This is a genomic window from Variovorax sp. P4_B11 (assembly GCF_056402355.1).
The window spans coordinates 1-52,563 of sequence record NZ_JBFUHO010000050.1; the positions used below are offsets into that span (position 1 = coordinate 1).

Sequence of the window (52,563 nt, forward strand, 5' to 3'; positions counted from 1 at the left end):
GTGTCGAGTGTCGAGCGAGAGCCAGCTGCGGCAGGACCTGGACTACGTCGAGATCGGCAAGGCCGAGGGCGCCACGCTGGCCGCGGGCGGCGAGCGGCTCGCGCTCGACACCGACGGCTTCTACATGTCGCCGGCTCTGTTCAGCGAGTCGGCACCCGCGATGCGCATCAACAAGGAAGAGATCTTCGGTCCGGTGGCGAGCGTGATCCGGGTGAAGAACTATGAGGAAGCGCTGGCCACGGCCAACGACACCGAGTTCGGCCTGTCGGCCGGCATCGCGACCACCAGCCTCAAGTACGCGACGCATTTCAAGCGCCACAGCCAGGCCGGCATGGTGATGGTGAACCTGCCGACGGCGGGCGTGGACTACCACGTGCCTTTCGGCGGGCGCAAGGGCTCGAGCTACGGGCCGCGCGAGCAGGGCAAGTATGCGCAGGAGTTCTTCACGGTCGTGAAGACGGCGTACACGTCAGCCTGAGACTTTGCGGGACAGACCAAGAAACTGCGCAGCAGTTTTTGCTCCGTCCTCAACGCAACAGCTTCGCGATCAACCCATGCGCTTGACGGCTTCGATCCATTTGCCGAAGGCGTGCATCTGATCGGTGACGAACTTGCGCGTCGTCGGGTCGGTGCATTCGCCTTCGGCATCGAACTTGGCGACCGCGTTGCCGATGAACACCTCGGGCTTGACGAGCGGCGTGGCATTCACGAACAACAGGATCTTGCGCAGATCGTACTGAACGCGCGCGCCGCCCAACGGGCCCGGCGAGGCGGTCAGGATGGCCACCGGCTTGTGCGCAAAGGGCTGGTCGTCGCCGCGACTGAGACAGTCGATCGCGTTCTTCAACATGCCCGGCAGCGAGAAGTTGTACTCGGGTGTCGCAATGACCAAGCCGTCGGCGCGACGGATGCGGTCACGCAGTGCGGCCACCACCGGCGGAAAGCCTTCGGCAAGCACATCGGCATCGAAGGCGGGCAGCTCGCGCCACTCGACAACTTCCATCGCCAAGCCCTGCGGCATGACCGAGCCTGCCAGGTTCAACGCCATCCTGTTGATCGATGCGGCGCGCAAGGGCTCTGGTGCAAACCGTACGTCGGGGTAGGCTACCCATTTGTGAATAACGGGCGGGTCGATGGCGAAGAAGGTTCAGAGCATGGACGAGCTGTTCAAGGGTAGACATTTCGAGCGCGAGATCATCGTGCTGTGCGTTCGCTGGTACCTGCGATTCAAACTCAGCCTGCGTGACTTGGTGGAGATGATGGCCGAGCGAGGCTTGGCGTTGGCCCACACGACGATCATGCGCTGGGTGCAGCGCTTCATGCCGGAGTTCGAGAAGCGCTGGAATCGATTCGCTCGCAAGGCTGGTCGATCGTGGCGCGTTGACGAGACCTACGTGAAGATCAGGGGCAAGTGGACCTATCTCTATCGCGCCGTCGACCGAGAGGGCCAGACAGTCGATTTTCGGCTGAGCGCCAAGCGCGATGTGAAGGCGGCCAAAGCGTTCTTTCGCAAGGCGCTCGCGACCCAGGGCCGAGCTCCTGTGAGCATCACCTTGGATGGCTATGCGGCGTCCCACCGCGCTGTGCGGGAGTTGCCCGAGGACAACCCCCGATGGAAGGACACTCGGCTGCGATCGTCGCGCTACTTGAACAACCTGGTCGAACAGGACCATCGGGGCGTGAAGTCGCGCATCAAGCCGATGCTGGATTTCAAAGTCTTCGCCCGCGCGGCGGTGACGATCGCGGGCGTCGAGCTCCTGCATCGCATCCGCAAGGGCCAGTTCAACCTCGCCCGTTTGCGTCTCAAAGGCCAAGCTGCGCCTGCCATCTGGAATGCCGTTCTTTCGGCATGACCTGTCCGCCACCCTCTCGGTGTCACACGGCCACAATCAATTTTTGCACCAGAGCCGCTCATTCCGGGTGCAGCCGTGTGGGTTGTCCGCACAGAACCCCGTGCTGACGCTCGCCAGTAACTCATCGAAGCCATCCTCTCGCATTGCGCCATCTGGAAGTCCGAATGGTTGGCGCGCGCAAGCTGACAGCTGGGCGGCAGCTCGTGAGGTGGCCACTTCCGAAGGCCAAGACCAGGCCACCCTAGCCTGGGTCACGACTCAACCCCGAGGCAGAGCCTCCCGCCGCGAGCCCTCAGGTTGCATGCGCTGCTGTAGAAAATCGAGAAACGCGCGCTGAACCGCCGTGCTGTCCCGGCGCTGCAAGTAGACGGCCGACAGCCACATGTCGTTACGAGCGAAATCCGACAACACGGGCACCAGTCGCCCGCTTTCGACGTATGGCTTGAGCACCTCCGTGGGCAAGTAGACCACGCCCGACCCCAGCAAAGCGGCCTGGATCAACGGGCCGGCTTCCGTGGCGCTCAGCCTGCCTAGGACAGGCACTTCCACCGGCTTTCCGTCGGCTTCGAAGCGCCACTTCGCCTGCGATTCCAGGCCCGCGCTGGTCAAGGCGTTGTGGTGCGCAAGTTGGCTCGGGTGCGCAGGAATGCCGTGCTTGCGCCAGTACATCGGGGCGGCACAGACACTCAGCGCCATCGGGATCAACTTGCGAACAATCAGATTCTCGTTGGCTGTGGGCCCGAAGCGAAGGGCGATGTCGATGCCATCTTCTGCGAGATCGACCATCCGGTTCGTGAGGATGAGGCTGATGCTGACCTGCGGATAGTGGTCGAGAAAAACGTTGATCAGCATTGGGAGCTGCGTGAGGTCGATGCCGTGCGGCGCAGAGATGCGCAGACGGCCGCTGGGGGTCGACGCACGGTCTTGGAGCTCCGCCTGCGTGACCTCCACCAGTTCCAGGATCGGCCGGCTTCGCTCGAGCAGCAAGAGACCAGCATCCGTCAGACTGACCGAACGGGAGGTTCGGTTCAGCAGCCGGACTCCGAATCGGCCTTCGAGGGTCGCGATGTATTTGCTCACGGTCCCCCGCGACAGCGAGAGATGCTTTGCCGTGCGGGAAAAGCTCCCGGAAGAGGCAATCTCGCTGAATGTTCGCAGGAGGTCCAGGCTATCCACGGTTTTCTCTCGGTTAGTTGGGCAGCGCTCGCTCAGGCGAGGCCGAGCTTTTTCCGCAGGCTCGCATCCACCGGACCCGAGGGCATGAAGCGGCGCAACTTCGTCAGAAGCGACGCTTGCCCGGGGGGCGTGCAACGCATGCGCCACGGGCCGAGCGCCGCCTCGACGATGGTGCTCGCCACGCTGTGCGGTTCGGGCGCACTGCTGACGCTGTCGGACACGGAAAGCGTCACCCGATCGCGTTCTCGGTCGTAGCCCACGATCCGTGCCTTGGCACGGTGCGCGTTTTCGTCGAGATTGGTCCGTGTGAAAGCCGGCTGCACCAGCGTCGCGCGAACGCCGAACTGGCGGACCTCATGGTCCAGCGACTCGGTCAGCCCTTCGACCGCATGCTTCGTGGCCGCATAAACCCCCATGTAAGGGGCCGGCAGCACACCGAACACCGAACTGACGTTGACGATTCGGCCGTGGCGTTGTGAACGCATGTGGGGAAGCACGGCACGCGTGGTGCGAAGCATGCCCAGTACGTTGGTGTCGAACAGCGCCGAGGCTTCAGCCGTCGTGGTCTCCTCGACCGCGCCGATCATCATCATTCCCGCATTGTTGACCAGCACATCGATGCGCATGGTCCTGTCGATGACGAACTCGATGCCCAGTTGAACCGAGCGTTCTTCACGCACGTCCATCTCGATGAACTCGACACCCGGCAGTGCGGGCGCCTTGCGCAGATCGCGCACGGTGCCGAACACGTGGCAGCCTCGCGCGACGAACATCTCCGCGGTGACACGGCCGATGCCCGAGGACGCGCCGGTCACGACGACAACTGATGAACCTGACATGGGATACCTTCGATCTGAATGAAAGTTGAAGAAGCGGCGTCAGTGCGCAGCGGGCTCGACATTGGCCGGCCGGATCCTGAACCAGATGGCGTACATGGCCGGAAGGAACACCAGCGTCAGGATCGTCCCGGCGAAGGTTCCGCCGATCAACGTGTATGCCAACGCGCCCCAGAACACGGAGTGGGTCAGCGGGATGAACGCCAGGATCGCCGCGAGCGCGGTAAGGATCACCGGGCGCGCGCGCTGCACGGTCGCCTCGACGACCGCATGGAACGGGTCGAGGCCTTGTTGCTGGTTGTGGTGGATCTGCCCGAGCAGGATCAGCGTGTTGCGCATCAGGATGCCCGACAACGCGATGAGCCCGACGAGCGCATTGATGCCAAAAGGTTGCTGGAACAGCAGCAAGGTCGGCACGACGCCGATCAGCCCCAGCGGGCTCGTGAGGAACACCATGACCATCGCGGAGATCGAGCGCACCTGGAAGATGAGGATCAGCAGCGTGGCAGCCAGCATGATGGGAAACAGCGGCAGCATCGCCGTGGTCGCCTTGTCCGATTCCTCGATCGAGCCGGCCTGCACGATGCGGTAGCCGGCGGGGAGCCGCTCCATCAGGGGCTGCAGCTTTGCGGTGATCGCGGTCGACACGTCGGGGGGCTGCAGCCCGTCGGCGATGTCGCCCTGCACGGTGATCGTGGGCACGCGGTCGCGTCGCCGCATGATCGGCTCTTCCATGCGCACCTCGACCTCGCCGACCTGGGACAACGGAATGCGCTGACCCGCGGCACCGGCGAGCGTGAAGTCGGCCACCTTTGCAGGATCGAGCCGGGTGCCGCCGGCCGAACGGGCCGCCACCTGAACCGTGCGGATGTCTTCGCGCACGGTGGTCACCGGCACGCCGTTCAAGAGGAACTGCAGTTGCTGCGCCACGGCGTTGGAAGTCAGCCCGACGGCCTGCAAGCGATCCTGCTTCAGGGTGAAGTGCAGCGTGGGTGTGCGCGTGCCCCAGTCGGTGTTGACAGTGCGCATCATCGGGCTGGCATCCATCACCTGGCGCACTTCCTCCGCGATCTTGCGCAATTCGTTCGCATCGGGCCCGCTGACTCGGTAGGCGACCGGAAACGGCGAGTACGGACCAAACACGAGCTGGGTAACGCGCACCCGCGCCTCGGGTGCCAGGCCGTCGGCAACGGCATCACGCAACCGGTACTTCAGGGCCTCGCGTTCCTCCTGGCTGGCCGTCCGCACCACGATCTTGGCGAACGACGGATCGGGCAGTTCAGGTCCCATCGCAAAATAGAAGCGGGGTGCGCCCTGCCCTATGTAGGACGTCACGATGTGCGCCTCTGGCTGCGTGGAAAGCCAGGTCTCGATCTTGGCCGTGGCATCGCTGGTCTGCGTGATCGACGTGCCGTAGGGCATCTGCACTTCGACCATCACCTCGGGCCGGTCGGAGATCGGGAAGAACTGCTTCTTGACCACGCCCATGCCGAGAATCGATGCGACGAAGAGCCCGACCACTGCCCCCGCAACCAGCCACTTGCGCGCGATGACGCGCGCCAGCAAGCGCCGCAGCCGGCTGTAGCGTGGCGTGTCATAGATCGCTGCGTGACCGCCCTCGACCTTCTTGAATTTCGGGAGCAGCTTGACGCCCAGGTACGGCGTGAACACCACGGCGACCACCCAGGATGCGATCAGCGCGATGCCGACGATCCAGAACATGTTGCTGGTGTACTCCCCTGCGGTCGAAGGCGCGAAGCCGTTGGGCATGAAGCCCACGGCAGTCACCAGCGTGCCCGAGAGCATGGGCGCTGCCGTGTGGCTCCAGGCATAAGCCGACGCTGCCACGTGGCTGTAGCCCTCCTCGATCTTCACCACCATCATTTCGATGGCGATGATGGCGTCATCCACGAGCAGGCCGAGTGCCAGGATCAACGAGCCGAGCGTGATGCGGTCGAAGTTCTTGCCGGTGGCCGCCATCACCACGAAGACCACCGCCAGCGTGAGCGGCACGGCAGCGGCCACGACGAGGCCAGCGCGCCAGCCCATGCTCAGGAAGCTCACCAGCATCACGACCAGCAAGGCTGCGAAGAACTTCACCATGAACTCGTCGACCGAGGCGGCGATGTTGACCGACTGGTCCGTGACCTTGGTCAGGCTCAGGCCCAGAGGCAGCTCGGCATTGATGGCACGGGCTTCCACGTCCAAGGCTTTGCCCAGGTCGAGCCCGTTCCAACCCTCCCGCATGACAACGCCGATCAGCAGGGCGGGTTCTCCCGCGTTGCGGATCATGAAGGTGGCCGGGTCTTCATAGCCCCGTTTGACCGCTGCGACATCCGACAGCTTCAAGGTTCGGCCTTGCGCGATCACTGGCGTGTCCCTGATCTTCTGCAAGGTGTCGAATGCGCCGTCCACACGAATGGATACCTGCGGACCCCTGGTTTCCACGGAGCCCGCCGGGCTCAGCGCATTTTGGGCATTGAGCGCAGCAAAGACGTCCTGCGGGCTGATGCCCAGGGTCGCCAGGCGGTCGTGTGCGAACTCGACGTATATCCGTTCGGACTGCTCCCCGGCGACGTTGACCTTCTTCACCCCGGGCACGTGTAGCAGTCGCTGGCGCAGCGCCTCGGCATCGCGCACCAGCACCCGTTGCGGCTCTCCCTTGGCCTTGAGCGCGAAGAGCGCAAAGGTGACGTCCGCGTACTCGTCGTTGATCATCGGCCCGATGACACCTGCCGGCAGTTGGCCCGCTTCGTCGCCGACCTTCTTGCGCGCCTGGTAGAACTCCTCCTGCACTTGCGCCGGTGGCGTGCTGTCGAGCAAGGTCAACGTCGTGAACGCCAGCCCCGGCCGGGTGTAGGTTTCGGCGCGGTCGTAGTAGCGCAGCTCCTGCAGGCGTTTTTCGAGCTTCTCGGCAACTTGGTCCTGCATTTCCTGTGCAGTCGCACCGGGCCATGCCGTGATGATGGTCATCACCTTGACGGTGAATGCCGGATCTTCGGCGCGCCCCAGCTTGAAGAATGCGACCAGGCCCGCCAACGAGACCAGGCAGATCAGGAACAACGTGATGGAGCGCTCGCGCACAGCGAGCGCCGACAAATTGAACCGGCTTTCGCTCATGGACGGGCTCCGTTCACCGCAGGCGCAGCGGCCACGGCCGCAACGCGCACCTGCTCGCCTTCGCGCAGAAGATGCGCGCCGAGCGCGACCACCTGATCGCCCTGCTTGAGCTGGCCAGTAACCTGTGCACGGTCGTCGTCCAGATGCTCGACCGCCACCGGCTGCCAGTGGGCCTTCGCCGGATCGCCGCTGACGATCCATACGCCTGGCCCCTTGCCAGCGTCGAAGAGCGCTCCGATGGGTACCTGAACGCTGCCTTTGTTGGCGGCCTTTCCATCCGCGATGTGGACCGTCACGGTGGCACCAAGAGGGGCGTTGGCCAACTCTCCTTCGAGCACATACCGCGCCTCGAAGGTGCGGGTGAGACGGTCGGCCGCGTCCGAAAGCTGCCGGAGCTTGGCCGTGACCGCACCGCCATCCTTGCCGAACAACGTGGCTTGCCCCACGGAGCCGATGGCTGGGCGCAAGGTCTCGGGCAACTGAACCACCGCCTCCCTGCGCCCAGCCTGCGCCACGCGCACCACTACTTGTCCGGCATTGACGACCTGACCTGGCTCGACCAGCGTTTCAAGGACCGTGCCGTCTACATCGGCTGCCAGTTCCGTGTAGCGGTTGGCGTTGCGAGCGACTTCGGACTGCGCTTCGGCCGCACTGAGCTGGGCCTGGGCGGCATCCGCGGCCGCCTTGGTCTGGTCATAGGCCGAAGCCGAAATGGCGCCCGTGCCCTTCAGGTCGCGATAACGGAGTTCTTCCTCGCGCGCCTGCGTGGCTCGCGCCCGGGCGGCAGCCACGGCCTCCTGCTGCGCACGCGACGCCAGCTTCAGATCGACCGGGTCGAGGCGCATGAGCAGCTGCCCGCGCTTGACCGTCTGGCCGACGTCCACGAGGCGCTCCAGCACTTTGCCCGATACGCGAAAGCCCAGGTCGCTCTGCACCCGCGCGGCGACGGTACCGGTGAAGGAGCGCGTCGCAGACCCGGCCGGCTGAACCGTGGCCGCACGCACCAGCGGCGTGAGGGTGCGTGAGTCGGGCGGCGTCTTTTCGCTGCAGGCTACCAGCGCGAGCGGGAGTGTGCAGCAGACTGCAAAGGTAACAAGGTGGCGCGGCAGCATGAAAGTCCCATTGGCAAATCGATAGGACTCGAATTCTGCTACTGGTGACCAAACAAGTCAATGGTCACACCCGTTTGTTGGGTCAGGGCGATAGACTTCGCAGCACCAGTCCGGACAAAAGCACCGGCGCCTCGTCGGCGTGATCGAAGCTATGACGCAGTAGCAAAGGGTTGAGGTAGGGATGCATGACGAGGTAGATTGCCGCCGCGGCTTCGTCGATAGGCGTCTTGCGCTCGAACTCCCCGGATTCCCGACCTTGCTGCAACACCTCCAGGATCAGTTGCCGGATGAATTCTTCATGCGCGATCGCCGACTGCCACCGCTCGCTCGCTGCCGAGATGGCGATCTCATAAAGCTTTCGATCCTGGGAGAACAAGCGAAGACTCGCCTCGACGATCGCCTTGAACATGCGACGCAGCTTCTCCGGCGGCCGATCGGTGCCGCTCACGGCAGCCACGACTTCGGCTTCGATCTCTCGCAGGCAACTGCTGCAAATCATCTCTCCGATGGCCTGCTTGGATTCGAAGAACTTGTAGATGTAGGCCTTGGAGAAGCCGATGGCTTTGGCAAGGTCCGAGACGGTGGTCTTTTCGTAGCCGTACCGGCTGAAGTGCTCGGTAGCGGCAACAACGATCTGATCTCTCACGTCATGGTCGACCGGACCACGTGGCGGGACTCGAGAAGTGACGGCTGTAGGCATGAAACAGAGCTTACCTGCACCGGTGTCTTTGGACAACGGGTGACCATATGATATATTGGTCACGATCGATGAATTGTCGACACGGGAATGCACCATGCTCACACGTACTTTACTTACGCTGGTCGCTGCAGCCTGCATGGCTGCAGGCTGCGCCGTCGGCCCCGACTATGTCCGGCCCGAGACCTCCCTGCCGGACAGATTCCTCGGCCAAGCGGCTGTCGACAAGCGGGCCGCCGAAGCCAGCGCCGAGTTGGCGGCGTGGTGGACAGGCTTCGCCGATCCGCAGCTGGCCCGCTACGTTGAACTCGCGCTCGCGCAGAACCTCGACCTCGCGCAGGCATCGGCCCGTGTGCTTCAGGCCCGGGCCGGGCTCGGCGCGGCCAACGCAGCGCTGCTGCCATCGGGCAATCTGAGCGGACAGGTAGCAAGGGCTTATCAATCGGTGGAGACGCAGCTGGGTCAGCTCCTAAATGCGCAACCCGATTTCGATCGCTACGGGATCGCCAACGAAGCGAACCTCGGCGCGACTTGGGAACTGGACATCTTCGGCGCCCTGCGTCGTGGAAGCGAAGCCGCGCGGGCCGACTACCAGGCCTCGGAAGCCGGCGCAGCCGCCACGCGCTTGAGCGTGGCCGCGCAGACCGCGGACATCTACATCACGCTGCGCGGCTTGCAGGCCCGGCTCGACGTCGCGCGCCGGCAGGTACGCACTCAGGAGGAATTGCTTTCCAAGGTCGAATTGCTCTACGGCAAGGGGCTGGCCGCCGAACTTCAACTCAAGCAGGCCGAAGGCGCACTCTCACAGGCTCGCGCGTCCGTGCCGGTGCTCGAGGCAGGCCTCGATGCAGCCATGAATGCCCTGGACGTGATACTCGGCGCAGCGCCCGGCACGCATCGCGCCGAGCTGGCACAAGGCGGCGCCATCCCAAGTGCACCGCGGATAAACGGCGCCGGATCTCCGGGCGACCTGCTGCGCCGCCGACCCGACCTGATGGCGGCGGAACGGCGCCTTGCCGCGTCGAACGCCCGTGTCGGCGTGGCCATGGCCGAGTACTACCCGAAGTTGTCCCTCAGTGGAATGATCGGCAGCGCCACGTCGGTGTCCACCGGAAACCTGTTCAGCAGTGGCGCAAGCCAGGGCGCGGGCGTGCTCGGCCTGCGTTGGCGCCTGTTCGACTTCGGTCGCATCGACGCGCAGATCGACGCCGCCAGAGGACAGCAGGCGGAACTGCTCGCGGCCTACCGGTTGGCCGCGCTGCGCGCAACCGAGGACGTCGAGAACGCTTTCTCCGTGCTGGTCAAACGAGAAACACAGACCGTTCTGCTTGCGCAAGGCGAGGCATCGCTCGCCCGCGCAAGAGGCGCTTCATTTGCAGCGTTCCAGAAAGGTGTCGTCAGCCTGATCGAGGTCCTGCAGGCCGACGAGAGCCTGCTGCGTGTGGCCGATGCCAGGGTACAGGCGCAGACGGAGTCGGCGCGCGCGGCGGTCGGCGCTTTCAAGGCGCTGGGTGGGGGCTGGTCGCAGGGCAATGTCGCAGAGGCTGTTGCGCTGCGATAGCACAAGAGGCACAAAGGGTGGCCTGAGGTGACCCTGCTTCGTCAAGGACGACTGCTCGACCTTGACCCAGATGTCGGTTTCCCTTCAATCTGTCACTTTTGATCTTTCAATTGGCACTGATGATCCTTTCAATGTGTCAGCTGCCTGGCGGAGGCTGCCTTCGGCTGCGTCACGCATCGGCTTCGTCGGGCTCTTGCTCGACGGAAAGCTTGAAGACCCCTGCCGCGGCCGCCCGATCGAGCAGCGCGAGGCTGATGGATTCGGCCTTCTCACGGATTGCCAGCTCGGCCGCCTGAGCCAGCAAGGTCGTGATCCTGCCGGTCAGGCCGCCGCTGAACGCCATCAGCTTCTGGATCATCTCCTTCTCGCCGAAGGGCGATGGCCGATGCAACGGCAGGAGCCGACCGAAGCTCACGACGAACTCGCGCAGCCCGGCACTCTCGCGCCATCTGGGCAGGGCCATCGGTTCGAAGCGCGACGCGATCTGAGGATCCGCCTGCATCGCGTATAGCGCCTCGCTCGTTCCGAGCGCGATAACCGGCATGCGCAACTCGTTGCTGAGGAACTTGAGTTGGTTCAGCGACTGGCGCTGTTCGCGCACGGTGCCGGCCAACAGATGATGAACCTCGTCGACGATCATCAATCGCGGCGGATGCCGATGCAGCAGGCGCAAGCCTAAGATCTCCAGATCCGTGCCGCGGCGTGAGTACGGCGCCTGATGCCCCAGCCCCTGGATGATCTGGGCGTACAGCTTGTCATCGTTGGGCTTGGACGGCATCTGCAGCCGAAGGACCTTTCTCGCTTCAACCTCGCCATGCTCGTTGCAGATGTCCGGATGATCGCGAACGAATTTGTCTACGAGCATCGTCTTGCCGATGTCGCTGTCCCCGTACAGGAGCATGCTTGGCATCCGAGAGCACGGAGGGTGTCGCAGCAGGTGTTCCATCCGCGCGAGCGCCTCGTTGCCTCGTGCGTAGGAAACCCACTTGGGCATGGACAAGCGGGTGATGCGATGCTCCTGCGCCTCGTCCAGGAAGGACCAGACGCCGGTGTGCAGATGCTCGAGGTCGTACGTCATAGTCAATCGTCCCAGACCTCGGCCTTCGAGGGCTTGGCGGGTTGCGAGTAATCCACCGAACCCCCTCGCGAAGCTGTGGTGCCCGTCGTCGCCCGCACCGCATCGTGGCGGCGCTGGACGTGGCGCCGCGCCGCCTTGGTCTTGGCGTTGGCTTGTTCGACCAGTTCGCGTTGCTTGCGCACCGCCTCGAACATCCTGGCTTGAGCCGGCGCATTGTCGCCCTGCCCCCGCAACGCGGCCATGGCGGCGCGTTGTTCCCACAGCGTGATGGGCGGGAGCGTCAGGTCGGCATAAGGGACCGGGATGTAGCTGTCATCAGGGCCCGCCACGTAGATCTTGGACAGGTTGCGCGGGTCATAGCGCACAAGCACCGACTCGCCGGGTCTGACGATCGCCGGCAGCACCGGATCCCAGTAGCGGATGTTGAACAGGTGCAGCCCGTCGCGGCGCAAGGTGCGATGCTCAAAGGGCAGGAAGCTCAGGGCAAACTGCTCCGGCCGATTCGGCAGCGCGCCAAGGCCTGAGCCGGCCTGGCGCAGCGCATCCTGCCACGCCGAGAGCGGGCTGCGGTGCAACCCCCGGTGAACGCGCCGGTGATAGTGCTCGCAGATCTCGATGGTGAGCCAGCGCTCCAGCTCGGCCATGGTCAGCGCCGACTCTGTCTCAGCGGGATAGGCGCCCTTCTCTGCCGAATTCGATCCCGTCGTTCCGGGCAGCAGGTGGATCCGACCCATGATCGTGCCGATCAGACGTTCGATGTGGCCGCCGTAGTGCGGTGTGGCGATCGGCCGCAGGATCAGGGCAATGCCATGTTCGTCGCACCCGCGGCGCAAGGCCGAGCCCGTGAAGTCGGCACCGTTGTCGGTGTGAACCGCGCGCGGCAGGCCCCAGACAGGCCATGTGCAAGCCAGGGATCGAGATCGAAGCCACGGTTCCTTGGGTAGAACCGCCTGGGCCAAGCACAGGGCCACCGATGTGGACGACGGCGCTTCCAGCGACACGTAGAAGCCCGCCACGACCCGCGTGGCCACATCGATGGCCAAGGTCAACCAGGGCCTTCCGATCGGCAGTCGGTGGGTCTCGTCGACGACGACCGCATCGATGCGCGTATGGTCGATCTGCACGACATCGAGCGCACGGTCGACCCTGTAGGTTCCCGGAACCGGGTCGTACAGGGCCGCAGCTTCCGACGGCTGAAGCCGAGCCTTGGCCACGCCCCACGCGTCGAGTGCGCTCACCCGGGCGAGGGAAACCGACACGAGCTGAACATCGACATCATGTGCGCCAACGCTAGCCAAGCCAAGGGCCGCGTGGAGCGTGCCAACCTGACCCTGCAGGATCGCCTGGTCAAGGAACTGCGCCTGCGCGAGATCAGCACCCGGGAGGCAGCCAACGCCTTTGCGCCCCACTTCATCGCCGACTTCAACGCCCGCTTCGCCAAGCCAGCGCTGCGAGACTTCGACGCCCATCGGCCAGTGCGTGCGGATGAGGACCCGGACATGATCTTTACCTGGCGGCTGCAGCGCAAGGTGTCGTTGTCGCTGACCCTGCAGCACGAGCGAGTGATCTACCTGCTCAAGGACACGCTGGCCAGCCGCAAGCTGATCCACCGATATATCGACGTCTACGAGTACCCGGACGGACGCATCGAACTGCGCGCTGATGGATTGAGCCTAGCCTACGAGCGCTACGACCGCCTGCCGCAGGTGGACACTGCCGCCATTGTGGAGAACAAGCACTTGGGCCATGCCTTGCAGGCCGCTTTGCTGATGCAGGAGCAACGCGACAACCGGCGATTCGGCGCGCCATCGCGCACGAACCAGGGCAAGCCGCCCTCCCCCACAAAGGCAATTCCGGGAACGAAGCACTCGAGGCAGTTCACGTCCGAGGACCTCGAACTTGCCGTGATGGCGGTGTGCAGACCAGCAAAGCAGCCAATCCGAACCGGCCAGAATCGTTGAATCGACCATCGCGCCGGCCTACGACTGGCAGGCCGCCAGAGCTCGAAAGCAAGGCGGTCGCCGAGATCGCCGGGCTCCCTCAAGAAGAAGGAAATGCGACATCTCTACTTGGCTGGAGATGCGACATCTGAACTTCGTGTTGACAGACGTTGATGCGCTCGGCCGGCAGGAACAAGGTATGCATGCCGGCCCTCTCAAAGCGCCTGGCCGTATCACGCTGACCCGCACTCGGACGCCCAGCCGCTGCAATGGAGCGAACCGACGTTTGCGACGGAGGCTGAGGCTGCTGAATGGGCCCTGCGGGCAGCGAAGGATTGGCTCGAGGAACGCGCCTTCGCATGCTTGAGGAATCCGGGCTCATCGGACGTCCATGTCGGACGGCGCCGATACGAGCATCCCGGATGAATCCTGACATGACATCCACGCCGAAGCCGACGTCCGGTCCGGCCGCGGACTGCTGGTCTCGTGCGCCGCAATCATCTAAACCGGCACGGAGACGGCAACTAACAACCAAAGAGGCAAGGCGATGGACAAGACGATTCTGGATTCGGGGACCGCTGACAGCGGCTACGAGTGTTTTGGATCGAACGAACACGCAGGCATTCCAAATTGCAGCAAGAACGAGGCCCGCTTCTGGCATTCACTGGGCTATGTGGTGCTTCACTTCGCACATCAGGCGCAGCGAGCCGCGATACCGGCGACTGGAGAAAAATCATGTGCATCATTTTGAAATCCGTGCCCCGCACCCAGGATTCGCGCGTCGTGATCGCATGCATTCGAGCCTGTGTCTGGGCGAGCGTCGAAGGCCGGCCTTTCTGCACTTTGCGCTAGAAGCCGAGTTTTATGCAGGGCTCTGAAAGGAGACGACCATGAACTGCGAAGCGATTTGCTGCTCCGACAGGGCGACGGTACGGTTCGCGATCTATCCAGACGGCTTCGATGGGCCGCGCATCCTTGCCGAGATTTCTGAGGACTCACTGCGCGATCTGTTCGGAGCGCATGCCGGCGGCGACAGTCTCTTGCAGGCTTGCCAGTTGCACTTCGGATTGATCGAAGCCGTGGCCCTGGAGCGACATCGCACCAGACCTTTGGAAGCTACTCGGTTGAGAACAGCTGACTTCGCAACCCCCGTTGTATTTGACGATCTCAAAGGGTTCTAGGTCCGAGCGATACATCGGGCGATTGCACAAGCGGATGACGCCCGACCAAGTCAGCTTTCAACTCGCGACCTGACCGCGTGCAGAACGCGTTCACTCCGATTCAACCATGGGACTGACAAATGGCACATCACCAAGACGGCCCATCCCCAAACAACGCCCTCCGCGCCAACAAAAAAGCCGCAGCATTCCAACTCTGCCCAGCCATTCCCATCGGCAGCAGCGTCCGCCCGTGAAACCACTCCGTGAAGCGCCAGTCGTCCAGCGCGTTCACATGGGCCAGTTGCGCAAGCTCGGACCACGCCAGCGCCTCTTTCCCCAGCCGCGCTAGCGCCATCACCCAGAAGCCGCCGACAAAAGGCCAGATGCCGCCGTTGTGGTACTGGTGCACGATGTTCTGCTGATGGCGCGCCATGTACGGCCGCCACAGTTCGTGTTTGCGCGACAGCGGATGCAGCACCACGCGCACCGGGTAAGGCTCGCTGGCATGCGCCTCGGTGAGGGTGTTGACGATGCGATGCGCCATGGAGGAGTCGGCCAGTCCGCTCTGTATCGCCAGCACGTTGCCGAAGACATCCCCCTCGTCGCCGACGACGGCGAGGTTGACGAAGCTGAGGTACAGGCCCGGATCGCGCCGGCCGCGGCGCGCATAGTGCCGCAGCAGTCGGGCGCGGTGGTATTCGGGCAGGTCGCGCTGGAACGGATTGAACAGGTGGTTGAAGTGGTGCAGCGTCGCCTCGGCATGGTCGAGCGCGTAGCGGCGCTTGACGTCGTACCAGAGCGCGTTGCTGTACAGCACGTAGCCCGAGCGCGGCATGATGTCGGCCCAGTCGCTGGCCTCGTTCTGTTGCAGCAGCCGAAGGTGCTGATGCTCTTGCGCCAGCAGCCAGCCGATCGCGCGGTCCACCTCGCGGCCCCAGTGCGACAGACCGACGCGGCCATGGCGGCGCACATGGTCCACCGCGATCAGCCACCACAAGGTGGCATCGATGCAGCCCAGGTACCAGAAGTCGGCGTCGTGCCCTTCCGGGTCGACGTATTTGGGGATCTGCCCGTTGGCTGCCTGCTGTGCCGCGAGCGCGTCGAGGCTGGCCACCGCGCCTCGCTCCAGCGCGGGCACGCCGCTGCCGCACATCGCCATCACGCAGATCGCGGCGTCGCGTCCGAAGATGCGCGTGTAGCGCCGTGCCACGGCCGCCTCGGTGCGGCTGGCGGCCAGGATGCCGTGGGGCGTCAGGTTGCGCTCCAGCAGTTTGAGCGAAGCCTGGGCGCAGGTGTCGATCAGCGCGAGCGCGGGGGCGTCAAGGTTCGTCATGGGTCCTGGCGAGAAGGATCTTGAGCTCGCCGTTGTCGATGAGCTTCTGCAAGTCTGTGGCGCCGCCGATCAGCATGCCTTTGACGAACACCATCGGAAAGGTCGGCCACCCGGTCCACATCTTGAGTGCGTTGCGGTCGCGCCATCGGCTCAGGTAGCTGCCGTATTCGAGGTACTTGTATGGCTGCTTGATCCGGTCGAGGGCCTGGCGCGCTTTCTTCGGGAACGGATTGATGCCCATGCCGACCACGACCACGTCGTGGGCCGCGACGGCGGCCAAGACTTCGCGCACGAGGGTCTGGCGGCTATCGGCCAGCTTGGCGCGGATGGCGGGGTGGATACGGGCTTCTTCGAGGACAGGGCGGGGCATCAGGATCTTTCGGCGGTTCGGGTGAATGTAAGGGCCCAGGGCGGTGCTTCTTGATCGCTGGCGCAATCTTTTTGTGCAGCGCCGTCTGGAACTTCGGCTCACACGCAGGGCCGCGCGCGGCCTTCTTGCGCCATCGTCCGACAGCGGAAGGGCGCTTTTTCACCCATTCTTGAGGGAGGACTCACGGGCTACACAGAGCGCTGGGCCCGGCAGGACGCCCAAGGCCTTCCCCTGTGACCGCTATGACTTCAGTTGCCACCGACTCTCCCTTCGGCGAGACCGACGCACATCTCTTGCGCGAGGGCACGCATGCGCGTCTCTACGACCGCCTGGGCGGCCGCCTCGACGCGGACGGGCATGCGAGCTTCGCCGTCTGGGCGCCCAACGCGCGCTCGGTCTCGGTGATCGGCGACTGGAACGGATGGGACCCACAGGCCGATCCCCTGCGGCCCCGATCCGACGCCACCGGGGTCTGGGAAGGCCGCTGCGGCGGCGCGCGGCGCGGCCACGCTTACAAGTACCGCATCGTGTCGCAGCGCGGACACGCACTCGAGAAGGCCGATCCGCTCGCCCTCTGGAGCGAGGCGCCCCCAGCAACCGCGTCACGCCTGTGGTCGCTCGAATACGAATGGGGCGATGGCGAGTGGATGCGTGAACGCGCGGCGCGCAACGGCCTCGATGCGCCGCAATCGATCTACGAAGTGCATCCCGGCTCGTGGCTGCGCAAGGGCGACCAGCTGCCGAACTATCGCGAGCTGGCGCATGCGCTGGCCGACTACGTGGCGCAGCTCGGCTTCACGCACGTCGAACTGATGCCGATCACGGAACACCCGTTCTATGGCTCCTGGGGCTATCAGACCACCGGCTACTTCGCACCCACGGCGCGCTACGGCACACCGCAGGACTTCATGTACTTCGTCGATCACCTGCACCAGCGCGGCATCGGCGTCGTGCTGGACTGGGTTCCATCGCATTTCCCGACCGACGCGCACGGACTCACCGCCTTCGACGGCACGCACCTCTACGAGCACGCCGATCCACGCCAGGGATTTCATCCCGAATGGAACTCGGCGATTTTCAACTACGGGCGCGCCGAGGTCCGCAGCTTCCTGATCTCGTCCGGCCTGTTCTGGCTCGACCGCTATCACCTCGATGGCCTCCGCGTGGACGCCGTGGCCTCGATGCTCTATCTCGACTACGCGCGCCCTGCGGGCGAATGGATTCCCAACCGCCGCGGCGGCCGCGAGAACCTCGAGGCGATCGACTTCCTGCACGAACTCAATCGCGCGGTGTACCGCGAGCATCCGGACACCTTCACGGTGGCCGAGGAGTCCACCGCCTGGCCCCAGGTGTCGAGACCGATCGAAATGGGTGGCCTGGGCTTCGGCATGAAATGGAACATGGGCTGGATGCACGACACGCTGGCCTACATGAAGGAGGACCCCGTGCATCGGCGCTTCCACCATCACCGGCTGACCTTCTCGATGGTCTACGCGTTCAGCGAGAACTTCGTGCTGCCGCTTTCGCATGACGAGGTGGTGTACGGCAAGGGGTCGTTGATCAACAAGATGCCGGGCGACACCTGGCAGCAATTCGCGAACCTGCGCGCTCTGTTCGCCTACATGTGGGCCCATCCGGGCAAGAAGCTGCTGTTCATGGGCGGCGAGTTCGCCCAGCGACGCGAATGGACGCACGAGGGCCAACTCGAATGGCATGTCACGGCGTTGCCCGAGCACCGTGGCATGCAGCATCTGGTCGGCGAGCTCAACCAGCTCTATCGCTCGGAGCCGGCGATGCACGAGCTGGACTTCTCGGCCGAGGGCTTCGAATGGATCGAGCCCAACGACCATGCGATGAGCGTCGTCGCCTTCCTGCGGCGGGCGCGCAACGGCGAGTCGGTGCTGGTGGTCAGCAACCTGACGCCCGTGCCGCGGCAGAACTATTGCCTCGGCGTGCCTACTGGCGGCACTTGGCACGAGATCCTCAACAGCGACGCGCTCGCATTCGGCGGGTCGGCTTGGGGAAACCTCGGCGCGGTCGAAGCCGCGCCGATGCGATCGCATGGCCGCAACTATTCGGTCTGCCTGACGCTGCCGCCTCTGTCCACCCTCTTCTTGAAGGCAGATGCCGATGTCTAGCCGTCTCCTGTTACAGCCTGGGTTGGCCGCGCCGCGCCCGCCCGCCGGCATCGATGCCGCCAACGGCCGCAGCCGCGCAGTGATCGACGCCGTCCTGCCCGTGGTCGACGGTGGCCGCTTCGCAGTCAAGCGCGTGGCCGGCGAGAGCGTGCGGGTGACGGCCCATGCCTTCACGGACGGTCATGACGCGCCCCGGGTGATGCTGCAGTGGTGGAGGGACGGCGATGCGCGCCGCCACGAGCTGCCAATGAAGCTACGCTACAACGACGAGTGGCACGCGGCGTTCACGCCGTCCACGATCGGGCGCTACCACTACACCGTGGTCGCATGGGTCGACGCTTTCGAGTCCTGGCGGCACGAGCTGATGCGCCGTGTCGATGTCGAGGACGTCCGGACTGCAGCGCGCGTGGGCGCGCTGGTGATCAGCGCCGCGGCCGATCGCGCGAACGGGGACGACCGCGACGCGCTGGCCGCCTGGGCCCGGGCGCTCGAGGAAGGCGCGGCCGACCTCGAGGTGGAAACGACCGCGCTCAAGGCGCTGGCGCTCGACGAAGACCTCGCGGCGACCGCCGGCCGCCACCCGGACCGGCGGCTCGAAACACGCTTCGCCGCCGCACTGCCGCTGGTGGTCGAGCGCGAACGCGCGGGCTTCAGCAGCTGGTACGAACTGTTTCCGCGCTCGGCCTCGGAGCAGCCCGGCGTGCACGGCACTTTCCGCGATGTCGAGGCGCGGCTGCCGCTGATCGCGGCGATGGGGTTCGACGTCCTGTACTTGCCGCCCATCCACCCGATCGGCCGCGAACAGCGCAAGGGGCGCAACAACGCGCTCACGGCCGAACCCGGTGACGTCGGCAGCCCCTGGGCCATCGGCGCCGCCGAGGGCGGCCACAAGGACATCCTGCCGGAGCTCGGCACGCCCGGGGACTTCCGCCATCTCGTCGATGCCGCGCGGCAGCACGGGCTGGAGATCGCGCTGGACATCGCCTTTCAGTGCGCACCCGATCACCCCTATGTCAGGGCGCACCCCGAGTGGTTCCGATGGCGCCCCGACGGCAGCGTCCAGTACGCTGAAAACCCGCCGAAGAAATACCAGGACATCTACCCCTTCAACTTCGAGAGCGAAGACTGGCAGGGTCTTTGGATCGAACTCAAGAGCGTGCTGGATCACTGGGTCGCCGAGGGCGTCTCGATCTTCCGTGTCGACAACCCGCACACCAAGTCCTTTGCCTTCTGGGAGTGGGCCATTGCCGAGGTGAAGCGGGCGTTTCCGGGAACGATCTTCCTCGCTGAAGCCTTCACGCGGCCCAAGGTCATGCACCGGCTGGCCAAGCTCGGCTTCAGCCAGTCCTACACCTACTTCACCTGGCGCAACACGAAGGAAGAGCTGACCGCGTACTTCACCGAGCTTTCGCAGGGTCCGGGGCGCGACTACTTCCGCCCCAACGCGTGGCCGAACACGCCGGACATCCTGCATGCCGCGTTGCAGACCGGCGAGGAGGCGCTGTTCAAGGCGCGCCTGGTACTGGCCGCGACTCTGGCCGCCAGCTACGGCATCTACGGGCCGGCGTTCGAGCTGCTTGAACACCTGCCGCGCGGACCGTCGAGCGAGGAGTACCACGATTCCGAGAAGTACCAGTTGCGCAACTGGAACTGGAGCGCCGACGCGGGCCTGCGCCCCTTCATCGCGCGGGTCAACCGGATCCGCCAGGCGAACGAAGCGCTGCAGGCCGACCGCAGCTTGCGTTTCCTCGACATCGACAACGACCAGCTCATCGCCTTTCTCAAGCAATCGCCGGACGGCAGCAACATCGTGGTCACGGTGGTCAACCTCGACCCCGTCCGCGCGCAGTCGGGCTATCTGTCGCTGGACCCGGCCGACATCGGCGTGGAGCGCGACCAATCGTTCCAGATGCATGACCTGCTGAGCGACCAGCGCTTCAGCTGGCGCGGAGGCCGTCACTACATCCTGCTCGAACCGCATCGCATGCCTGCGCACATCCTCCTCGTGCGCCGCCGGCTGCGCGATGAGCGCGACTTCGACTACTACGTCTAGGGAGCTCGCATGACCGCTCCGTTGCCCACGCTGGCGCTCGAGACCACCGAGATTGACACCTCGGGCGACCCGACTTGGTATCGCGACGCGGTGATCTACCAGTGCAACGTGAAGGCTTTCGTGGATTCGAACGGCGATGGCGTCGGCGACTTCAAGGGGCTCGCTGGCAGGCTCGACTATGTCAAGGATCTCGGGGTCAACACGATCTGGCTGATGCCCTTCTACCCCTCGCCGCTGCGCGACGACGGCTATGACATCTCGGCCTACGAGGACGTGCATCCGCAGTACGGAACGCTGCAGGATTTCCGCGAGATGCTCGAAGAGGCGCACCGGCGCGAGTTGCGCGTGATCATCGAACTGGTCATCAACCACACCTCGGACGCGCACCCGTGGTTCCGGGCCGCGCGCAACGCGCCGCCGGGCTCACCCGAACGCGATTTCTATGTCTGGAGCGACACCGATCAGCGCTACCAGGGTACACGGATCATCTTCACCGACACGGAGACGTCCAACTGGACCTGGGACCCGGTGGCCAAGGCCTTTTTCTGGCATCGCTTCTTCAGCCACCAGCCCGATCTGAATTTCGACAACCCGCGGGTGTTGGAAGCCGTCATCGGCACCATGCGCTTCTGGCTCGACATGGGCGTCGACGGCTTCCGGCTCGACGCCATCCCCTACCTGATCGAACGCGACGGCACTTCCAACGAGAACCTGCCCGAGACGCACGTGGTCATCAAGAAGCTGCGCGCCGCGATCGACGCCAACTACCGCAACCGCTTCCTGCTGGCCGAGGCCAACATGTGGCCGGAGGACGTGCGCGAGTACTTCGGCGAGGGCGACGAGTGCCACATGGCCTACCACTTCCCCCTGATGCCGCGCATGTACATGGCGATCGCGCAGGAGGAGCGCGATCCGATCGTCGAGATCCTGCAGCAGACGCCCGAGGTTCCGGAGGGCTGCCAATGGGCCATTTTCCTGCGCAACCACGACGAGCTGACGCTCGAGATGGTGACCAACCGCGAGCGCGACTACATGTACACGACCTATGCGGTCGACCAGCAAGCGCGCATCAACCTGGGCATTCGACGGCGTCTGGCGCCGCTGATGGACAACGACAAGGACCGCATCAAGCTCATGAACAGCATGCTGCTCTCGATGCCGGGCTCGCCGATCATCTACTACGGCGACGAGATCGGCATGGGCGACAACGTCTTCGCCGGCGACCGCAACGGCGTGCGTACGCCGATGCAATGGAGTCCGGACCGCAACGCGGGCTTCTCGCGCGCCGACCCGCAGCGCCTCTATCTGCAGCCGATCATGGACGCGATGTACGGCTACGAGGCCGTCAATGTCGAGGCCCAGCTGCGCGACAAGAGCTCGCTGCTGCACTGGACCCGGCGGATGCTCGCGGTACGCAAGACCAGCCGCGCCTTCGGCCGCGGCCGGCGCACTTTTCTGAAGCCCGGCAACCGCAAGATCCTCGCCTATCTGAGCGAGCACGATGACGACGTGATCCTGTCGGTGTTCAATCTCTCGCGCGCGGCCCAGCCCGTCGAGCTCGACCTTTCGGCCTTCAAGGGCCGGGTGCCGGTGGAGATGCTCGGGCGCACCTCCTTTCCGCCGATCGGCGAACTGCCCTACCTGCTCACCCTGCCGTCGCACGGCTTCTACTGGTTCAAGCTGACCGACGAAGCGCCAATGCCGAGCTGGCACCAGGAAGGCGTGGCGCTGCTGGATCGCCCGGTGATCGTTCTCTTCGACGGCTGGACCAGCCTGCTCAAGGACCGCGTGATGCCCTGGCGCATCGGCTTCGCAGACCGCTTGGTCAAGCAGTTCGAGACCGACACGCTGCCGCCCCACATCGAGGCCCAGCGCTGGTATGCCACCAAGGGGGCGTCGATCAAGCGCGCGCGCCTGGCCGACCAGGCGATCTGGGAAGATGGGGGCAACAGCTGGATGCTGCCGCTGCTGGAACTCGAAGGGCCACCCGAGAAGGCCACCTATTTCATGCCGCTCGCGCTCGCCTGGGAGGACCGCGACGAGCAGCGCATGAAATGCCTCCAGCCGGCCGCCATCGCCAAGGTGCGCCAGAAGGCCAATGTCGGCGTCATGGGCGACGCCTTCTTCGACGAGAGTTTCTGTCGCGCCCTGGGTCGCGCCATCGTGCAGGGCATGCAGTTGCCGACCGCGCGCGGGCGACTGCACTTCCGGCCGACCTCGCTGGGCCGCGAGCTGGTACTGGACGCCATCGCCGGGCTCGAGGTCAGCCGCCCCACCACGCTGAGCAGCAACACGGTGGTCACGCTCGGCGAGACCCTGTTCCTGAAGGGCTATCGCCAACTGCGCCCGGGCGTGAATCCAGAACTCGAGATGGGACGATTCCTGACCGAGGAAGCCGGCTTCCTGCACAGCGTGCCCGTGGCCGGCGCGCTGGAGTACCTGGGCGAAGACGGCACCGTGCTGACCCTCGCGCTGCTGCAGGCCTATGTGCCGAACCAAGGCGACGGCTGGGCCTACACGCTGGCCTACCTGGAACGCGTGTTGGACGAGTTGCGCGACCTCGACGGCGATCGACCGGCCAATCCGCACGGCGCCTTTCTTGCGCTGATTGGGATCCTCGGCCAACGCACCGCCGAACTCCACAACGCGCTTGGACGGCGCATCGGCAACCCGGCCTTTGACCCCGAACCGATGACGGAGGTCGACCTGCGTGCGGTCCGCGACACGGTGCGCGCCGAGGCGCGGGGCACGCTGGCGAAGTTGCGCGAGAGCATCACCGGCCTGGGCCCCGCCGCACAGGAGGACGCGAACCGCGTGTTGGCGCAGGCCGACGCGGTCGACGCCTTCATCGACGACTTGCGCATCGATGGCAATTCGGGCCGTCGAACGCGCTGCCACGGCGACTACCACCTGGGTCAGGTGCTGCTGACGCGCAATGACTTCGTGATCATCGACTTCGAGGGCGAGCCGGCGCGTTCGATCGAGGAGCGGCGCACCAAGCGGTCGCCGCTGTGCGATGTCGCGAGCATGCTGCGCTCGTTCAACTATGCGCGCTGGAGCACCTTGCGCCGTGCGGCGCAGAACGTCGATGAACTGGCCCGTCTCGACGCCGCCGCCCGCGATTGGGAGCGCGATACCCGCAAAGCCTTTCTCGCAGGCTATGCCGGCGCGCTGGCGGCGGAGGGCGGGCCGGTGGATCCGCAGCTGCTGGAACTCTTCGAGCTCGAAAAAGCCTTCTATGAGCTTCGCTACGAACTCGGCAACCGCATCGACTGGGTGCCGGTTCCGCTTCAGGGCATCCTGGCGCTGCTCGAGCGCCACGCCCCGCGCTGATCGCAAAAGGCTCACCGCCCTCCTCCCACAGCAACCCCTGGAGAGTCCATGGACACCCTCAATTTCTACCTGGAGCCGCTGCGCGCCTTTCTATTCCAGATCGGTGCCTTCGTTCCGCGACTGGTTTTCGCGGCGCTGATCCTCGTCGCCGGCTGGCTGATCGCGAAGGTGGTTCGCTTCGCCGTGATCCGCGGGCTGAATGCCATCAACTTCCACGTGCTGACCGAGCGGGCCGGCATCGACAACTTCCTGCGCCAGGGTGGCATGGTGTCGGATTCGACCATGGCTTTCGGCGTGCTCGCCTTTTGGACGGTGATCCTCGCCGCGCTGATCGTCGCCTTCAACGGCCTGAGTCTGAGCCATGTGGCCGAACTGCTCGGACGCATCATGTGGTTCGTTCCCAATGTCTTCGTGGCGATGCTGATCCTGGTCCTGGGCGCCTATTTCGCGAAGTTCGTCGGTGATGCGGCGAGTACCTACGGCCGCAACGCCGGCATGCAGGACGTCCTGCTGCTGGGCAAGGTGGCGCAGTACGCGATTCTCCTGTTCGTGGTGCTGATCGCGCTGGACCAGATCAAGGTGGGCGGCGACATCGTGCGCCAGAGTTTCCTGATCATCCTCGGCGGCGTCGTGTTCGCGCTGGCCCTGGCCTTCGGCCTCGCGGGCAAGGAATGGGCCGCGGACCGCATCGAGGACTGGTGGCCCAAGAGCCGGCTCGCGTCGCGGCCGGGCCCGCACGATCCGCTGCGCCGCGACGGCTCCACAACAGCGAGTCCGCCTGCTACCGTATGGCCATCGCGCTCGACGAAAGACGATCGGCCTCACCCATGACGAAGCGCCCGCACATCCCGCTGAGCGCCGTCTGGCCCGGCCGCGCCATCGCCATGCAGCGGCAGGCCCGGTGCTGCCGGAAACCGTGGACTTCGAACTGTCAGAATCCTAAATTGGGTGTACCGCCGTAGGCCGTGATCCTACGGGCGGGCGGCGGATCACATCGCCTTCACCTCGAGGTGGTTGCTGACCGCGCTGACGCCCTTGACCGACTTCGCGATCTCCTCGGCACGTGCCTTGGCCGCTGCGTTGGGCGCAGGACCGTTCAGGCTCACCATGCCGCCCTTGGTGTCGACGTCGATCTTGATGGCGCTCAGCTCGGGGTCCTTCGCAAGGCCCGTCGAGACGGCGGCCGTGATCGACGCATCGTCGACTGCATCGGCCACGCTGGCGGCCGTCGACTCCGTCTTGGCCTTGGCATCGCTGACCATCTGGTCTGCCTTCGCCTTGGCGTCGGCACCGGCCCGCTCGGTCTTCGCGATCGCCGAATCCACTTTCTGCCCCGCAGTCTCGTTGCCGGCCTTGTCACCGCAAGCCGCCAGGGCAAGCGCGCCAGCTCCCAGCATCACCACTGTCCAGCTGCGGGAGTGCCTCGAAATCCGGTTGAGATCAGTCATGGGAAACCTCCTGTCAGTCAAATAGAAGGGCGCGCGCGACCGTGTCGCCCGGGCCCTTCAGTCTCACCGTTGGTGCGGCACGCTCTTGAGAGCGTCCTTGGCCTTTTCCTTGGCGTCGCCGTAGGTCTTCTGCACGTTGCCGGCTGCCTGCTCCACCAGGCCCTCGGTCTTCAGCTTGTCGCTGCCGGTGACCTTGCCGGCCACTTCCTTCACCTTGCCCTTGGCCTCTTCGACGCGACCTGCCACCTGGTCCTTGTTCATATCGCTTCCTTCGCAAGTTGGATGAAATCGGTGCTTCGACCGGACCACTGCTTTCAATCTAGCGAGGCGCGCCGTGTCCCGGGTGGTAGCGGCGCTTGAACTGCTGTAGGACACGGGGAGGTCAGGCTGTCACGGTCGAGCCTTCGATCGGGTCCGGGTCTGAAAAAAATGGACCGCCATGGAATTGACCCAGAAATGGTCCGTCCATTGCGGATCGCGTACGGTGATGTGGCCCGCCACGCCTCGTGGATGCGGGGGCCTTCTTCTTCGCCGGGCCTCTCGGCCTGGTGGTCACCAAGGGGTATGACTTCGCGAACATCCTTCAGGGAACGGGTGGCAGCAGCGAGATCCGCATGCTCGTGTCCGACTGGAAAGTCGAGCGCGGCGTAGCTCACGCGCAGGGGCCATAAGCTGCAGCGTAGCGGCAATGGATGAACGAGCGCTCGCCGTCCAGCGCAATCGCTTCGATGGCGCCGCGAGGTCGTCCTGAGCACCAGCGCATCGTCCGTCTCGGCCCGTCGCGTCCGGTCGTTCCACGGAGCCACCCGATGGGAGACCGGGCTGCAGGAGCCTTCTTTTGCAACTCGATGCTCCGCGTTCACGAGAGACATTAACCGCTGGTTACCAACGGGACAAACAGATGCGCGTCTGTCTTACAAATCCGGCGCAATCAGTGTATGACAACGAAATGTGAAACGTTCCCATACGACCCTGGAGAGAGAAATGTTAAGTACGCGCGCCGCCGCATCCACGAGCAGAGAAGCGGGCGGAGTGGCGCCGAGTGCGCGAAGCAGGGCAAGCGCGGCGCGTAGCTCGCCGGTGATTGCCGAGATGAGCGCGCGCAGGGCCTGGACTGCCGCAGTGAATTTGCGAAAAGCGATTCAGCTGCGAATCGTCACCGCGTATCGCAGCCAACTCGAAGGCCTCGGGTCGGGGCCGTCGGACGTGGATCTGCGACTGTTCGCCAGGATTGCCGTCGCGGAGGAGAGACTGCGGCGGGTCCTCGACCGGGCGAAGGTGCATCCATCCTGCAATCGCGAAGCATCGTCCATCGGACCGGCCACTCATGTGCGCCGAGGAGAGATCCAATGACCGCCACCGAATCGCTCGCCGAGACAGCGCCTGCGCAGTTCACCGCCTTCGGAAGCTTGATCGATCTGGTCCGGCTGCGGATGGGGGCCAGTTCGGCGGAGGTATGCAATGCCTGCAACACGATCAACATCGGCTCGGCACGCTATTGCAAATGCTGCTCCCACAAGCTCACGGGCTTTTATCTTGCCAAGGAACTGGGGACCGTGGCTGCGTCCCAATGGGACGAGCTCGCCGTGCCGCGCCGAGCGTCCGCCGTGGATTTCGCGGCCTTCTTCCTGGTGATCAATTCGCTCGTCATCGTCACCTCGTTGATTCCTTTGAGGTAGTTGCGAGCGTTCCTCGAAAGAGGTGGGGAACAAGCGTGACCAAGTACTGCGACGCATGCCACACGCCCAACCGGGACCGGGCCAGGTACTGCCGCGGTTGTGCTGGCAAGTTCTCGGGGATACGGTTCGATGCGGCGGCGTTTGTTCAGACGATGCCGGACACAGGCAACGCGTACCTGCCCCCGGAGAAGACGCTGCGCGAATTCCGGCCTGCGCCCGTTGTCGATTCCATCCCCGTTCGTTCCACTCGGTCTCGGTCGCCTCCAGGCATCAATATCTTTCTGATGCTGCTCTTGGTCGGTCCTCCTCTGGCAGCAGCGGCGCTCGTGTACTGGCATTCGGGCCTCGGCCCTTTTCCCATACAGCCGCTGGCAAGTTTGTCGTCGATCCTCTCCCCCTCGTTCCGGGTCGCGCAGGATACGCCCGTGATCTCGTCGCCGGTCGCGATGACGGCGGAGCGCGACGGCCCGCCCGTGGCCGAACAACCGTCTGCTGGATTGCCGGAAGCTGAGCTGCCAACGGAGGCGGGAGCGCAGCAAGAGCGTGCCCAGCAAGAGCGCGCCCAGCAAGAGCGCGCCCAGGAAGTGCGTGCCCAGGAGCTGCGTGCCCAGGAGCTGCGTGCCAAGGAAGTGCAGGCCCAGGAAGAGGCGCCCAGCTTTGAAGCCTCGCCGGTGCCGAGTGCCCCCGCCCATGAGCGGCGAACGGTCCCGCGTCGGCGGGATCAGGCCGTGTCGCCAACGCCGGAAAAACGAGAAGCGATTTCACTCCCGGCCATCAGTGCGCGGATTGAACCCCAGCCTGTCCCGATTTCGCCGCCGGTCGCGCTCGCGAAGCCGCAAGGATATGAGGCCTTGCAAGCGACTCGCGCAAGAGCCGATCCGAGCAAGGCCAGCGTTCGCACCGCGACGCCAAGCAACCTCTCATGCGATCGCTACAACCCGTTCGGAGAGACGATCTGCTTGGGGCCCTCCCCAGCGGGGCAAGTCGCTCAGCAGGCATCGATTGCCAACTCGGCTCTTGGAGTCGACGCGGCAATTGCGTCCAAGAGAAGTTCCGGATTCGCGGCATCGTTCGGTTCAGGCCACGATCCTGGTGGAGGCGCTGGCTCTGCGGCAGCCGGCGCCGGCGCAGGCGCGGCAGGTGCTGGTAGCGCGGCTGCGGGCGGCAGCGGCGCTGGCGCTGCTGGGTCCGCTGGCGGCGGAGCAGGCGCCGGTAGTGGGGCCGGCGCGGGTGGGGGCGGCTCCGGCGGCGGCGGTGGTGGTGGCGCCGGAGGCGGTGGTGCCGGTGCCGGTGGTGGTGGCGCTGGTGGTGGTGGCGCTGGTGGCGCTGGTGGTGGAGGCGCCGGTGGTGGAGGCGCCGGTGGTGGAGGCGCTGGTGGTGGTGGCGCTGGTGGTGGTGGCGCTGGTGGTGGTGGCGCTGGTGGTGGCGCTGGTGGTGGAGGCGCCGGTGGTGGAGGCGCCGGAGGTGGAGGCGCCGGAGGTGGCGGTCCTGGTGGTGGTGGCCCCGGGGGCGGTGGAGGTCCTGGTGGCGGCGGCCCCGGGGGCGGTGGAGGTCCGGGCGGCGGGGGCGGCCCTGGTGGTGGCCCCGGTGGCGGCGGTGGACCCGGTGGTGGTGGACCCGGTGGCGGTGGCCCGGGCGGCGGTGGGGGACCAGGGCGATAATGACCGTTGACTTGAGCAAGTTCCCTCGGACACATTCTGGGCTTCGAATTGAGGAACGCGACGCTCGCGGCGGGCACGGTCTGCAAGGCCAAGTAGCGGAGTGCGTTGTAGCCGGCGATGCCGAAGGCGCCGCAGGCGGCAATGAGCATCCAGTGTCGGGCAAGCAGATCGCGTTCCCGACAGACCTGCCGCCAGACGAATGGGGTCAACACTGCGAGCGCTACGACCCAACGACCGACCGCTAGAGAGATCGGGGGAAAGACAGGCCCGAGCGCGCGGCCCAGCACGAGGTTTCCGGCCCAGAACGCGGGCGGCAGCCACAACAACCAGACGGGGCGGGCCCACAGGGCGAGGAGCGCGGTGCGCATCACAGGCCCTGCAAGCCGATGCGGACCCGGCGATTGGAACGGCCCTTGTTCTCGATCTTGAGAATGCGAATCGGGCGCGAGGCGCCCGTCGAGCCGAGATGGGTTCCCCCGCAAGCCTGCCGGTCGAGGCCGGCGATCTCGACGATGAAACTCGGGGAACTCATGTATTTCGACGATGGCGAGACACATGTCGGGACCATCGAGGCAGTGACCGTATCGCCGGGTGGGCACGAGGTTCACCTCGACCGCTTCGTGCCCTCAGCCATCCCGATGCGGCATCGCTGGGCGTCGGGGAAGCTTGTGCTCGTCGAGGCAGTCGCATTCTTGGCCGAGCATTTCGCGGCAGTAACAACGATCAGGGTCTCTATGAATTCGCCCGTTGAAAGGCACGACGACTTCCTCAAGATCGCGAGCGACCGTGCCCAGCTCCCGCATCGGATCGGCGCCCAACAGATCAACATCATCCCCAACTTGATGCCCTCGAATCGGGGCGCGGCCATGACTTCGGCCTGCTTCACGCAACGGGCCGCGTGTGGCGAAGCGTCTGCAGCAGCATGCGCTGGAGACTATCGACGGCCTTTGAGCCGCGCGAGGCCGCACTGCGATAGCCCCGATGGCCACCCAAAGTGCTCCACTTGTGGCCACTCAAACTGCTCCACCTGGCCACCGGTGTTTGAGGCGCTGATTCCGGCGTCGTCGTAGATCGGAGGCTGGCCGGCAGGACGTTTACTTACTCCCTCGATTCCCGAGGGAGCCCACAGGTTGAACGTCTTGAAGCCACATCTACAAACCACCATCTGGACCCTGTTGCGCAACGGCGCGACGCAGCGAGAGATCGCGCGCGTCACGGGCATCTCGCGCCACACCATTCGCGGCTATCAGAAGCAATTCGCCAGCCAAGGCGACGCCGAGCCACCGGGCGCAACTGCCGGCGCGCCGGCGCAAACTGCTCCACCCTGGCCACCGACCCGGCCGCCCGGGTCAACGCCGAGCAGCATCACGTCGGCATGCGAGCCGCACCGCGCCTTCATCGAGTCGCAGTTGAAGCTCAACCGCAACGCGATGGCCGTGTACCAAGACTTGGTCGACCAGTTTGGTTTCACCGCGGCCTACAACTCGGTCAAGCGTTTCGCCGCCAGGCTGCGCAAGCGCGAACCGCAGCAGTTCGACCGTCTGTCGTTCCAGCCCGGCGAGGAGATGCAGGTCGACTACGGCGAGGGTGCGCCCACGCGCGTGAAGGGCACCGAGCGCTTCCGCAAGCCGCGCCTGTTCGTGGCCACGTTGCGCTATTCCCGACGCAGCTTCCGGTGTGTGGTCTGGAAGTCCAGCCAGGAGGTCTGGGCCCGGCTGCATGAGCAGGCATGGCGCTATTTCGGCGGATCGTGCCGTTACGTGGTGCTCGACAACCTGAAGGAAGGCGTGCTCAAGCCCGATCTGTACGAGCCACTGCTCAACCCTGTCTATGCCGCCGCGCTGGCACACTACGGCGTGGTCGGCGACCCGGCCAGGGTCCGAGATCCGAATCGCAAAGGCACCGTGGAGAACGCCATCGGCCACACGCAGGCCACGGCCTTGAAGGGCCGGCGCTTTGAGTCCATCGACGAGCAGAACGACTTCCTCGAACATTGGGAGAGCCGCTGGGCCGCTTCGCGCATCCACGGCAGCGCGCGCCGTCAGGTGCAGGCTATGTTCGAGGAGGAGCGTCCCCACCTGCAGCCCTTGCCGCTGCTGGGCATGCAGTACTTCACCGAGTCGCAGCGTACCGTGTGTGACGACACCTGTGTGCGCGTCGATCACAGCAGCTACGCCGCCCGGCCGGCTCCCATCGGCAGTCGCGTTCTGGTGCGCGTGTTCGAGCACCGCATCGAGGTGCGCGATCTCAAGACGCAGGCGCTGCTGCGCACGCACGAACGCGTCGACCGGCCCGGCACGGTTGTGCTGCCTTACGAAGAGCGCGTGTTCAACCCTTCACGCGAGACGCACCGAATCCTCGGTCAGGCCAAGGCTATCGGCCCCGACGCGGAACGACTGTGCCAGATGCTGTTCGCCATCGAGGGCCGCGTGGGGCAGCGCAAGCTGTGGGGCATCGTGGGCCTGGCCGAGCGCTATCCGCGTCGCCTCGTCGACAGTGCCTGTGCGCGCGCCATCGCCGAGGGCGTGCACAGCTATCGCCACGTCAAGACGTTGACCGAGAAGCTCGTGGCCGACGCGCTGGCCGCCATCGATTCCACCACGCCCGTGCAAGGCTCGCAGCTGTCGCTGATCCAGGAGCACCCGCTGATCCAGTCGGCCGACGTGTACGCCGATCTGTTCGCCCGTGGCGCTGCGCGCCCCGTCTTCCATCCCGCAACCATCCCGGGCACCCACCATGAACATGAATGAGATCGAACGCGTCTTGCGCGAGCTGCGCCTGTCTGGCATTGCCGACACGTTGAACACCCGACTGATGCAGGCCCAGTCCGCTCAGCAGCCCTTCCTGGAGACCTTCGCCGCCATGCTGCAGGACGAACTCGATCGACGTCGATCGCGCCTAACCGAGCGGCGCTTCAAGCACTCCAAGCTCGACGAGCGACTCTCCCTGGGCGACTTCGACTGGCGCTTCAACCCCAAGCTGCCGCGTCAGGCATGCTTCGAGTTGCATACCCTCAAGTTCATCGCCGAAGGCGCCAACGCGCTAATCATCGGCAAGCCTGGAACCGGCAAGAGCCACATCGCCAAGGCCGTGGCCTACCAGGCCACTCTGCAGGGTCACGACGTCCGGTACGTCGAAGCCGACACCGAGTTCGCACACTACGGCCTGTCCAGCCACGCCGAGCAGGCCAAGATACTGCGCAGCTATATCGAGCCCGCGCTCTTGGTGCTGGACGATCTCTTCCTCGCACGCCGCATCAGCGAGGCCGGCGCCGAACTTCTGCAAGCCGTCGTGCACCAGCGATACAAGCAGCGCCGCAGCCTCATCGTCACTTCCAATCGCGTCGTGCAGGACTGGGGCAAATACCTCGGCGACGCCACCATGGGCACCACCATCCTCGACCGCCTCATGCACCGCGCGGCGATGCTCGAGTTCGAGGGCAAGAGCTATCGACTCAAGGAGGCCGTCGCACGCATCGCATCAACCCCCGTCACGGCATAATCCGACCCGTCCTGCCTGGAGCAGTTTGGGTGGCCACAGGTGGAGCAGTTTGACCTGGCCATTGGGGGCGATAGAGGGCCACCTGCATCGGTTCAAGCGGCCCCAGTCCGTGCTCGATCCCCAGCACCTGCAGCTGTGCAGGAGCGCTGCACTGCGTCAGTGCCGCGACGGCCAGTCCGCTTTCGACGGCTGCGATCTGCCCGGCCAGGCTGGAGCTGTTGTAGACGACTTTGTAGGGACGCCCCTGCAGCGCCAATGAATTGATGGCGCTTCGGCGGCCCAGGCTCCCCTCTTCGTAGACGGCGATGGGTAGCGGGTTGCGGGTCCAGATGTCGAACTGCGCAGCGCCGACCCAGACCATGGGTTCGTGGAAAAGCAAGGTGCCGCGCCGGTTGTGGTCCCGCGAGACCAGGGCCAGGTCAAGTTCCCCCCGGGCCACACGCGGGATGAGCAAGGTCGACTGTTCGCAGTCCAACTGGATCTCGACGCCTCCATGGCGGGGCGCAAATCGCTTGAGGACGGGCGTCAGGTACTTGCTCGCGAAGTCATCGGGAACCCCGAGCCTCACCAGGCCCGAGATGGCCTCGCCGTGAAGCGCTGCCTGCACCTCGGCCTGCAGATCGAGCATGCGTCGGGCATAACCCAGCAGCGTCTGCCCCTCGTGCGTCAGCTGGAGCTGTCGGGCGCTGCGGACCATGAGCTGACAGCCCACGGCCGACTCCAGCTTCTTGAGCTGCATGCTCACCGCCGACTGCGACCGGTGGACCTCCGGTGCGGCGCTCGAGAGCGAGCCGGCGTCGACGGCGGCGACGAAGCTCTTCAGCCAATCGATCTGGAGGTCCCTCATCTATTCGATAAACGGATTGTTTGACCTCAAATTATGCGCTTTCCGCTTTAATGATCGCGCGGCACAGTGCAGCCATCATGAATTCCCTCAATGCCTTGTCACCTCGTCTTCCTGCCCCTGGCTCGAACGAGCAACAGCTTGTCGCGCCTGGCCGCCTCGACGCCCGCGCCATGGGTGTCATGGCGCTGCTGTGCCTGATCTGGAGCCTGCAGCAGATCTCGCTGAAGGCGGTCGCCGACCAAGTCAGTCCGATGCTGATGGTGGCGCTGCGGTCCGCCGTCGCGCTGGTGCTGCTGGCGGTGCTCATGCGCCGCCGCAGTGAAAGGCCGGACGCGAGGCGCTGGAAGCCGGGACTGGTGGTCGGCGCGCTCTTCGGGCTGGAGTACCTGCTTGTGGCCGAGGCGCTGCGCCTGACCGGCGCGTCGCATGTCGTCGTGTTCCTCTACACGGCGCCCGTCTTCGCCGCTCTGGGATTGCATCTGCGACTGCCGGCGGAGCGGCTCGGTGCGCAGCAGGTGGCAGGCATCGCGCTGGCATTCGGGGGCATCGCGCTCGCCTTCCTTGGCGCAGACGCCACTTCTTCCGCCAGCAGAGACAGTCGCGCGCTGTTGGGAGACGGGTTGGCACTGTTGGCAGGCGCGGCCTGGGGCGCCACCACCGTGACGATCCGCTGCTCCAGCCTGGCGTCTGCGCCTGCTACCGAGACGCTCCTGTACCAGCTGATGGGCGCCTTCGTCTTGCTGCTGCCAGCCTCCTGGCTGACGGGTCAGATGCGATTCGAGCCCTCAGCGGTCGTCTGGATGCACCTGGGCTTCCAGAGTCTGATCGTTTCTTTCGCGAGCTTTCTGGCCTGGTGCTGGCTGCTTCGCCGCTACCTGGCCTCCCGGCTCGGCGTGTTCTCGTTTCTCACGCCACTCTTCGGGGTTGTTCTGGGTGTCGGGCTACTCGGAGAATCTCTTGAGACCCCATTTGTCCTGGGCAGCGTACTGGTGCTGGCTGGCATCGGGTTGGTGAGCGGCCGATGGGTGTTGCTGCAGCGGTGGGTGGTGCTGCGCAGGTGACCGTCGAAGCGCTCCAGCACGTGGCGCAGGTACAGCGACGGGTTGATGGCGTTGAGCCGCATCCCCAGGCGCTGTCGCCGTTGCTGTCGCCTGCGCCGCCCCAAGGCGCTGCCTCTCAGTTGCCCGGCATCCCCATCGCCGGATCGCTGACCGAGTGCCGGCCGGTCTCCACCCGGCCCGCAAAGCGCCTGGACCAAGCGGCGTCAGCGTCACATAGCACCTCGAAGTCGTACCACTGGCCACTGGCGTCCAGCTCCCAGTGCCTGCCTGCATCCTCGCCGCCCTTGACCCGCACGCGCCATGAACTGTCGCCGCGATCCTTGAAGTAGGCCTTCGCCGTCACCGTGAACCAGCAGGCTCGCTCGCCGTCGTTGCGCACCTTCAGGTGGATGTCGCCACGGCGCACGTCGTAGCCGACGCGAATTTCAGGTTCAGGCGCGTCGCGAGACTTCAACGTGTTCAGGTCGCCCTTGAAGTGGCGATGAAATCCATTGGGGCCGAGCACCCACAGGTCGTACTTGCCGGCGTTGTCGGTCGCCACCCAGTCGTCGTCGAGCCGATCGTTGCGCTCAACCATGTAGCGGCGCGGCAGCCTCTCGAGGTTGAGCTTGTCGTAGACGTGGAACACCGCGCCGGCGTCGCCGGTGTTGGCGAAGATCAGTTTGACGCGGCCGCGCAGGCCGTCGCAACGGGCGCTCACGTGCAGTTCGTAAGGCAGCGCGCGAGACGGCCGCGTGCCGGTGGCCTGCACGGGCAGCAACGGGCTGGCCGGCGGCACGATCTGCGCCAGTTGATCCTGCTGCGCGCGCAATGCGTCGGCCTGGGCCCGGCTCTTGCGGCCGGCGAGCGTGGGCAGCCGCTCGTCGTTGGGCCGCTCGAAATTGAAGGCGCTGGTCAGGTCCCCGCACACGGCGCGGCGGAAGGGACTGATGTTGGGCTCCTTCACGCCGAAACGCTTTTCAAGGAAGCGGATCACCGATGTGTGGTCGAAGGCCTGAGAGTTGACCCAGCCTCCGCGGCTCCATGGAGAGACCACGTACATCGGCACGCGGATCCCGGGTCCAAAGACGCGGCCATCGGGCGCGGGCTGGCTGGTGGTGCCGGGCGGGGCCGGATAGTTGAAGCGCTCGAACGCCACCGCGGCTTCGCGCAGCGTGGTCTTGCCCGCCGCCGTGCCGTCGGGATTGATCGAGGGCGCCGCAGGTGACGGGTAGTGGTCGAAGTAGCCGTCGTTCTCGTCGAAGTTGATGAACAGCACCGTCTTGCTCCATACCTCGGGCACCGCGGTCAGCGCGTCCAGCGTTTCCTGGATGTACCAGGCGCCCTGCACCGGGCTCGACGGTCCCGGGTGTTCGGAATACGTGGCCGGGGCCACCACCCAGGACACCTGCGGCAACTTGCCAGACTTGATATCCGAGCGAAAGCGCTCGAAATAGCTGTCGGCGTTGCCGAGTTCGCCCGGCATCGTGTTGGCGATCCCCTTGTACAGCGGGTTGCCCGCATCGTCGCTCGCCGGGTCGTAGGCGGGCGACAGGGCCTCGTTGCTCACCGGCTTGCCAGAAGCCTCGTTGGCCTGTCGGTATTGCTTGAAGCCGGCGAGCGGGTTGTCGCCGAAGTTGTCGGGCATGTTCTGGTAGACGATCCAGCTCACCTTGGCCTCCTGCAGGCGCTCGGGATAGGTCTTCCATTGGTAGCCGAGCGTGGAGGCGTCGATCGAATCCCATTCGTTGTTGACCGAAGCGACACCGGCGCCGGTCGGCCCGTTGGTGCCGGTCCACAGGAACATGCGGTTCGAGTTGGTGCCGGTGTGCATCGCGCAGTGGTAGCCGTCGCACAGCGTGAAGGCATTGGCCAGCGCGAACTGGAAGGGCAGCTCGGCCTCCTTGAAGTAGCTCATCGCGTTGGCGCCCTTGTAGCGGGGCCACTGGTAGGTTCGCCCGCCATCCCAGGCGTTCTCGCCGTCGACCCAGCTGTGCGGCGTGCCGCTCACGCGCTGCGCGTTGCCCTTGCTGCCGTCCAGGTGGTAGGGCAGCACCGGCTGCCCGTTGGCGTCGTTCTGCTGCCAGACGCTGCGCCCCTGCGGCAACGGAATCGTGAAGCGGTCGCCAAAGCCCCTCACGCCGCGCAGCGTGCCGAAGTACTGGTCGAAGGAACGGTTCTCCTGCGTCAGGATCACCACGTGTTCGACGTCCTTGATGGTGCCGGTGGCGTTGTGCGCAGGGATGGCCAGCGCGCGGCGGATGCTTGGCGGGAAGGCAGCGAGCGTGGCGGCCGCCACGGTGCCGGTGGCTGTGCCTTGCAGGAACTTGCGTCGTGAGGTCATGCGTTTTCTTCTCGTTGAGTTATCTGGGTCAGGGCGCGTACCGGATGCCCGCCTGGCCACCGGCATCCGCCGTGCCGCCGCAGGCCGACACGGTCAGGATCGGGAGCAGCGCTGTGCCGATCCGCCAGAACCTCGGATCTGCCTGCATGGGTCACCCTCGTTTGCTGATGGAGCATTAGATGCAGGGCGCATGACAACGCCGTGACCCGTCGTTGCGCCTGCGCCTCGGCCATGCCTTCGCGGCATAGGGCACGTGCGCGCATTTATGAAGCGCCCATGGGTCATGACCTCGTCCGACCCGTCGCCCGGTCCGCGAGCCGTTCGCGAGTTCAGTGCGCTCAGTACGCGCGCGTGAATCCGCCGTCGTGCAGCAAGTTCGCGCCGGTCATGTAATCCGACAATGCACCGAGCAGTTGCTCGACGACCACGGCAACTTCTTCTGGCCTGCCGTACTTGGCCATCGGAATGTTTCGGCTTATTCAGCGCTACCCTTGCCCATGGGACTTCAGGAGCAGGAAGAAGCTGGCGCGCTGCTGCGGGGGCTCAGGAATTCATCGCGGACTGGCACCGGCGCGACCACGACGCCGACTCCGAATTCAGCGAGTCGCAGCGGGCCTTCCGACCGAAGGCGATACGCCCATCCGATGCTCAACCCGGGCTGTTGGCGACACGCAGCCAGATCGGAAATTGGCGATCAAAGTCTTGTGGCGTGATCTCCGCAAGGTGCTCGCATGCGGTATCGGGAAGCGCCACACTCATTTCCTCATGCCAAAGCACGATGCCAAGAAATCGAAGGACCAGGACGCGTTCCTCGCGCGGAACCGGAAACTCCGACACATGATGCGGCAACCGCAGCATCGAAACGCGTCTCCGCACCTCGAGGACGATCCACCCCGAGCGCCTCACCCTGATGCACACGGCCCTGCCCAACCAGATCTGGAGGCGCAGCTCCCACGCGACAAGGAGCAGGAGGATCAGCGATGCGGCCAACATGCAAAATCCGACGTAAGTAGTTATTGCGTAAGGAAATATCGTCCGACAAGCTCGAACGCAAGATTAGGCTTCGCCGCAACGCGGCGCAATACACCTAACGCCGTATCGCGTCAACTTGCTCACGAATCCGACACTTTGTGGCCCACAAGCAACCTGCGCCCGGTGCCGCATAGTGGCTGGCCGACCCGTATCGAACACTTTGTGGCTGCTGAAACGAACCGATTCCATGAAGTCTTGATGGCTACTGCCACACACCTGGCCTCCAGGCGTAGAGTCATGGCTTGGACTTCCTGTGCGCCTCTCACGTAGGCAAACGCGGCCTCTCGTAGGCAAATGCAGCACGAAAGGAAGTCCAGGCCCGGGGGCGCGATGCCGCCGGGCCTCATCTTGCGCCCCGGACATCGATGCCTGGGCGGTCGCGGAAAGGGCCGGCCGGATTCGGTGGCCAGCTGCGTGCTGTGGGCGGCGCGCGACAAACACGGAACCTCAGGTCTTGCGTGTGAAATTGCACGGGCGCCTACGGCTCAGGCACCGCACAATTTATCCATGCGCACCCCTCGCCTGCAGCTCTTGTGTCGTCATGCCTGGTGGCTGCCAGGCGCCTGCTCCGCGATCGCGATCACGCTGGCGATGGCTGCGCTGCGGCCCACCGAACAGAGCGTCTTGCTATCGGTCGCGATTCTCTGCGCCCTGCCCTGGTCGCTCGCCCTCCTGCTCCTCGACTTCGGTCAGGGGTTCGCGGATCGCGCGGCGGTCATCGTCACGCTCGGCCTGTTCGTCAATGCAGCGCTGATCTGGTGGTGGACCGCCCTCCTCCGCGCCCGCTTCCGTCGACGCCAGAACGCAGATCCTCACAGCAGCGCGCAGCGCGACTCGAGGAACTGATCCGCAGCTACGCGTCGATGGGAACACCCCCACCGAAATGCGCAATCCACTGGTCCCACAGCTCTTGATTCATGACAAGTGGGTTGCGCCAGGCACTCAGCATCTCGAGTTGGAGCTTCTGCGCCTGCATCAAACTTTCGACCCAGGCCGCCTGCCACTCGAAGAGCGGCTGGAAGTTGCCGTACGGGTTGGGGAATGGGGCTGTCGTCGTGAGGGTCATGGCGGTCTCCGTCGTGTTGTCGCGCAAGCGTAGGTCACGCCAGCATGCAGTTCAAGCGTGGGCGGACCGCAACCGCGTGCGCCAGTTCAAGAGGGCGGAAAAAGCCAACTGACGGGCTGCATCATTGACCGCGGATCGCCGCCGAGGATCGCCGAATCTGCGTGGCCATCAGGCGCTGCATGCGAGTGGGTGGCTCGCGATGCACGAGGAGGTCGATGACCCAGCCGGCCGCCACCAGGACGGCCAGTGCGCCAAGGGTGAAGATCGCTGAGTCCATGGTCCGCTCCTGAGTCGACAATCCGACACTTTGCTCCGGCGGGCGCAGTGTGTGAACCGTCCAGATGGACTGCGTTGTATTCGCGCAGTTTGTGACGTGGTTCCTTGTTTTTTGCCAAGAGGGCCAGCGGCTCCCTGCCCGCCTTCGCGTGCGCGACGAACTCCTCCGGGTCCGGGTCATGAAAATTCTCCATTTAACATAATGCATGTCGAATGGCGGCGGAACCGCGCATCCATGGCCTTTGACGAATGGCACGGGCTCGGATGTAATCAAAACGTTCAAAAAAGGGCGTGTCTTGCGAGCAAGGCGATCGCGGGCATCCTTGCTGCACTGCTCGCCGAACGAGGGGATGACCTTGTCTCCAGGCGCTTCCAACATCCCAACTGCCGCATCGGTCGGGTTTCACTTCCAGCGCCATGAGAAGGTCGTCCTGGTGGTCGACCTCGTCGAATCGGTGACCCTGATGCAAACGGACGAGCTGGGCATCATTCAACGATGGGATGCCTTCCTGAGGCATGTGACGCAATCGGTCCTGCCTGCCAACGAGGGACACTTGGTGAAAAGTCTGGGTGACGGCCTCATGGTGGAGTTCGACAGCGCCCCTCGCGCCGCCGCTTCTGCCATGGCCATGCACCGCTGGCTGGATGCGCAGCACCGCGATACGGATCGTGGCCGCATGCAGCTGCGGATCGGACTCCACGCCACCTACGTGTACGAGGGCGAGCACGACATCTACGGCACCGGGGTCAATCTGGCGGCCCGCATCGCCTCGCTCGCACAGCCCGGCCAGACGGTCGCCACCGCATCGGCCCGCGATGGTCTCGTCGACGGCCTGGACGGCGACATCGAGGACCTTGGCAACTGGTATCTCAAGCACGTGAACGAGCCTTTGCACGTCTATGGCATTCGGGCGGCGGGCCAAGTCGCGCCGGCATGGACGCCCCGCACGAATGCGCCTTCGCTGCGCCCGACCATCGCGGTGCTGCCGTTCGTGTCGCGCACGGTTCAGGCCGAGCAGTATTCGCTCGGAGATCTGATCGCCGAGGGCGTGATCGGACAACTCAGCCGCTCGCAGGAGCTCAAGGTCATCTCGCACCTCTCGACATCGGCGTTCCGCGGCCGGGCCGGCAATCTGGACGACGCGAAGGCCTACCTGGGCGCGCAGTTCGTGCTGTCGGGCAGCTATGTCATCACTGGAAAGACGGTGCTCGTGATGGCGGAGTTCACCCATGTCGAGCGCAACGAATTCGCGTGGGCCGAGCGCGTGACGGGCGACGTCGAGGACCTCGTGCAGATGCACAGCGAAATTTGCGCCACGATCGCCAACGGCTGTCATCGCGCGCTGCTCGACAGCGAGGCGCATGAGGCGCTCGTGCGGCCGCTGCCGAGCCTTCAGAGCTACACCATGCTTCTCGGCAGCATCGGGCTCATGCATCGAAGCGCGTCGTCGCAGTTCCTTCGCACGCGCGAGGTGCTGGACGCGTTGATCGAGCGGCACGGCCAGTGTGCACTGCCGCGCGTGTGGCTTGCCAAGTGGTATGTGCTGTGCTCGACGCGAGGCCTGACCGACGACGCGAAGTCGCAGGCGAATTTCGCCTTGCAGGAAACGCGGCGCGCACTGGATTTGGAGCCCGGCAATCCGCTGGCGTGGGCCGTGCAGGGCTTCGTGTATTGCCATCTGATGAAGGACGTGGAGCGGGCATTGCAGAGCTGCAGCCAGGCACTCGAATGGAATTCGAACGAATCGCTGGCCTGGCTCTTCAAGGCCATGGTGCATGCGTTCGACGGCAACGGAGCCGAGGCGCTGCCTGCGGGACTGAGGGCGCTCGAGCTATCGCCGCTCGACCCGTTGAAGTACTACTACAACTCGTTGATGGCCTCGATCGCCATTTCGGCCGAGCGCTACGACCTCGCCATCAGCCATGCCGAGCAGTCCCTGCGGGTGAACGCGTCGCACTTGTCCAGCTACCGTTCGTTGATCATCGCGCAATCCCTGGCCGGCCTGCCGGATGCCGCGCGCCAAACTCTCGCGCAGCTGATGCTGCGGGATCCACAGTTCAGCGTGTCGCGATTCGCGCAGGGCTATCCCTCGCGCGAGCGCGTACCAGCCTACCTGGAGAAGCTGAAGGACGCGCTTCGCGCAGCGGGCGCGAAGGAAAGCTAGAACGTCAAGCGCTGACATCACTGAGGAGAAGACCATGTCGCAACTCGGAGGTTATGGGGGCTACGGTGGATACGGCGGGTACGGGGGCTACGGCGGGTATGGAGGCTACGGTGGCTATGGCGGCGCGTACGCCGCAGCCGGCGCGCCGACGCTCGCCGATGCGTTCGCCAATCCGCTGGTCTGCACGGCGCTGATCGCGAGCCGCGACGGGACCGGCACCGGTTCGGTCGTGACGAGAAAACCCCCTGCGGAGCCCGGCACCTACGGCGTGGACAACTTTGAGCGCTGGGAACCCTGGGTGCGCTCCCATCTTCTGCAATGGGAGCTCTGCCGGAACCTGGATGTCGTGGCGCCGAGCACCGATGTGGTCGTGCTCAAGGTCGGGACCACGTCGATCGCCAGCCTGAAGCTGCCTCCGCGGCGATTCTTCCGGCGGCAGATCGGCATGGTGCTGGGCTATGCGGACCTCCGGATGGAGCGATCGCCCGAGATCCTCGCGCAGATCGACAACCAGTTCGCCTTCGTTGCCGCCGTCACCGGCCTGCACCCGGACCGCCACCGGAACACGGTCGAACTGCTCGTCAATGCCATCCAGTTCACCGTGCTGATCGAAATGCAGTTCAAGCACGCGCTCGCAGGCTGGCGGCCGGTCCAGTACTCCGAGCAGGTCCAGCCGATGATCACCACGCCAGGCCACGGCAGCTTTCCGAGCGGTCACTCCACCCAGGCGTTCGTGCTCGCACGCATGCTCGACGGCATCCTGCCGAAGACGGCAGCCTACGGCGCCATGCGCACGCAGCTGTACCTGCAGGCGGCGCGCATCGCGACCAACAGGGTGGTGGCGGGCGTGCACTTTCCGGCCGACAGCGTGGCCGGGCGCCTGCTCGGCCACAGCATTGCGGAGTATCTGCTCTCGCGCCTCGACGGGACCACGCAGGTCTGCCTGCGCACCTTCACCGGCGTCACCACCGGCGGAACGCCGATCGACGGGAGGAAGTTCGACCTCGACATGGATGATCCCATCGGCCCGAATGCGGTTGCGGACGGCTATGTCGTCGGGGCGGCGCAGACCATCCCGGCCTCCAGCATGCCGGTGTTGACGAAGCTCTACGCCATGGGCGCCGACGAGCGCAAGGCGCTGCGCCTGAAGTTCTGAGCCGTCCAGCCAACAGAGACACCGGGGGCGAACCATGCGCATCACTGAACTGCCGCTGAAGACGAAGGTGCGAGCCGATGTCTATCTGCAGTGGGCCCTGCACACCGACCTCCGATACCTCAACTGCGACGACAAACGGACCATGGTGTTGCTGGTGCGATTCGACAAGCCGCTGAATTTCGGCGTCAAGACGCTGCGGAGGCTTCGCGGCGCATCGATCAGTCCCACCTACCAGGGCTTTCGCCACGCGACCGTGACCGTGTCGGGCGAACGCGGGGCCTTGCAGGCCCAGCTGTCGGCGTTGCAGAAGTGGCTCGGCGCAGACTGCTTCGAGCTTGGAACGCCGCAGGGCATGCCGCTGGACGACCGGTTGAACATCCAGCTGGACGGTTCGGGCCCCGACATCGTGGTCGGCGTGATCGACGACGGCTGTCCGTTCGCGCACAAGAACCTGCGGCATTCGGATGCCGCACCCCATGCGCTGGCCGTGCGGTTCATCTGGGACCAGGGCGGCGAGGCGAGCTCGCCGCCGCAGCCCGCGCCGTTCGACTACGGCCGTTTCCTCCTGATCGACGAGTTGAAGGCGATCGTCGCCAGCGCCACGGTCGGCGGCACGGTCAACGAGGACACGGCCTACCGGAAGAGCGGACTGCCAAGTCTGCGCTCGATCACGAGCCACGGCGCGCAGGTGATGAGCCTCGCTGCGGGATGGAAGAGTCGCATGGTGCCGCGTCCGCGGGACTTCGCAGCGAAGCCGCTTCCGGCGTCCAGCGTGCCGCCTGGACGCAAGGACATGGCCTTTGTGCAGCTGCCGACGCCGGCACTCGACGATCCCTCGGGCATGTGGCTCGACCACTATGCGCTGGACGGCATCCAGGCGATTCGCTCCTATGCACGCGATGTCTACAAGGGCGGGAAGGCGAGCAAGGTGGTCATCAACCTCAGTTACGGCCCCCAGACCGGCCCACACGACGGCAGCTCCATCCTCGAGACAGCCATGAAGGAGATGATCGAGAAAGCGCCGACGCAAGGCTACGAGCTTCAGATCGTCCTGCCGACCGGCAACAACCATCTGGGGCGAACGCATGCGGAATTCGATCTGTACAGTGGAGGCGGCCGGATCGACTGGTGCGTGGCCGCCGATTCGCAGGTGCCCGCTTACCTCGAGATCTGGCTGCCCGTCGGTGCGAATTTCGGCGATCTGCACGCGTCCCTGGAGTCGCCAACAGGCGAAGTGGTTCAGGTGAAGTACAAGACGATCACCGAGACGGACGACCAGACGGCCGGAACTGTCGCGTTGCCGACCTGCCAGTTCACGGACCGGAAGGTCATCCTGATGGTGATCATGCCGACGGCCAGGGTCCCTGGCGCAGCACCCGACGGCTTTGCGCTGGCGCCGGTCGGCCGATGGAAGGTCCGCCTGAAGGCGACACCCGGCATGGTCATTGGCACGGCCCACGCGTATCTGGCGCGCAGCGATCCCAACCTCGGCCGCGCGCGGCGTGGCCGCAGCGGCTACCTCGACAGCGAGGGCTACGATCCCAAGCGCTACCGCCGGGCATCGGATCAACTCATCGACGACCAGCCGGTCCCTTCCGCGGTCGTCGTCGCGCGCGGCAGCATGAGCGGCATCGCGACCGGGGCGGCGACCTATGTCGCAGCGGGCTATTGCGCCACGACATCCATGCCGGCCCTGTACAGCAGCGGTGGACCCGGGAGAGGAACGATTGGGCAAAGGCGCGAGGGGCCGAGCTGGGCCTATCCCACCGACCAGAGCGTCGTGCTGCAAGGCGTGCTGGCCAGCGGGAATCGAAGCGGCGCCGTGACACGGCTCGTGGGCACCAGCTTCGCGGCTCCGATGCTGACGAGAGACCTGTGGATGAATCCGCTTGTGCCGCCTTCGGCCATTCCGGCGCCCCTCCTCCCCCCCTGGAAGATCCATCGCTTCGGCAACGGCCTCCGTGAATAGGCTTCACGCGCGCCATCGAACGGACCCTAAACCGATCCTGGCAGCTGCCCCACTCGCAGCATGCCGGCAAGCACCCGGTGCTTGGACTGTTCGATGTGCGCCATCATGTGCGCCAGCGCGCCATCGCTGTCCTTGGCGGCGAGCGCGTTCAGGAACTCGAGGTGCTCGCGCATGGCGCGCTGATGCGCGACGTCAAGCGTGCCCTCGACCCGCTGGGAATCATGAACCCGTGGAAGATGCTGCGCATGTGAACGCCGCAACTTGACCGAAGCGCTTCAACGAAGCCGCGCTTCCTTTCCGACCGGGCTCACGCATAGGCGGGCGTGGTTTCCAGGAAAGGCGTGATGTTCCGCATCGCGCGCAAGACGTAGTCTTCCTTTTCTCCTACCGGCGCGACGTAGTGCATCGCGCTCCGGGCCGCCTCGAGGCCCGCCAGGCGGGCAATGACCCAGGCGGCCAGATACTGCGAGGCCAGGCAACCGCCCGCGGTTGCCACGTTGCCCCTGGCAGCGAAAGGCTGGTTCAGCACGGCGACACCGGCTTCTTCGACCCAGGGCTTGGTCGTCAGATCGGTACACGCCGGGACACCGTCGAGCAGCCCCAGCCTGGCCAGGACGAGCGTGCCGGAGCACTGCGCGCCCAGCAGTTGCCGAGAGGGGTCGAGCTGCAATTGCGCCATCAACGCCGCATCGGCGACGACCTGCCGCGTCTGCATGCCGCTGCCGACGATGACCGCGTCGGCCGCACCGGCCTCGCGCAGCGATGCCTGCGCTTCGAGCACCACGCCGTTCATCGATCGGACCCGCGCAGCCGGACTGGCGATCGATACCCGCCAGTCCGGCGCCTTGACGCGGTGGAGGATGCCAAGCGCGATGAGCGAGTCGAGCTCGTTGAAGCCTTCGAAGGTGAGGATGGCGATGTGCATGGTGTCGGTGGCTCGCTGGCGGTTTGGGTGGCGATGGGAGATCGTAGGCGCGGAGGGCAATACAATCAATTTATTGTCATGGATACATTGCTGCATGACCCACGCTCGGTACAAGCCTCTGGTCGACGCGCTCGCCGCGCAGATCCGCGCCGGCAGCCTGCCTCCGGGCACGCGCTTGCCGACCCACCGGAAGCTCGCTGCCCGGGAGGGGCTTGCACTCGTCACTGCGAGCCGCGTCTATGCGGAGCTCGAAGCCATGGGGCTGGTCAGCGGCGAGACCGGCCGCGGCACCTTTGTGCGGGAGACCGCCCTTCCGCGCAGCATGGGAATCGATCAGCAGGCCGCGGCGCCGGACATGGTGGATCTGAACTTCAACTATCCGTCGCTGCCGGGCCAGGCCGAGCTGCTGCGTGCGGGCCTGCGCCAGCTCGCCGCCTCCGGCGACCTGGAAGCCATGCTGCGCTACCAGCCGCATGGCGGGCGCCGGCACGAGCGGGCGACCGTGGCTCGCCATCTCGCAGCCCGGGGTTTGAGCGTCGGTGGGGACCAGGTGATGATCGTCAGCGGTGCCCAGCATGGGCTGGCAACGACCGTTATGGCGCTGCTCCAGCCGGGCGACGTGGTCGCGACCGACGCCCTGACCTATCCGGGGTTCAAGGTGCTTGCGCAAGCGCACCGACTCGAGCTGGCGCCGATTCCGGCGGCCGGGCACGGCCCCGACCTGGACGCGCTGGAGCGCTTGTGCAAGAGCCGGCGGGTGCGCGCCGTCTATGCGATGCCGACGCTGCACAACCCGCTCGGGTGGGTGATGAGCGCGAGCCGGCGGCGGCAACTGGTTTCGATCGCCCGCCGGCACGGGTTGCTGATCATCGAGGATGCCGCCTACGCCTTTCTCGCCGAGGATCCACCCGCCCCCCTGGCAGCGCTCGCCCCCGAGGCCACTGTCTACGTCTCGGGTTTTTCCAAGAGCGTGGCGACCGGGCTGCGCGTCGGCTATGTCGCCGCGCCGGCCGAATGGGTGCCGAAGCTCGAGCGGGCGATCCGGGCTACGACCTGGAACACGCCCGGCGTCATGACGGCGATGGCCTGCGGATGGCTCGACGACGGCACGGTGATCCGGCTCGAATCGCAGAAGCGCCAGGATGCGGCGATGCGGCAAGCGATCGCCGCCGACGTCCTCGCCGGACTGCGGTGCGTCCGCCATCCGGCCTCTTACTTCGTCTGGCTCCCCCTGGCCGAAGCGCTTCGCGCCGACCAGGTTGCGATGGCACTGACGCGCGATCGGATCTCGGTGTCGACGGCCGAGCCTTTCGCGACCTCCGCCCGGGTGCCGCATGCCATCCGCCTGGCTCTGGGATCGGTCGAGCCAGGCGCTCTGCGCGAGGCCCTGGTGAAGGTCAAGCGCGCGATCGGTGAGCCCGTCTATTGAAGGGGCCCCGGCCAGTCACAATCGCGAGTCGATGCATTTACGTTCACTACAACTTTCGATCTACCCTGCCTGCCTGGATCAAGTTCGGCGCCGGGTCGGCGCAAGGGCGATCCGGAGGCCCCTTCGCCGTGCTCACAGAGGGGATGCCTCGATGCCCGGAACTTCTCCAGGACATTCAGGCCACAATACCGGCCGGAGTGCGGTGCCGATCGGGCACCGCGTTGGTCGTTCCGCTCGCGTTCGACGTTGTTCGCTCAGTCTCATGCCGTTGAATTTCCTCAGTGCCTTTGATCCGTTGTCGCCYGGATCGCCGTCGGACCCCGATCCTCGTGCCGGTCGACGCAGCGTGACCCGTTGATGCCCTCGCATACCGTCTCCCATCCAACCGATCGACTTGCGTTGGCAGAAAGCGGCCGGGCGATCGCCTGGCTGATCGCCTGCGTGACGCTGCTTCGCCTGGTGCTGGCCGCGTACTCGCCGCTCACCCCCCAAGAGGCGTACTACTGGACCTGGAGCCGCTTTCCGGACGGGTCCTATTTCGACCATCCACCGCTGGCCAGCTATGGCATCGCTTTCACGACGATGCTGCTGGGCCAGACCGCGTTCGGCATCAAGTCCGCCGCGGTGCTGTGGTCGCTGGGCTGGAACCTGCTGTGGGCCCGCCTCGTGCTGGACATGTTCGGCGATCGGCGGCTGGCGTTCTGGGCCGTGCTCGCGCTGAACCTGACGCTCCTGTACGAGCTGTATGGCTTCGGTCCGACACCGGACGGGCCGCTGCTGTTCGGATGGATCGGCACGATCTGGGCCGTCTGGCGAGCCAGCCGCAGCGGCGACGGGCGCTGGTGGTATGCGGCCGGCGTCTTCATGGGGCTCAGCTGGCTCGGCAAGTATTCGGGCGTCCTGCTGTTGCCCATCGTCGGCCTGTACCTGCTGGCGGTTCCGGATCAGCGGCGCTGGCTGCGGCGGCCGCAGCCCTACCTGGCCGCGCTGCTGGCGCTGCTGATCTTCTCGCCGGTCCTGGTGTGGAACGCGCAGCACGAATGGGTGTCCCTGGCTTTCCAGAGCGGCCGGCGCCTCGAGTCGATGGGCGGCCTGAAGCCGCGATTCTTCGGGCTCCTGCTGGCCACCCAGTTCCTGCTGCTGTCGCCGTATCTGTTCGCCCTGTCGCTCGGCGCCGCCTGGCACGGATTGCGGGCCTGGTTCGCGCGCCGCATCGAGCCCCGCGAATTGCTGCTGCTGCTGAGCGCGCTGATCCCGCTGCTGCTTTTCGTCGCCGTCAGCTTCCGCACGAACTCGAAGATCAACTGGCTGCTTCCGGCCTGGTGGTCGCTGGTCATCCTCGGCATCCGCCATTCGCTGGCCCGCCCGGGCAACGGTCGAAGGCGCGCCCTGGGCCTGGCCTCGTCGGCGCTGTTGCTGGCAGTGGGCATCGGGGTGTCGGTCATTCCCAACCTGCCGCTGCCGGGCGACCTGAACATCTGGAGCGGCTGGCGGCCGGCCGCCGAGCAGCTGGACCGGGTCGTCGCGGCCGAGCGTGCCCAGGGGCGCCGGGCCTTCGTCTTCTCGCCGAACTACAAGACCAGCTCGTTGATCTGGTTCCATCGGCCGAGCCAGGAACGGACCTACGCGCAGGATATCTTCGGGCGCAGGGCACTCCAGTACGACTACTTCCCCCATTCCGAGGATCTCGTCGGCGCCACCGGTTTCCTGGTGCTGTCCGACCAGGCGCAGTCGGCGCTCGATCTGGCCGCGCTGCGCCCCCTGTTCGACAGCCTGGAGCGCGTCGAGGAGGTGCAGGTCGGCGCGCTCGGCCGCACCACGCGTCGCATCGAGATCTGGCGCGGCACGGGCTACCGCGGGGCCCCTTCTCCCGGCCCGATGCCGCAACAAGACGCCAGCCCCTGAGCCCGCCAGAACCCCCATGCCACAACTGTCCATCATCATTCCCACGTTCAACGAAGTCCAGAACGTCACCGAGTTGCGCGACCGCGTCGCCGTCGCCCTGGCCGGAAGGGATTGGGAATTGATCTTCGTCGATGACGACTCCCGCGACGGCACGGCCGACGCAGTGCGCCAGATGGCGCAAGCCGATGGGCGCGTGCGCTGCCTGCACCGCATCGGCCGCCGTGGCCTGGCGTCGGCCTGCATCGAGGGCATGCTGGCCTCGTCGTCGCCGCTGGTGGCCGTGATGGACGGCGACCTGCAGCACGACGAGCGCCTGCTGGCCTCGATGGCCGATGCCCTCGAGGCCGACCCGCGGCTCGACATCGTGGTCGGGAGCCGCTATGTCGGCGGCGGCGGAACCGGCGACTGGGACGCCTCGCGCGCCAAGATGAGCCAGTTGGCGACGCGCCTGAGCGCGATGGTGCTGAAGGCCGACCTGAAGGATCCGATGAGCGGCTTCTTCATGACCCGCCACGCCGTGGCGCTGCGCTGCATCCGCGAAGGCATGTCGGGCGTGGGCTTCAAGATCCTGCTCGACCTGTTCGCGAGTTCGCCCGAGCCCCTGCGCTTCAAGGAATTGCCCTACGAGTTCCGCAACCGATTCGCCGGCGAGAGCAAGCTGGACATCAACGTGGCATGGGAATACATGATCATGCTGCTGGACCGGATGCTGGGAGGCATCGTGCCGGTCCGCTTCATCGGCTTCGCACTGGTCGGGGGCTTCGGCCTGCTGGTGCACCTGGCGGTGCTCGGCGTGTCGTTCAAGGGACTGGGGCTGGGATTCGTGGCGGCGCAGGGCCTGGCCACGGTGGTGGCCATGACCAGCAACTTTCTGCTCAACAACATATTGACCTACCGCGACATGCGGCTGCGCGGCTGGCGCATGCTCAGCGGATGGCTGTCCTTCTCGCTGGCCTGCAGCGTGGGCGCGCTGGCCAACGTGGGCGTGGCGGGGTGGCTGTTTGCGCAGCGGCCGGATTTCTGGATCGCCTCGGCCATTGCCGGCGTGCTGGTCGGCACGGTGTGGAACTACGCCGTGACCATGGTCTACACCTGGAAGAAGCCGCGCTCCGCCTGAGCCTCGGGGCGCGCGCGACGCACCGCGGACAGCGCTTCGTCGAACGCCGCGTGTCGGAGCGCGTGCCCGCCAATCCAAAGAGAGAACTTTGGATGTACTTGCTTCGCCGTATCAGACAGTTTCATACTTTGCTACTAGCATCATTTGGAATATCGGCGATGAGCAATAGTTTGGCAGCGGCAGGCTCCACCCCTGCGCGATGGGCCGGCGGCCTGGCGCTGGTGGCATCGATGCTGGCGGCGCCGGCTGCGAACGCGCAGGTCAAGGTGCTCGTGAATCCGGGCGACCAGGCCGAGCAATCGCGTGGCGCCACCATGGCCGTCTGGCGCAGCGTCATCGAGCAGGCACTGCGCAAGGAGCGAATCTTCGACGTCTCCATCACCGGTTCTGCCGACATGACCGCCGACCTGAGCGCCACGCGTGCGCGGCTGCCTGACGTGGTGGTGGGGCCGGCCCACCTCATCGGCTCCGCCGTGCGCTACGGCTACGCGCCGGTGGCCGCCGTGGAGAGCAGCTCGCAGGCGGTGCTGGTGGTTCCCGCCGACAGTCCGATCGGCAACTTCCAGCAGTCCGCCGGCAAGCGCCTGGGCCTGCCGCTGCAGGACAGCCTGGTGACCTACCTCCTGCGCGGTGAGGCGGTGGCAGCGAACACCACGATGAAGCGGCACTTCCGCGACTTCTACGAGACGCGCTATCAGGACGCGCTGCTCGTCTGTCTTCAGATCGGCCGTTGCGACGTCGTCGCCGTCGAGAAGTCGACCTTCGACAAGTGGGTGGCCGGCGGCGCGGCGGTGAAGGCCGTGATGACGTCGCGCGAGGTGCCGGGCCTCGGCATCGCGGTCAAGGACGGCGCCAAGGTCTCGGCCGACATACTGCGCTCGGACATCGGCGACGCCGCGTCCGGCACCCGGACCGCGCGGGTGTCGGCACAGGACTTCACCTATGTCTCGACCCTGGGCTACTTCACGCCGCGCGAGCTCAAGGGCGCCAAGGTGGTCGATGCCAAGACCGTCGCGGCCATGCTGTCGGCCGGAAAGGCGAGGTACATCGACACCCGCAATGCCGCGGAGTTCAAGGAAGGGCACGTCCCCGGCGCGGTGCTGGTTCCCTATGTCGAGAAGTCGGCGAAGGATCCGGACTTCGCGGCCGACGTCGACGAGTTCAACCTGGCCGCGCTCGGTGCCGACCGCGGCGCCGAACTGGTCTTCGGCTGCAACGGGCCCGAGTGCTGGAAGAGCCACAAGGCCAGCATTGCGGCGCTCAAGGCCGGCTACACCCACGTGAACTGGTTCCGCGGCGGCCTGCCCGAGTGGCGCGCCGCCGGGCTGGCCGTGGACACGGCGGCCAAGTAGCCCTTCGGCGGCGGGCTTGGTCTTAGTATCCGCTTCGCGCTTCTTCCCCTTACCCACGTTCCTTCTGCGAAAGAGCCCTTCCCATGACAGATTTCCCGTTCGCGCCCGATCCGATCCGCCGGGCGCTGCTCACCGGAAGCGGCGCGGCTGTCGCAGTGGCAGCCGCCGCCCCGTGGAGCACGGCCTTTGCGCAGGCCGCTGCGCCGCGTCCCCTGCCGGCCTACGCCACCTTCAAGGACGCCGGCACGATGATCGTCCACAGCGCCAACACCATCGAGATGCGCCGCGGCGCCGCAGGCAATGGCGCGCTGACCACGGTGAACCAGCTCTACGTGCGCAACAACCTGGCGCCGCCGAACGCCGACATCGTCGCCAAGCCGGACGACTGGGTGGTGCAGATCGAGGGCGTGCGCCGGCCGAAATCGCTCAGCGTGCGTGAACTCAAGACCATGGACAGCGAGAGCGTGGCCATGGTCCTGCAATGCAGCGGCAACGGCCGCGGCATGTTCCCCTCCAAGCCGAGCGGCACCCCGTGGCAGACCGGTGCGGCCGGCTGCGTCATGTGGACCGGCGTGCCGGTGCGCCGGCTGGTCGACGCGCTGGGCGGCGTCAGCCCGGGGATGAAGTTCATGACCGGCACCGGCGGCGAAGTGCTGCCCGCCGGCATCAGCCCCAAGTCCCGGGTGGAGCGCAGCGTGCCGGCCGCCGCCATGGAGGACGCATTGCTGGCCTGGGAGCTCAACGGCCAGCCGATCCCGCTGGCGCATGGCGGCCCGTTGCGCCTGATCGTGCCCGGTTTCACCGGCGTCAACAGCATCAAGTACGTCAAGCGCGTGGCTTTCACCGCCCAAGAGAGCGACTCGTCGATCCAGCAGACCGACTACCGCATGACCCCGGCCACCGAGGCTTCGCAGCGCCCCACCGACCCCTCGGTGTGGCAGATGCCGCCCAAGTCGTGGATCAACACGCCGCTGGCCGCCGACACCGACCTGCGCGCGGGCCAGGAAGTGGTCGTGCGCGGCGTTGCCTTCGCGGGCGTGAATGCGGTGAAACAGGTGGACGTGTCGGTCGACGGCGGCCAGACCTGGCAGCGCGCGGCGCTGGTCGGACCCGACCTCGGCCGCTTCGCCTGGCGTCAGTTCGAACTGCCGGTGAAGCTTCCGGCCGGCAAGCACGTCTTGGCCAGCCGCGTGACCGACGTGCGCGGCAACGTGCAGGCAGAGAACCGGTTCGAGAACAAGGGCGGCTACCTGAACTCCAGCTGGCGCGACCACGCGGTCGCCGTCACGGTGGCCTGAGCGCCGTGCGCTTCGTTCGTTCCTGGGGCGCCGCCCTGCTGGCCGGCCTGTGGCTGGCCGGCGCCCAGGCCCAGACGCCGTCCGAGGAGGGCCGAAAGCTCTTCCTGGGCGGCGCGGTGCCGGCCTGTGCCCTGTGCCATACGCTGAAGCATGCAGGTGCCACGGGCCAGGTCGGGCCCGACCTCGACGAACTGCAGCCGGACGCGGCCCGGGTCGAGAAGGCGCTGCGCAACGGCATCGGCCCGATGCCCGCGTTCAAGTCGCTGACCGACGAGCAGATCCGCACGCTGGCGCTGTACGTGGCGACAGCGACCGGCGCGGCGCGTTGAGGCAGCCCGGCGCTCAGGCGATCAAGCGCTTCATCAGTCCCGCAGTCGAAGCGTCCAGCCCCTGGGTGTCGCCGCTCGCCAGGCGCGGCAGCAGGTCGCTGCACAGGGCCTTGCCGAGCTCGACGCCCCACTGGTCGAAGCTGTTGATGCCCCACAGCGCACCGCTGGTGAAGACGCGGTGCTCGTACATCGCGATCAGCGCGCCCAGGCTGTGCGGCGTCAGGCGCTCGAGCAGCAGCGTGGTGCTCGGGCGGTTGCCGGGGA

At 65.7% G+C, this 52,563-nt stretch carries 44 protein-coding genes and 5 pseudogenes; 26 read left to right on the plus strand and 23 right to left on the minus strand.

The window, feature by feature from the left end:
* On the plus strand, positions 1 to 478 hold a 478-nt coding region (locus AC1DYD_RS30955), incomplete at its 5' end, for an aldehyde dehydrogenase family protein (RefSeq protein ID WP_478176575.1).
* 69 nt (positions 479 to 547) lie between these two features.
* Here AC1DYD_RS30955 and AC1DYD_RS30960 read toward each other — a convergent pair.
* Positions 548 to 1,072: an NADPH-dependent FMN reductase gene (locus AC1DYD_RS30960; protein ID WP_478176576.1), complete on the minus strand. Its 525-nt coding sequence runs from the start codon at positions 1,070 to 1,072 to the stop codon at positions 548 to 550.
* 82 nt (positions 1,073 to 1,154) lie between these two features.
* Between AC1DYD_RS30960 and AC1DYD_RS30965 the strand changes: the two genes are divergently transcribed.
* Complete coding sequence (locus AC1DYD_RS30965) at positions 1,155 to 1,853, plus strand: IS6 family transposase (RefSeq protein ID WP_478176577.1); 699 nt, start codon at positions 1,155 to 1,157, stop codon at positions 1,851 to 1,853.
* A gap of 258 nt (positions 1,854 to 2,111) precedes the next feature.
* Here AC1DYD_RS30965 and AC1DYD_RS30970 read toward each other — a convergent pair whose 3' ends face one another.
* The 5 genes from AC1DYD_RS30970 to AC1DYD_RS30990 form a co-directional block, all read right to left on the minus strand.
* On the minus strand, positions 2,112 to 3,029 hold the full coding sequence (locus tag AC1DYD_RS30970; RefSeq protein ID WP_478176578.1) for a LysR family transcriptional regulator: 918 nt from the start codon (positions 3,027 to 3,029) through the stop codon (positions 2,112 to 2,114).
* 32 nt (positions 3,030 to 3,061) lie between these two features.
* A complete protein-coding gene (locus tag AC1DYD_RS30975; protein ID WP_478176579.1) occupies positions 3,062 to 3,868 on the minus strand; it encodes an oxidoreductase in 807 nt (268 codons plus the stop codon).
* A 39-nt stretch (positions 3,869 to 3,907) separates the two neighbouring features.
* Positions 3,908 to 6,985, minus strand: coding sequence for an efflux RND transporter permease subunit (locus AC1DYD_RS30980; RefSeq protein ID WP_478176580.1), 3,078 nt, complete (start codon positions 6,983 to 6,985; stop codon positions 3,908 to 3,910).
* On the minus strand, positions 6,982 to 8,097 hold the full coding sequence (locus AC1DYD_RS30985) for an efflux RND transporter periplasmic adaptor subunit (protein ID WP_478176581.1): 1,116 nt from the start codon (positions 8,095 to 8,097) through the stop codon (positions 6,982 to 6,984). Before AC1DYD_RS30985 ends, AC1DYD_RS30980 begins: the two co-directional genes overlap by 4 nt.
* A gap of 82 nt (positions 8,098 to 8,179) precedes the next feature.
* Complete coding sequence (locus AC1DYD_RS30990; RefSeq protein WP_478176582.1) at positions 8,180 to 8,797, minus strand: TetR/AcrR family transcriptional regulator; 618 nt, start codon at positions 8,795 to 8,797, stop codon at positions 8,180 to 8,182.
* A 94-nt stretch (positions 8,798 to 8,891) separates the two neighbouring features.
* Between AC1DYD_RS30990 and AC1DYD_RS30995 the strand changes: the two genes are divergently transcribed.
* Entirely contained in the window at positions 8,892 to 10,355 is a 1,464-nt protein-coding gene (locus tag AC1DYD_RS30995) for an efflux transporter outer membrane subunit (RefSeq protein WP_478176616.1), read from the plus strand.
* A gap of 169 nt (positions 10,356 to 10,524) precedes the next feature.
* Here the strand turns inward: AC1DYD_RS30995 and AC1DYD_RS31000 are convergent, their stop codons facing one another.
* Both AC1DYD_RS31000 and AC1DYD_RS31005 read right to left on the minus strand, forming a co-directional pair.
* The gene (locus AC1DYD_RS31000; protein WP_478176583.1) at positions 10,525 to 11,433 is read right to left on the minus strand and encodes a TniB family NTP-binding protein; all 909 of its coding nucleotides are present in this window, start codon (positions 11,431 to 11,433) and stop codon (positions 10,525 to 10,527) included.
* A gap of 2 nt (positions 11,434 to 11,435) precedes the next feature.
* On the minus strand, positions 11,436 to 12,557 hold the full coding sequence (locus AC1DYD_RS31005) for a transposase (RefSeq protein ID WP_478176584.1): 1,122 nt from the start codon (positions 12,555 to 12,557) through the stop codon (positions 11,436 to 11,438).
* Between the two features lie 132 nt (positions 12,558 to 12,689).
* On the opposite strand from AC1DYD_RS31005, the pseudogene AC1DYD_RS31010 reads away from it, so the two are divergent.
* The 3 genes and pseudogenes from AC1DYD_RS31010 to AC1DYD_RS31020 form a co-directional block, all read left to right on the plus strand.
* Positions 12,690 to 13,394: pseudogene (locus AC1DYD_RS31010) on the plus strand (transposase family protein); the annotation flags it as partial.
* Positions 13,395 to 13,920: 526 nt separating this feature from the next.
* Positions 13,921 to 14,124: a hypothetical protein gene (locus AC1DYD_RS31015; RefSeq protein ID WP_478176585.1), complete on the plus strand. Its 204-nt coding sequence runs from the start codon at positions 13,921 to 13,923 to the stop codon at positions 14,122 to 14,124.
* Between the two features lie 139 nt (positions 14,125 to 14,263).
* Positions 14,264 to 14,554, plus strand: a complete 291-nt coding sequence (locus tag AC1DYD_RS31020; protein ID WP_478176586.1) for a hypothetical protein — start codon at positions 14,264 to 14,266, stop codon at positions 14,552 to 14,554.
* A 127-nt stretch (positions 14,555 to 14,681) separates the two neighbouring features.
* Here the strand turns inward: AC1DYD_RS31020 and AC1DYD_RS31025 are convergent, their stop codons facing one another.
* Together AC1DYD_RS31025 and AC1DYD_RS31030 are read right to left on the minus strand one after the other, a co-directional pair.
* The gene (locus AC1DYD_RS31025) at positions 14,682 to 15,866 is read right to left on the minus strand and encodes a glycoside hydrolase 100 family protein (protein WP_478176587.1); all 1,185 of its coding nucleotides are present in this window, start codon (positions 15,864 to 15,866) and stop codon (positions 14,682 to 14,684) included.
* Entirely contained in the window at positions 15,853 to 16,236 is a 384-nt protein-coding gene (locus tag AC1DYD_RS31030) for a glutaredoxin domain-containing protein (RefSeq protein WP_478176588.1), read from the minus strand. Before AC1DYD_RS31030 ends, AC1DYD_RS31025 begins: the two co-directional genes overlap by 14 nt.
* Before the next feature lie 242 nt (positions 16,237 to 16,478).
* Here AC1DYD_RS31030 and glgB point away from each other — a divergent pair, with 242 nt between their 5' ends.
* The 4 genes from glgB to AC1DYD_RS31050 are packed head-to-tail and all read left to right on the plus strand — an operon-like array spanning position 16,479 to position 24,591.
* On the plus strand, positions 16,479 to 18,374 hold the full coding sequence (gene glgB / locus AC1DYD_RS31035; protein ID WP_478176589.1) for a 1,4-alpha-glucan branching protein GlgB: 1,896 nt from the start codon (positions 16,479 to 16,481) through the stop codon (positions 18,372 to 18,374).
* Positions 18,367 to 20,427 (plus strand): alpha-1,4-glucan--maltose-1-phosphate maltosyltransferase, encoded by a 2,061-nt coding sequence (locus AC1DYD_RS31040; RefSeq protein ID WP_478176590.1) that lies wholly within the window; start codon positions 18,367 to 18,369, stop codon positions 20,425 to 20,427. Before glgB ends, AC1DYD_RS31040 begins: the two co-directional genes overlap by 8 nt.
* A 9-nt stretch (positions 20,428 to 20,436) precedes the next feature.
* The gene (gene treS / locus AC1DYD_RS31045; RefSeq protein ID WP_478176591.1) at positions 20,437 to 23,760 is read left to right on the plus strand and encodes a maltose alpha-D-glucosyltransferase; all 3,324 of its coding nucleotides are present in this window, start codon (positions 20,437 to 20,439) and stop codon (positions 23,758 to 23,760) included.
* A 48-nt stretch (positions 23,761 to 23,808) separates the two neighbouring features.
* Complete coding sequence (locus tag AC1DYD_RS31050) at positions 23,809 to 24,591, plus strand: mechanosensitive ion channel family protein (protein WP_478176592.1); 783 nt, start codon at positions 23,809 to 23,811, stop codon at positions 24,589 to 24,591.
* Positions 24,592 to 24,749: 158 nt separating this feature from the next.
* Here the strand turns inward: AC1DYD_RS31050 and AC1DYD_RS31055 are convergent, their stop codons facing one another.
* From AC1DYD_RS31055 to AC1DYD_RS31065, 3 genes and pseudogenes are all read right to left on the minus strand, one after another.
* On the minus strand, positions 24,750 to 25,208 hold the full coding sequence (locus AC1DYD_RS31055) for a BON domain-containing protein (RefSeq protein WP_478176593.1): 459 nt from the start codon (positions 25,206 to 25,208) through the stop codon (positions 24,750 to 24,752).
* A 63-nt stretch (positions 25,209 to 25,271) separates the two neighbouring features.
* Positions 25,272 to 25,469, minus strand: coding sequence for a CsbD family protein (locus AC1DYD_RS31060; RefSeq protein ID WP_478176594.1), 198 nt, complete (start codon positions 25,467 to 25,469; stop codon positions 25,272 to 25,274).
* 153 nt (positions 25,470 to 25,622) lie between these two features.
* A pseudogene (locus AC1DYD_RS31065) lies at positions 25,623 to 25,712 on the minus strand (class II aldolase/adducin family protein); the annotation flags it as partial.
* An 845-nt stretch (positions 25,713 to 26,557) separates the two neighbouring features.
* Here AC1DYD_RS31065 and AC1DYD_RS31070 point away from each other — a divergent pair.
* A complete protein-coding gene (locus tag AC1DYD_RS31070) occupies positions 26,558 to 26,887 on the plus strand; it encodes a hypothetical protein (protein ID WP_478176595.1) in 330 nt (109 codons plus the stop codon).
* 1,035 nt (positions 26,888 to 27,922) lie between these two features.
* Positions 27,923 to 28,558 (plus strand): hypothetical protein, encoded by a 636-nt coding sequence (locus AC1DYD_RS31075; RefSeq protein ID WP_478176596.1) that lies wholly within the window; start codon positions 27,923 to 27,925, stop codon positions 28,556 to 28,558.
* Positions 28,559 to 28,574: 16 nt separating this feature from the next.
* Here AC1DYD_RS31075 and AC1DYD_RS31080 read toward each other — a convergent pair.
* A pseudogene (locus AC1DYD_RS31080) lies at positions 28,575 to 28,916 on the minus strand (EamA family transporter); the annotation flags it as partial.
* Positions 28,916 to 29,062, minus strand: a pseudogene (locus AC1DYD_RS31085) (alanyl-tRNA editing protein); the annotation flags it as partial. The pseudogenes AC1DYD_RS31080 and AC1DYD_RS31085, both read right to left, overlap by 1 nt.
* A gap of 616 nt (positions 29,063 to 29,678) precedes the next feature.
* Between AC1DYD_RS31085 and istA the strand changes: the two are divergent.
* On the plus strand, positions 29,679 to 31,298 hold the full coding sequence (istA, locus tag AC1DYD_RS31090; RefSeq protein ID WP_478176597.1) for an IS21 family transposase: 1,620 nt from the start codon (positions 29,679 to 29,681) through the stop codon (positions 31,296 to 31,298).
* Positions 31,285 to 32,049: an IS21-like element helper ATPase IstB gene (gene istB, locus AC1DYD_RS31095; protein ID WP_478176598.1), complete on the plus strand. Its 765-nt coding sequence runs from the start codon at positions 31,285 to 31,287 to the stop codon at positions 32,047 to 32,049. Before istA ends, istB begins: the two co-directional genes overlap by 14 nt.
* Here the strand turns inward: istB and AC1DYD_RS31100 are convergent.
* Positions 32,039 to 32,896 carry a LysR substrate-binding domain-containing protein gene (locus AC1DYD_RS31100; RefSeq protein WP_478176599.1) on the minus strand — a complete coding sequence of 286 codons (858 nt, stop codon included), beginning with the start codon at positions 32,894 to 32,896 and terminating at the stop codon, positions 32,039 to 32,041. The genes istB and AC1DYD_RS31100 overlap by 11 nt on opposite strands.
* Before the next feature lie 170 nt (positions 32,897 to 33,066).
* Between AC1DYD_RS31100 and AC1DYD_RS31105 the strand changes: the two genes are divergently transcribed.
* Positions 33,067 to 33,957, plus strand: a complete 891-nt coding sequence (locus tag AC1DYD_RS31105) for a DMT family transporter (protein ID WP_478176617.1) — start codon at positions 33,067 to 33,069, stop codon at positions 33,955 to 33,957.
* A gap of 115 nt (positions 33,958 to 34,072) precedes the next feature.
* On the opposite strand, the gene AC1DYD_RS31110 is transcribed toward AC1DYD_RS31105, so the two are convergent.
* The 3 genes from AC1DYD_RS31110 to AC1DYD_RS31120 all read right to left on the minus strand — a co-directional run bounded on the left by AC1DYD_RS31110 (position 34,073) and on the right by AC1DYD_RS31120 (position 37,273).
* Positions 34,073 to 36,280: a phosphocholine-specific phospholipase C gene (locus AC1DYD_RS31110; protein ID WP_478176600.1), complete on the minus strand. Its 2,208-nt coding sequence runs from the start codon at positions 36,278 to 36,280 to the stop codon at positions 34,073 to 34,075.
* Between the two features lie 338 nt (positions 36,281 to 36,618).
* Positions 36,619 to 36,759 (minus strand): SDR family oxidoreductase, encoded by a 141-nt coding sequence (locus tag AC1DYD_RS31115; protein WP_478176618.1) that lies wholly within the window; start codon positions 36,757 to 36,759, stop codon positions 36,619 to 36,621.
* Between the two features lie 169 nt (positions 36,760 to 36,928).
* On the minus strand, positions 36,929 to 37,273 hold the full coding sequence (locus AC1DYD_RS31120; RefSeq protein WP_478176601.1) for a hypothetical protein: 345 nt from the start codon (positions 37,271 to 37,273) through the stop codon (positions 36,929 to 36,931).
* A 546-nt stretch (positions 37,274 to 37,819) separates the two neighbouring features.
* Here AC1DYD_RS31120 and AC1DYD_RS31125 point away from each other — a divergent pair.
* Positions 37,820 to 38,158, plus strand: a complete 339-nt coding sequence (locus AC1DYD_RS31125; RefSeq protein ID WP_478176602.1) for a hypothetical protein — start codon at positions 37,820 to 37,822, stop codon at positions 38,156 to 38,158.
* Positions 38,159 to 38,165: 7 nt separating this feature from the next.
* Here the strand turns inward: AC1DYD_RS31125 and AC1DYD_RS31130 are convergent, their stop codons facing one another.
* Both AC1DYD_RS31130 and AC1DYD_RS31135 read right to left on the minus strand, forming a co-directional pair.
* Positions 38,166 to 38,378 (minus strand): hypothetical protein, encoded by a 213-nt coding sequence (locus AC1DYD_RS31130; protein WP_478176603.1) that lies wholly within the window; start codon positions 38,376 to 38,378, stop codon positions 38,166 to 38,168.
* Between the two features lie 121 nt (positions 38,379 to 38,499).
* Entirely contained in the window at positions 38,500 to 38,655 is a 156-nt protein-coding gene (locus AC1DYD_RS31135) for a hypothetical protein (protein ID WP_478176604.1), read from the minus strand.
* Between the two features lie 349 nt (positions 38,656 to 39,004).
* Here AC1DYD_RS31135 and AC1DYD_RS31140 point away from each other — a divergent pair, with 349 nt between their 5' ends.
* The 4 genes from AC1DYD_RS31140 (at position 39,005) to AC1DYD_RS31155 (ending at position 44,195) form a co-directional block, all read left to right on the plus strand.
* A complete protein-coding gene (locus AC1DYD_RS31140; protein WP_478176605.1) occupies positions 39,005 to 40,819 on the plus strand; it encodes an adenylate/guanylate cyclase domain-containing protein in 1,815 nt (604 codons plus the stop codon).
* Positions 40,820 to 40,853: 34 nt separating this feature from the next.
* On the plus strand, positions 40,854 to 41,975 hold the full coding sequence (locus AC1DYD_RS31145) for a phosphatase PAP2 family protein (protein ID WP_478176606.1): 1,122 nt from the start codon (positions 40,854 to 40,856) through the stop codon (positions 41,973 to 41,975).
* Between the two features lie 34 nt (positions 41,976 to 42,009).
* Positions 42,010 to 43,944 (plus strand): S8/S53 family peptidase, encoded by a 1,935-nt coding sequence (locus AC1DYD_RS31150; RefSeq protein ID WP_478176607.1) that lies wholly within the window; start codon positions 42,010 to 42,012, stop codon positions 43,942 to 43,944.
* 77 nt (positions 43,945 to 44,021) lie between these two features.
* A complete protein-coding gene (locus AC1DYD_RS31155; protein ID WP_478176608.1) occupies positions 44,022 to 44,195 on the plus strand; it encodes an FAD-linked oxidase C-terminal domain-containing protein in 174 nt (57 codons plus the stop codon).
* A 56-nt stretch (positions 44,196 to 44,251) separates the two neighbouring features.
* Here the strand turns inward: AC1DYD_RS31155 and AC1DYD_RS31160 are convergent, their stop codons facing one another.
* On the minus strand, positions 44,252 to 44,869 hold the full coding sequence (locus AC1DYD_RS31160; RefSeq protein ID WP_478176609.1) for a DJ-1/PfpI family protein: 618 nt from the start codon (positions 44,867 to 44,869) through the stop codon (positions 44,252 to 44,254).
* Between the two features lie 94 nt (positions 44,870 to 44,963).
* Between AC1DYD_RS31160 and AC1DYD_RS31165 the strand changes: the two genes are divergently transcribed.
* From AC1DYD_RS31165 to sorU, 6 genes are all read left to right on the plus strand, one after another.
* Positions 44,964 to 46,298, plus strand: coding sequence for an aminotransferase-like domain-containing protein (locus AC1DYD_RS31165; protein ID WP_478176610.1), 1,335 nt, complete (start codon positions 44,964 to 44,966; stop codon positions 46,296 to 46,298).
* A 399-nt stretch (positions 46,299 to 46,697) separates the two neighbouring features.
* Positions 46,698 to 48,203 carry an ArnT family glycosyltransferase gene (locus AC1DYD_RS31170; protein ID WP_478176611.1) on the plus strand — a complete coding sequence of 502 codons (1,506 nt, stop codon included), beginning with the start codon at positions 46,698 to 46,700 and terminating at the stop codon, positions 48,201 to 48,203.
* A 16-nt stretch (positions 48,204 to 48,219) separates the two neighbouring features.
* Complete coding sequence (locus tag AC1DYD_RS31175; protein ID WP_478176612.1) at positions 48,220 to 49,320, plus strand: glycosyltransferase family 2 protein; 1,101 nt, start codon at positions 48,220 to 48,222, stop codon at positions 49,318 to 49,320.
* Positions 49,321 to 49,478: 158 nt separating this feature from the next.
* The gene (locus tag AC1DYD_RS31180; RefSeq protein ID WP_478176613.1) at positions 49,479 to 50,672 is read left to right on the plus strand and encodes a rhodanese-like domain-containing protein; all 1,194 of its coding nucleotides are present in this window, start codon (positions 49,479 to 49,481) and stop codon (positions 50,670 to 50,672) included.
* Positions 50,673 to 50,755: 83 nt separating this feature from the next.
* Positions 50,756 to 51,970, plus strand: coding sequence for a SorT family sulfite dehydrogenase catalytic subunit (sorT, locus tag AC1DYD_RS31185; protein ID WP_478176614.1), 1,215 nt, complete (start codon positions 50,756 to 50,758; stop codon positions 51,968 to 51,970).
* Positions 51,971 to 51,975: 5 nt separating this feature from the next.
* A complete protein-coding gene (gene sorU / locus AC1DYD_RS31190; RefSeq protein WP_478176615.1) occupies positions 51,976 to 52,299 on the plus strand; it encodes a SorU family sulfite dehydrogenase c-type cytochrome subunit in 324 nt (107 codons plus the stop codon).
* A gap of 13 nt (positions 52,300 to 52,312) precedes the next feature.
* On the opposite strand, the pseudogene AC1DYD_RS31195 reads toward sorU, so the two are convergent.
* Positions 52,313 to 52,563, minus strand: a pseudogene (locus AC1DYD_RS31195) (glucose-6-phosphate isomerase); the annotation flags it as partial.

Excerpts from the sequence above, each read along its gene's own strand:
- AC1DYD_RS30965 (WP_478176577.1), top strand. The coding sequence starts at position 1,155 with ATGGACGAGCTGTTCAAGGGTAGACATTTCGAGCGCGAGATCATCGTG.
- AC1DYD_RS30975 (WP_478176579.1), bottom strand. The coding sequence starts at position 3,868 with ATGTCAGGTTCATCAGTTGTCGTCGTGACCGGCGCGTCCTCGGGCATC.
- AC1DYD_RS30980 (WP_478176580.1), bottom strand. The coding sequence starts at position 6,985 with ATGAGCGAAAGCCGGTTCAATTTGTCGGCGCTCGCTGTGCGCGAGCGC.
- AC1DYD_RS30985 (WP_478176581.1), bottom strand. The coding sequence starts at position 8,097 with ATGCTGCCGCGCCACCTTGTTACCTTTGCAGTCTGCTGCACACTCCCG.
- AC1DYD_RS30990 (WP_478176582.1), bottom strand. The coding sequence starts at position 8,797 with ATGCCTACAGCCGTCACTTCTCGAGTCCCGCCACGTGGTCCGGTCGAC.
- AC1DYD_RS30995 (WP_478176616.1), top strand. The coding sequence starts at position 8,892 with ATGCTCACACGTACTTTACTTACGCTGGTCGCTGCAGCCTGCATGGCT.
- AC1DYD_RS31000 (WP_478176583.1), bottom strand. The coding sequence starts at position 11,433 with ATGACGTACGACCTCGAGCATCTGCACACCGGCGTCTGGTCCTTCCTG.
- AC1DYD_RS31015 (WP_478176585.1), top strand. The coding sequence starts at position 13,921 with ATGGACAAGACGATTCTGGATTCGGGGACCGCTGACAGCGGCTACGAG.
- AC1DYD_RS31020 (WP_478176586.1), top strand. The coding sequence starts at position 14,264 with ATGAACTGCGAAGCGATTTGCTGCTCCGACAGGGCGACGGTACGGTTC.
- AC1DYD_RS31025 (WP_478176587.1), bottom strand. The coding sequence starts at position 15,866 with ATGACGAACCTTGACGCCCCCGCGCTCGCGCTGATCGACACCTGCGCC.
- AC1DYD_RS31030 (WP_478176588.1), bottom strand. The coding sequence starts at position 16,236 with ATGCCCCGCCCTGTCCTCGAAGAAGCCCGTATCCACCCCGCCATCCGC.
- glgB (WP_478176589.1), top strand. The coding sequence starts at position 16,479 with ATGACTTCAGTTGCCACCGACTCTCCCTTCGGCGAGACCGACGCACAT.
- AC1DYD_RS31040 (WP_478176590.1), top strand. The coding sequence starts at position 18,367 with ATGTCTAGCCGTCTCCTGTTACAGCCTGGGTTGGCCGCGCCGCGCCCG.
- treS (WP_478176591.1), top strand. The coding sequence starts at position 20,437 with ATGACCGCTCCGTTGCCCACGCTGGCGCTCGAGACCACCGAGATTGAC.
- AC1DYD_RS31050 (WP_478176592.1), top strand. The coding sequence starts at position 23,809 with ATGGACACCCTCAATTTCTACCTGGAGCCGCTGCGCGCCTTTCTATTC.
- AC1DYD_RS31055 (WP_478176593.1), bottom strand. The coding sequence starts at position 25,208 with ATGACTGATCTCAACCGGATTTCGAGGCACTCCCGCAGCTGGACAGTG.
- AC1DYD_RS31060 (WP_478176594.1), bottom strand. The coding sequence starts at position 25,469 with ATGAACAAGGACCAGGTGGCAGGTCGCGTCGAAGAGGCCAAGGGCAAG.
- AC1DYD_RS31070 (WP_478176595.1), top strand. The coding sequence starts at position 26,558 with ATGACCGCCACCGAATCGCTCGCCGAGACAGCGCCTGCGCAGTTCACC.
- istB (WP_478176598.1), top strand. The coding sequence starts at position 31,285 with ATGAACATGAATGAGATCGAACGCGTCTTGCGCGAGCTGCGCCTGTCT.
- AC1DYD_RS31100 (WP_478176599.1), bottom strand. The coding sequence starts at position 32,896 with ATGAGGGACCTCCAGATCGATTGGCTGAAGAGCTTCGTCGCCGCCGTC.
- AC1DYD_RS31105 (WP_478176617.1), top strand. The coding sequence starts at position 33,067 with ATGGGTGTCATGGCGCTGCTGTGCCTGATCTGGAGCCTGCAGCAGATC.
- AC1DYD_RS31110 (WP_478176600.1), bottom strand. The coding sequence starts at position 36,280 with ATGACCTCACGACGCAAGTTCCTGCAAGGCACAGCCACCGGCACCGTG.
- AC1DYD_RS31120 (WP_478176601.1), bottom strand. The coding sequence starts at position 37,273 with ATGTTGGCCGCATCGCTGATCCTCCTGCTCCTTGTCGCGTGGGAGCTG.
- AC1DYD_RS31125 (WP_478176602.1), top strand. The coding sequence starts at position 37,820 with ATGCGCACCCCTCGCCTGCAGCTCTTGTGTCGTCATGCCTGGTGGCTG.
- AC1DYD_RS31130 (WP_478176603.1), bottom strand. The coding sequence starts at position 38,378 with ATGACCCTCACGACGACAGCCCCATTCCCCAACCCGTACGGCAACTTC.
- AC1DYD_RS31135 (WP_478176604.1), bottom strand. The coding sequence starts at position 38,655 with ATGGACTCAGCGATCTTCACCCTTGGCGCACTGGCCGTCCTGGTGGCG.
- AC1DYD_RS31140 (WP_478176605.1), top strand. The coding sequence starts at position 39,005 with ATGACCTTGTCTCCAGGCGCTTCCAACATCCCAACTGCCGCATCGGTC.
- AC1DYD_RS31145 (WP_478176606.1), top strand. The coding sequence starts at position 40,854 with ATGTCGCAACTCGGAGGTTATGGGGGCTACGGTGGATACGGCGGGTAC.
- AC1DYD_RS31150 (WP_478176607.1), top strand. The coding sequence starts at position 42,010 with ATGCGCATCACTGAACTGCCGCTGAAGACGAAGGTGCGAGCCGATGTC.
- AC1DYD_RS31160 (WP_478176609.1), bottom strand. The coding sequence starts at position 44,869 with ATGCACATCGCCATCCTCACCTTCGAAGGCTTCAACGAGCTCGACTCG.
- AC1DYD_RS31165 (WP_478176610.1), top strand. The coding sequence starts at position 44,964 with ATGACCCACGCTCGGTACAAGCCTCTGGTCGACGCGCTCGCCGCGCAG.
- AC1DYD_RS31175 (WP_478176612.1), top strand. The coding sequence starts at position 48,220 with ATGCCACAACTGTCCATCATCATTCCCACGTTCAACGAAGTCCAGAAC.
- AC1DYD_RS31180 (WP_478176613.1), top strand. The coding sequence starts at position 49,479 with ATGAGCAATAGTTTGGCAGCGGCAGGCTCCACCCCTGCGCGATGGGCC.
- sorT (WP_478176614.1), top strand. The coding sequence starts at position 50,756 with ATGACAGATTTCCCGTTCGCGCCCGATCCGATCCGCCGGGCGCTGCTC.